This window comes from Desulfobacterium sp. N47 (assembly GCF_051233685.1).
Classification (GTDB): domain Bacteria; phylum Desulfobacterota; class Desulfobacteria; order Desulfobacterales; family RPRI01; genus RPRI01.
The window spans coordinates 1-57,671 of sequence record NZ_JBAMMY010000185.1; the positions used below are offsets into that span (position 1 = coordinate 1).

At 41.7% G+C, this 57,671-nt stretch carries 59 protein-coding genes, 1 pseudogene and 1 riboswitch; of the genes and pseudogenes, 28 read left to right on the forward strand and 32 right to left on the reverse strand.

Features of this window, described 5'->3' with window-relative positions; all coding sequences use genetic code 11:
* Positions 1-1,085: IS4 family transposase (locus tag VXK47_RS11840; protein ID WP_435548990.1), on the forward strand; the 1,085-nt coding region annotated here is incomplete at its 5' end.
* Between the two features lie 248 nt (positions 1,086-1,333).
* Here VXK47_RS11840 and VXK47_RS11845 read toward each other — a convergent pair.
* The 22 genes from VXK47_RS11845 to VXK47_RS11950 form a co-directional block, all read right to left on the reverse strand.
* Positions 1,334-1,798: a GNAT family N-acetyltransferase gene (locus tag VXK47_RS11845; protein ID WP_435548991.1), complete on the reverse strand. Its 465-nt coding sequence runs from the start codon at positions 1,796-1,798 to the stop codon at positions 1,334-1,336.
* A 123-nt stretch (positions 1,799-1,921) separates the two neighbouring features.
* Positions 1,922-2,293: a four helix bundle protein gene (locus VXK47_RS11850; RefSeq protein ID WP_435548992.1), complete on the reverse strand. Its 372-nt coding sequence runs from the start codon at positions 2,291-2,293 to the stop codon at positions 1,922-1,924.
* A 97-nt stretch (positions 2,294-2,390) separates the two neighbouring features.
* Positions 2,391-2,711 (reverse strand): NifB/NifX family molybdenum-iron cluster-binding protein, encoded by a 321-nt coding sequence (locus VXK47_RS11855; protein ID WP_435548993.1) that lies wholly within the window; start codon positions 2,709-2,711, stop codon positions 2,391-2,393.
* A gap of 179 nt (positions 2,712-2,890) precedes the next feature.
* Positions 2,891-4,144, reverse strand: a complete 1,254-nt coding sequence (locus tag VXK47_RS11860) for a radical SAM protein (protein WP_435548994.1) — start codon at positions 4,142-4,144, stop codon at positions 2,891-2,893.
* 25 nt (positions 4,145-4,169) lie between these two features.
* A complete protein-coding gene (locus VXK47_RS11865) occupies positions 4,170-5,528 on the reverse strand; it encodes a nitrogenase component 1 (protein ID WP_435548995.1) in 1,359 nt (452 codons plus the stop codon).
* Complete coding sequence (nifE, locus tag VXK47_RS11870) at positions 5,521-6,891, reverse strand: nitrogenase iron-molybdenum cofactor biosynthesis protein NifE (protein ID WP_435548996.1); 1,371 nt, start codon at positions 6,889-6,891, stop codon at positions 5,521-5,523. Before nifE ends, VXK47_RS11865 begins: the two co-directional genes overlap by 8 nt.
* Positions 6,892-6,919: 28 nt before the next feature.
* Complete coding sequence (locus tag VXK47_RS11875; RefSeq protein WP_435548997.1) at positions 6,920-7,222, reverse strand: (2Fe-2S) ferredoxin domain-containing protein; 303 nt, start codon at positions 7,220-7,222, stop codon at positions 6,920-6,922.
* 37 nt (positions 7,223-7,259) lie between these two features.
* On the reverse strand, positions 7,260-8,639 hold the full coding sequence (gene nifK / locus VXK47_RS11880; protein WP_435548998.1) for a nitrogenase molybdenum-iron protein subunit beta: 1,380 nt from the start codon (positions 8,637-8,639) through the stop codon (positions 7,260-7,262).
* 74 nt (positions 8,640-8,713) lie between these two features.
* Entirely contained in the window at positions 8,714-10,369 is a 1,656-nt protein-coding gene (gene nifD / locus VXK47_RS11885) for a nitrogenase molybdenum-iron protein alpha chain (RefSeq protein WP_435548999.1), read from the reverse strand.
* A 67-nt stretch (positions 10,370-10,436) separates the two neighbouring features.
* On the reverse strand, positions 10,437-10,817 hold the full coding sequence (locus VXK47_RS11890) for a P-II family nitrogen regulator (RefSeq protein WP_435549000.1): 381 nt from the start codon (positions 10,815-10,817) through the stop codon (positions 10,437-10,439).
* A complete protein-coding gene (locus VXK47_RS11895; RefSeq protein WP_435549001.1) occupies positions 10,814-11,170 on the reverse strand; it encodes a P-II family nitrogen regulator in 357 nt (118 codons plus the stop codon). Before VXK47_RS11895 ends, VXK47_RS11890 begins: the two co-directional genes overlap by 4 nt.
* An 18-nt stretch (positions 11,171-11,188) precedes the next feature.
* On the reverse strand, positions 11,189-12,013 hold the full coding sequence (nifH, locus tag VXK47_RS11900; protein WP_435549002.1) for a nitrogenase iron protein: 825 nt from the start codon (positions 12,011-12,013) through the stop codon (positions 11,189-11,191).
* Positions 12,014-12,500: 487 nt separating this feature from the next.
* Positions 12,501-13,841 (reverse strand): cobyrinate/hydrogenobyrinate a,c-diamide synthase, encoded by a 1,341-nt coding sequence (locus tag VXK47_RS11905; RefSeq protein ID WP_435549003.1) that lies wholly within the window; start codon positions 13,839-13,841, stop codon positions 12,501-12,503.
* 6 nt (positions 13,842-13,847) lie between these two features.
* Positions 13,848-14,024, reverse strand: a complete 177-nt coding sequence (locus VXK47_RS11910) for a hypothetical protein (RefSeq protein ID WP_435549004.1) — start codon at positions 14,022-14,024, stop codon at positions 13,848-13,850.
* 84 nt (positions 14,025-14,108) lie between these two features.
* Positions 14,109-14,891, reverse strand: coding sequence for a TonB family protein (locus VXK47_RS11915; RefSeq protein ID WP_435549005.1), 783 nt, complete (start codon positions 14,889-14,891; stop codon positions 14,109-14,111).
* A complete protein-coding gene (locus VXK47_RS11920) occupies positions 14,872-15,273 on the reverse strand; it encodes an ExbD/TolR family protein (RefSeq protein ID WP_435549006.1) in 402 nt (133 codons plus the stop codon). The genes VXK47_RS11915 and VXK47_RS11920 overlap by 20 nt, the downstream gene beginning before the upstream one ends.
* Positions 15,270-15,908, reverse strand: a complete 639-nt coding sequence (locus VXK47_RS11925; protein WP_435549007.1) for a MotA/TolQ/ExbB proton channel family protein — start codon at positions 15,906-15,908, stop codon at positions 15,270-15,272. Before VXK47_RS11925 ends, VXK47_RS11920 begins: the two co-directional genes overlap by 4 nt.
* Positions 15,909-15,964: 56 nt before the next feature.
* On the reverse strand, positions 15,965-16,771 hold the full coding sequence (locus VXK47_RS11930; RefSeq protein WP_435549008.1) for an ABC transporter ATP-binding protein: 807 nt from the start codon (positions 16,769-16,771) through the stop codon (positions 15,965-15,967).
* Positions 16,768-17,778 (reverse strand): FecCD family ABC transporter permease, encoded by a 1,011-nt coding sequence (locus VXK47_RS11935; protein ID WP_435549009.1) that lies wholly within the window; start codon positions 17,776-17,778, stop codon positions 16,768-16,770. Before VXK47_RS11935 ends, VXK47_RS11930 begins: the two co-directional genes overlap by 4 nt.
* A gap of 8 nt (positions 17,779-17,786) precedes the next feature.
* Positions 17,787-18,854, reverse strand: coding sequence for an ABC transporter substrate-binding protein (locus VXK47_RS11940; protein WP_435549010.1), 1,068 nt, complete (start codon positions 18,852-18,854; stop codon positions 17,787-17,789).
* A 36-nt stretch (positions 18,855-18,890) separates the two neighbouring features.
* A complete protein-coding gene (locus VXK47_RS11945) occupies positions 18,891-20,915 on the reverse strand; it encodes an adenosylcobinamide amidohydrolase (RefSeq protein WP_435549011.1) in 2,025 nt (674 codons plus the stop codon).
* A 46-nt stretch (positions 20,916-20,961) separates the two neighbouring features.
* Positions 20,962-23,034 carry a TonB-dependent receptor plug domain-containing protein gene (locus VXK47_RS11950; RefSeq protein ID WP_435549012.1) on the reverse strand — a complete coding sequence of 691 codons (2,073 nt, stop codon included), beginning with the start codon at positions 23,032-23,034 and terminating at the stop codon, positions 20,962-20,964.
* 163 nt (positions 23,035-23,197) lie between these two features.
* Positions 23,198-23,433, reverse strand: a riboswitch (cobalamin riboswitch).
* A 168-nt stretch (positions 23,434-23,601) separates the two neighbouring features.
* Here VXK47_RS11950 and VXK47_RS11955 point away from each other — a divergent pair.
* Positions 23,602-24,456, forward strand: a complete 855-nt coding sequence (locus VXK47_RS11955; RefSeq protein ID WP_435549013.1) for a HesA/MoeB/ThiF family protein — start codon at positions 23,602-23,604, stop codon at positions 24,454-24,456.
* Between the two features lie 131 nt (positions 24,457-24,587).
* Here the strand turns inward: VXK47_RS11955 and VXK47_RS11960 are convergent, their stop codons facing one another.
* The 3 genes from VXK47_RS11960 to VXK47_RS11970 all read right to left on the reverse strand — a co-directional run bounded on the left by VXK47_RS11960 (position 24,588) and on the right by VXK47_RS11970 (position 30,954).
* A complete protein-coding gene (locus VXK47_RS11960; RefSeq protein WP_435549014.1) occupies positions 24,588-28,982 on the reverse strand; it encodes an acyl-CoA dehydratase activase in 4,395 nt (1,464 codons plus the stop codon).
* A gap of 156 nt (positions 28,983-29,138) precedes the next feature.
* Complete coding sequence (locus tag VXK47_RS11965; protein WP_435549015.1) at positions 29,139-30,458, reverse strand: aminotransferase class I/II-fold pyridoxal phosphate-dependent enzyme; 1,320 nt, start codon at positions 30,456-30,458, stop codon at positions 29,139-29,141.
* A gap of 121 nt (positions 30,459-30,579) precedes the next feature.
* The gene (locus tag VXK47_RS11970; protein ID WP_435549016.1) at positions 30,580-30,954 is read right to left on the reverse strand and encodes a Fur family transcriptional regulator; all 375 of its coding nucleotides are present in this window, start codon (positions 30,952-30,954) and stop codon (positions 30,580-30,582) included.
* 183 nt (positions 30,955-31,137) lie between these two features.
* On the opposite strand from VXK47_RS11970, the gene VXK47_RS11975 reads away from it, so the two are divergent.
* From VXK47_RS11975 to VXK47_RS12050, 16 genes are all read left to right on the forward strand, one after another.
* Positions 31,138-31,416, forward strand: a complete 279-nt coding sequence (locus tag VXK47_RS11975) for a hypothetical protein (protein ID WP_435549017.1) — start codon at positions 31,138-31,140, stop codon at positions 31,414-31,416.
* 28 nt (positions 31,417-31,444) lie between these two features.
* Positions 31,445-32,404, forward strand: a complete 960-nt coding sequence (locus VXK47_RS11980) for a metal ABC transporter substrate-binding protein (protein WP_435549018.1) — start codon at positions 31,445-31,447, stop codon at positions 32,402-32,404.
* Positions 32,397-33,212 (forward strand): metal ABC transporter ATP-binding protein, encoded by an 816-nt coding sequence (locus VXK47_RS11985; RefSeq protein ID WP_435549019.1) that lies wholly within the window; start codon positions 32,397-32,399, stop codon positions 33,210-33,212. The genes VXK47_RS11980 and VXK47_RS11985 overlap by 8 nt, the downstream gene beginning before the upstream one ends.
* A complete protein-coding gene (locus VXK47_RS11990; RefSeq protein WP_435549020.1) occupies positions 33,205-34,071 on the forward strand; it encodes a metal ABC transporter permease in 867 nt (288 codons plus the stop codon). The genes VXK47_RS11985 and VXK47_RS11990 overlap by 8 nt, the downstream gene beginning before the upstream one ends.
* Before the next feature lie 262 nt (positions 34,072-34,333).
* Complete coding sequence (locus tag VXK47_RS11995) at positions 34,334-35,092, forward strand: metal-dependent transcriptional regulator (RefSeq protein WP_435549021.1); 759 nt, start codon at positions 34,334-34,336, stop codon at positions 35,090-35,092.
* Positions 35,093-35,125: 33 nt separating this feature from the next.
* Complete coding sequence (locus VXK47_RS12000) at positions 35,126-35,341, forward strand: FeoA family protein (protein ID WP_435549022.1); 216 nt, start codon at positions 35,126-35,128, stop codon at positions 35,339-35,341.
* A gap of 83 nt (positions 35,342-35,424) precedes the next feature.
* Positions 35,425-35,880: a DUF2325 domain-containing protein gene (locus VXK47_RS12005; protein ID WP_435549023.1), complete on the forward strand. Its 456-nt coding sequence runs from the start codon at positions 35,425-35,427 to the stop codon at positions 35,878-35,880.
* A gap of 22 nt (positions 35,881-35,902) precedes the next feature.
* Entirely contained in the window at positions 35,903-38,116 is a 2,214-nt protein-coding gene (feoB, locus tag VXK47_RS12010) for a ferrous iron transporter B (RefSeq protein ID WP_435549024.1), read from the forward strand.
* Positions 38,117-38,126: 10 nt separating this feature from the next.
* Positions 38,127-38,309, forward strand: a complete 183-nt coding sequence (locus tag VXK47_RS12015; protein WP_435549025.1) for a FeoB-associated Cys-rich membrane protein — start codon at positions 38,127-38,129, stop codon at positions 38,307-38,309.
* A gap of 250 nt (positions 38,310-38,559) precedes the next feature.
* On the forward strand, positions 38,560-39,783 hold the full coding sequence (locus VXK47_RS12020) for a carbohydrate porin (protein WP_435549026.1): 1,224 nt from the start codon (positions 38,560-38,562) through the stop codon (positions 39,781-39,783).
* 52 nt (positions 39,784-39,835) lie between these two features.
* On the forward strand, positions 39,836-40,648 hold the full coding sequence (locus VXK47_RS12025) for a DUF4198 domain-containing protein (protein ID WP_435549027.1): 813 nt from the start codon (positions 39,836-39,838) through the stop codon (positions 40,646-40,648).
* 31 nt (positions 40,649-40,679) lie between these two features.
* Positions 40,680-41,015 (forward strand): carboxypeptidase regulatory-like domain-containing protein, encoded by a 336-nt coding sequence (locus VXK47_RS12030; RefSeq protein ID WP_435549028.1) that lies wholly within the window; start codon positions 40,680-40,682, stop codon positions 41,013-41,015.
* Entirely contained in the window at positions 41,012-41,320 is a 309-nt protein-coding gene (locus VXK47_RS12035; protein WP_435549029.1) for a hypothetical protein, read from the forward strand. Before VXK47_RS12030 ends, VXK47_RS12035 begins: the two co-directional genes overlap by 4 nt.
* A gap of 4 nt (positions 41,321-41,324) precedes the next feature.
* On the forward strand, positions 41,325-41,954 hold the full coding sequence (cbiM, locus tag VXK47_RS12040) for a cobalt transporter CbiM (protein ID WP_435549030.1): 630 nt from the start codon (positions 41,325-41,327) through the stop codon (positions 41,952-41,954).
* Positions 41,947-42,873 carry a cobalt ECF transporter T component CbiQ gene (gene cbiQ / locus VXK47_RS12045; RefSeq protein ID WP_435549031.1) on the forward strand — a complete coding sequence of 309 codons (927 nt, stop codon included), beginning with the start codon at positions 41,947-41,949 and terminating at the stop codon, positions 42,871-42,873. Before cbiM ends, cbiQ begins: the two co-directional genes overlap by 8 nt.
* 7 nt (positions 42,874-42,880) lie before the next feature.
* Positions 42,881-44,689 carry an energy-coupling factor transporter ATPase gene (locus VXK47_RS12050; protein ID WP_435549032.1) on the forward strand — a complete coding sequence of 603 codons (1,809 nt, stop codon included), beginning with the start codon at positions 42,881-42,883 and terminating at the stop codon, positions 44,687-44,689.
* A 30-nt stretch (positions 44,690-44,719) separates the two neighbouring features.
* Here VXK47_RS12050 and VXK47_RS12055 read toward each other — a convergent pair whose 3' ends face one another.
* Together VXK47_RS12055 and VXK47_RS12060 are read right to left on the reverse strand one after the other, a co-directional pair.
* On the reverse strand, positions 44,720-44,881 hold the full coding sequence (locus VXK47_RS12055; protein ID WP_435549033.1) for a hypothetical protein: 162 nt from the start codon (positions 44,879-44,881) through the stop codon (positions 44,720-44,722).
* Between the two features lie 160 nt (positions 44,882-45,041).
* Entirely contained in the window at positions 45,042-45,242 is a 201-nt protein-coding gene (locus tag VXK47_RS12060) for a cold-shock protein (protein WP_435549034.1), read from the reverse strand.
* Positions 45,243-45,852: 610 nt separating this feature from the next.
* Between VXK47_RS12060 and VXK47_RS12065 the strand changes: the two genes are divergently transcribed.
* The 3 genes and pseudogenes from VXK47_RS12065 (at position 45,853) to VXK47_RS12075 (ending at position 47,395) form a co-directional block, all read left to right on the forward strand.
* Positions 45,853-46,353, forward strand: coding sequence for a ribonuclease HI (locus VXK47_RS12065; RefSeq protein ID WP_435549035.1), 501 nt, complete (start codon positions 45,853-45,855; stop codon positions 46,351-46,353).
* Between the two features lie 210 nt (positions 46,354-46,563).
* Positions 46,564-46,902 (forward strand): annotated as a pseudogene (locus VXK47_RS12070) (pyridoxamine 5'-phosphate oxidase family protein); the annotation flags it as partial.
* A gap of 67 nt (positions 46,903-46,969) precedes the next feature.
* Positions 46,970-47,395: an SDR family NAD(P)-dependent oxidoreductase gene (locus tag VXK47_RS12075; RefSeq protein WP_435549036.1), complete on the forward strand. Its 426-nt coding sequence runs from the start codon at positions 46,970-46,972 to the stop codon at positions 47,393-47,395.
* 127 nt (positions 47,396-47,522) lie between these two features.
* Here VXK47_RS12075 and yedF read toward each other — a convergent pair whose 3' ends face one another.
* From yedF to VXK47_RS12095, 4 genes are all read right to left on the reverse strand, one after another.
* Complete coding sequence (gene yedF / locus VXK47_RS12080) at positions 47,523-48,122, reverse strand: sulfurtransferase-like selenium metabolism protein YedF (RefSeq protein WP_435549037.1); 600 nt, start codon at positions 48,120-48,122, stop codon at positions 47,523-47,525.
* A gap of 23 nt (positions 48,123-48,145) precedes the next feature.
* A complete protein-coding gene (selD, locus tag VXK47_RS12085; protein WP_435549038.1) occupies positions 48,146-49,195 on the reverse strand; it encodes a selenide, water dikinase SelD in 1,050 nt (349 codons plus the stop codon).
* Positions 49,196-49,287: 92 nt separating this feature from the next.
* Positions 49,288-50,031 carry an acyl-CoA dehydratase activase gene (locus tag VXK47_RS12090; RefSeq protein ID WP_435549039.1) on the reverse strand — a complete coding sequence of 248 codons (744 nt, stop codon included), beginning with the start codon at positions 50,029-50,031 and terminating at the stop codon, positions 49,288-49,290.
* Positions 50,032-50,057: 26 nt separating this feature from the next.
* Entirely contained in the window at positions 50,058-51,209 is a 1,152-nt protein-coding gene (locus VXK47_RS12095; protein ID WP_435549040.1) for a 2-hydroxyacyl-CoA dehydratase family protein, read from the reverse strand.
* A gap of 607 nt (positions 51,210-51,816) precedes the next feature.
* Here VXK47_RS12095 and VXK47_RS12100 point away from each other — a divergent pair.
* From VXK47_RS12100 to VXK47_RS12110, 3 genes are all read left to right on the forward strand, one after another.
* Positions 51,817-52,107, forward strand: coding sequence for an Lpp/OprI family alanine-zipper lipoprotein (locus VXK47_RS12100; RefSeq protein WP_435549041.1), 291 nt, complete (start codon positions 51,817-51,819; stop codon positions 52,105-52,107).
* 364 nt (positions 52,108-52,471) lie between these two features.
* Positions 52,472-53,479: a L,D-transpeptidase family protein gene (locus VXK47_RS12105; RefSeq protein ID WP_435549042.1), complete on the forward strand. Its 1,008-nt coding sequence runs from the start codon at positions 52,472-52,474 to the stop codon at positions 53,477-53,479.
* A gap of 309 nt (positions 53,480-53,788) precedes the next feature.
* Positions 53,789-55,018, forward strand: a complete 1,230-nt coding sequence (locus VXK47_RS12110; protein ID WP_435549043.1) for a L,D-transpeptidase family protein — start codon at positions 53,789-53,791, stop codon at positions 55,016-55,018.
* A gap of 48 nt (positions 55,019-55,066) precedes the next feature.
* Here VXK47_RS12110 and VXK47_RS12115 read toward each other — a convergent pair whose 3' ends face one another.
* Positions 55,067-55,276, reverse strand: coding sequence for a phage integrase N-terminal SAM-like domain-containing protein (locus VXK47_RS12115; RefSeq protein WP_435549044.1), 210 nt, complete (start codon positions 55,274-55,276; stop codon positions 55,067-55,069).
* 294 nt (positions 55,277-55,570) lie between these two features.
* Between VXK47_RS12115 and VXK47_RS12120 the strand changes: the two genes are divergently transcribed.
* The 4 genes from VXK47_RS12120 to VXK47_RS12135 all read left to right on the forward strand — a co-directional run bounded on the left by VXK47_RS12120 (position 55,571) and on the right by VXK47_RS12135 (position 57,620).
* The gene (locus VXK47_RS12120) at positions 55,571-55,831 is read left to right on the forward strand and encodes a type II toxin-antitoxin system RelE family toxin (RefSeq protein WP_435549045.1); all 261 of its coding nucleotides are present in this window, start codon (positions 55,571-55,573) and stop codon (positions 55,829-55,831) included.
* The gene (locus VXK47_RS12125) at positions 55,815-56,159 is read left to right on the forward strand and encodes a helix-turn-helix domain-containing protein (RefSeq protein ID WP_435549046.1); all 345 of its coding nucleotides are present in this window, start codon (positions 55,815-55,817) and stop codon (positions 56,157-56,159) included. Before VXK47_RS12120 ends, VXK47_RS12125 begins: the two co-directional genes overlap by 17 nt.
* A 411-nt stretch (positions 56,160-56,570) precedes the next feature.
* Positions 56,571-56,969: a DUF2971 domain-containing protein gene (locus VXK47_RS12130; RefSeq protein WP_435549047.1), complete on the forward strand. Its 399-nt coding sequence runs from the start codon at positions 56,571-56,573 to the stop codon at positions 56,967-56,969.
* Between the two features lie 186 nt (positions 56,970-57,155).
* Positions 57,156-57,620: a hypothetical protein gene (locus VXK47_RS12135; RefSeq protein ID WP_435549048.1), complete on the forward strand. Its 465-nt coding sequence runs from the start codon at positions 57,156-57,158 to the stop codon at positions 57,618-57,620.
* The last annotated feature ends 51 nt before the right edge of the window (positions 57,621-57,671 follow it).

Sequence of the window (57,671 nt, forward strand, 5' to 3'; positions counted from 1 at the left end):
AAAAGATTTTCCATAGCATACCACTGCTTGAATCCAGGGGGTACAGGCCATTGAAAATGACTTTTGAAGATCAACTACAGGCACTAATTTTTTTCCATCTCCAGGAACATGAATCAGCTCGAGATCTTATTCAACACCTTAAAGAGGACGATTTTGCCAAAGAATGTATAGCTCCAAGTGGAGGTATTAGCCGCAGCAGCTTTTCCGAAATTATCAATTCCCGCGGGCTTAAACAGCTTGAATATGTTTTTCAATCTCTTTGTACACAGGCACAAAATGTTCTACCCTCAAAACACTCAGATCTCGGTGAACTCGTTTCAATTGACGGGTCTTTGATTGATGCTGTTTTGTCCATGTACTGGGCAGATTACAGAAAAGGCGCTAAAAAGGCAAAAGGACATTTCGGCTTTGACATCAATCGCAAGATTCCTGTAAAAATTTATCTGACAGAAGGCAACGGCGCTGAACGTCCCTTTGTCAGGTCTATTCTTTCAGAAGGTCAGACAGGGATCATGGACCGGGGATATCAATCACATAAAAACTTTGATCTTCTTCAGGATGAGAACAAACATTTTGTTTGCCGTATAAAAACAAAAACAACAAAAACCATTCTCGAAGAGCATACTGTTGATCCCAATAGCTATATTTTTTATGATGCCATGGTTCTTCTTGGCACCCCTGGAGTAAATCAGACCCAAAAGCCCGTTCGGGTTGTTGGCTATAATATTGCCGGCGTCAAATATTTTGTGGCCACTGATCGTTATGACCTTACAGCCGAGCAGATTGCAACTGTTTATAAGCTTAGATGGGATATTGAAACTTTTTTCAAATGGTGGAAAAAGCATTTAAAGGTGTACCACTTGATTGCTCGCAGTACATATGGCCTGATGGTTCAAATCTTTGCAGGGTTAATAACCTATCTGCTTATGGCCATATACTGCCATGAACAATTTAAGGAGCCTGTATCAATAAAAAGGATTCGTCAGCTTAGAAACAATATCCAGAATGAATTGCGTGCCTGTGGAAAAAATACACAGTCTGATAATCGAATTGTCAAAGAACAAACTTTATATGCAAAAACCTAACCGGACACTACTGCTTAACAATAGATTTCTTGTAATTTTTGGCAGAAAATTATCTTCTGCCGTTAAATAGCCGCAAGTTCCGGTATAATAAAAAACTCTTTTAATCAAAAATACGTATGTTGCGCATATTCAAAAAGGAAGTCATTCCCTGCGCATAACAACCCCCCCTGAAGTGTGCCTTGAATAACGTACCCATACCCAATTACAACCAAACGATCGGAATATTATTATGACAAATGCTATAAATATCAACAGGATTTTTTATGCAGGCAGATAAGGCTGGTTTTATTCCATCCGATATGATCGTAAAAACCAAGAGCTGCTGTGTTATCTTTATCGGCAAGAAGCGAAAGTCTTACGGCATTTCGGCTTTTTGCCCATTTTGTGATGTCTTCAAGCAATCTTTTTCCCACTCCCCTGCCCTGCCAATCCGGGCTCACAGCCATATCTTCCACCACAACGGATATACCACCTTCTGCTGTGGAAATCAGAGTCTGGGCAGTTGCCATCCCTACAACCCGGCCCTTTATGTCGGCTACTTTAACACAGCGATGTTTGCCGCATCCGTCCAGCATCATATTAAGACCACGGCTTTGCCGGATGATATCAAATTTAAAATCCTTTTCTATAGAAAACAAAAGTTTCAACAACTCCAAAAGCTTATTGATATCTTTATGGCTTGCGTCACGTATAATTAAAGATGATACATCCAATTATTAATCCTCCAACTTGATTCCGGCCCCCGGTAAAACAATTCCATAGCAGGCATTGCCGGAATAACAACAGGTTTGGATCTTTTCTAAATTGTTTGTGAAAAAGAAAGCCTGGATTCGAGTTTAAGTATCCAATGGTTTATTTTCTATTGATTTTATCTCGGCTCTTAACATCTTTTCAACCTCACCGATATCACCGTGAAGTATTGATAAGATTCGCTGATTGAGATAGCCCAGATCCCCGGATAATATTATCTGCATCTCTAATTCACTAGTTGCGCGATAGGCAATATATAATGATCTTAAATATTCAGAGGTTGTTTTTCTCCGGTAACCCTTTGCAATATTGCACGTAATAGATTGAGCCGCTTTTATCATTTGTGAGGTCAAACCAAATACATCCTTTTCGGGAAAAGTTTTTGTTACCTTATCGAGGTACATATATAGTTGATAAGACTTTTGCCAAACCTTTAATTCTTTATAATTTCTTGGCATTTCGCTTAAATCCTTGAACCTTTGAATAGTCGCATGGACCACAGGGATTTTGGTGATCCATGCGATTTAATCCAATAACACAAAGAGAAGGAAAATGTTATTGGCCGGATATTTCTTTAATCAGTCCGTTAAAGACAATGGGTTCAATTCCCATCTCTCTTAGCTTTGCAGCAGGCAGTTCACCGATCCTGCTCATATAGATTTTTTTACAGTCTGCTATAAGTGATGAAATGCGATTAAATTTATCGGGATCGAATTCATGGTTCGGATCATTTACTGAAAAATTTTCCGTGGGTCTCTCTTCAATAAAGTCAATCCCGCCCTTTAAATCATATATTAAAAACCGCTTAGCCTTTCCGAAATGCTCATCCACATAAATTGCATCGGTTGAAACAACTGCGATACGGGTTTTGTTCATTTTATTCCCCTCCAATTAGTTTTTTAGAGTCAGTTTTAAAACATTACAGTTTTTCAAGCTCAAGGCGGGCGAAAATTTTAACCACAGGAAATAATAGGGTATTTAGATGGTTAAAATTTTCGCCCAAGACAAAGATCGGCCAAAATGGAGCGTTTTAAAATTGGCTGACCTTATATAAATTATCCGCACCCCATCCCGGTTCCACCGCAACCGGAAGGATTGAATTTACGGCTTTTAAACTTGCTTAGATCTCCGCCTTCAAAAACAGCATCCAATCCTTCATCAATAAAGCCCTCCATTTCAATAGGCAGTATTCCGGCAAGTTCAAGAATCTGTTTTGGTCGGTCTCCAAGTGCGCTGGTAAGGATTGCACGACAATCCTTAACAGTATCTTTCAACTGATTCCACCTGTCGTCTCCTCCTCCCGGTTTCGGCGCATACCTGATATCCACAAGCTTATAACCATCGAAACTTTTTCCGTAAATCATGAAACGATCAGCTTCTCCCAGGTGCATGTTGACAAGAGTCCCTTCCATAGAAGCAACCGCTACATAAGGCTTATTTTCATTATCCTTTTCTTTTATTGCAGTACATTCCGACAGGCATCCCTGGAACTCAACGATACGGTCTTCACCCAAAAGTCCTACAGCATCAGCACGGCACCTGGTACAATGCTTCATCTGTGAAACATATTTCCCGGCTTCCTCTCTGATCCGCGATACAAGTCCGTTACCCGGTTCTTTTATTGTTTCAAATTCAGAGCCGGGACTTGGAAACATCGCAATAGCATTCATAATATCGACTTTTAAATGCCTCATCTCCTTTGCGATTTCGATGATGTGCTCATCATTTATGCCCGGAACTATTATTGAGTTAATCTTAACCGTTATATTTTTTTCCTTTAACTTTTTAATTGACTCAAGCTGGCGTTCAATAAGCTTTTCAGCCGCTTTTTCTTTTCTGTACAGTACTTTTCCATCCCTTGCCCAGGAATAAATTTTTCCGCCTATAACAGGATCAAGAGCATTTACCGTAATAGTGACATGTGTCAGGTTGAGTCCGCTCAGTTCATCGATATAGGGTAATAGACCCATTCCATTTGTGGCAAGACAAAGTATAATATCCGGAAACTGTTTATTAATAAGTCTTAAGGTTTCCATTGTTTCTTCCGGATTGGCGAAAGGATCTCCCGGTCCGGCAATACCGGCTACCGTTATACGTGGTTCCTTTATAAGAACTCTTTTCAGATAATCAACAGCCTGTAAAGGTGAAAGAACAGCACTGGTAACTCCGGGCCTGCTTTCGTTCAGACAATCGTATTTCCGGTTACAGTAATTGCACTTTATATTACATTTTGGGGCCACAGGAAGGTGGACCCGTCCGAATTTATGTTTTACTTCTTTATTAAAACAGGGGTGTGCGTCCAGGTTCATTAGCTGCTCCTTTATCGTCAATCACTTACATATAAGAGTATCCAACAGGTGAATCATTCTGCTTCTTTTCTATTACTAAATTAACAAGTTCATCAAGCAGGGCCTGTGCCCCGCGATATCCCAGGTGGAGAATACGCTGGCCGCCTATACGATCATGAACAGGAAATCCTACCCGCATCAGGGGAATACCATATTTTTTAGCCAGACTGTATCCTTTACTGTGCCCGATAAGAATATCCGGTTTTAATTCTGCAGCCTCTTCTCCGATATCATAAAAATCAACGCCATCACGGACTATCGGCAGATCGACAAGCCCTTTTGTAACCGACGTAATTTCTTTTTCCAGCTTTTTACTTTTTCCACCCGAGGCGCAAAGAACCGGCTGCACCCCCATCTCTGCGAGAAATGAGGTAAGACCAACTACCAGATCTTCTTCCCCATAGACAACAGCTTTGCAGCCAAAGATATATTTATGTGAATCCACATAGGAATCTATTAGTCTTCCGCGTTCAAGAACATGCTTTTCAGGTGATTTGCACCCTGAAATTTCTTCCAGAACCGAGAAAAATTCATCACTTTCCCTCAGCCCGATCGGCATCCCGAGAGAATAGTTTTTAACGCCGAAACGTGAATCCAGAAGTTTTCCGGCAGTTGGATTATCAAAAATCGTACGCCCGAATTCAATACTTGCCCGGGCCTTTCCCATGCTTCTTATTTTAGATAGCGGAGTCCCGCCTTCGGATATCTTCTGATAATCAAGCAGAGCCGGGCCATCCAAAGATTCCGAGATATCAGGCAGTACTACTACTTCAAGGTTAAAATCTGATAAAAGTTCCTTCAGATAACGTATGTCTGCCGGAGAAACAAAACCCGGCAGCAGGTTTATGGATTCATCTCTCCCATATTCTGTTGCGATCTGATCAACAAGCGCCCTTACAGCATCATGGAAACCTTCCATATGCGTACCGCCATAGCTGGGTGTGGAAACATTTACCAGAAGCGGAGAATTATCGGATTCAAAAAGAGCTTTTTCCTCTTCGCGAAACTGTTTGATAATAGATGGGACATCATCACCGATTGTTTCAGTTAAACATGTTGTGGCGATACCGATCATCTTTGCCCCATACTTTGTGGTTACATTTTTGATTCCCTGCTTTAAGTTCGGTCCTCCGCCGAATATAGCATTTTTTTCTCCCAGCGAAGAAGATGCTATATCCATCGGTTCCCTGAAATGGCTTATAATATAGCGTCGCATATATGTTGCGCATCCCTGTGATCCGTGCAGAAACGGCACAGCCCCTTCAACACCCTTAAAAGCAAGACATGCCCCGATAGGTTTGCATAATTTACATGCGTTTGTTGTTGACGTATAGTTATCAGACATTTTTCACATCTCCTGTAGTATTGCGGGGGACAAAACGCCATACCGGGCTCATTACGGTGTTAAAAACTTCTTTGGCAAAATTGAGCATGCCTTCAAAACCTTCCAGCCCGATTTTTCTTTCATGGTTGTGATCACAAAATCCCACACCAAGCTTATAGGCAATCGGGCGTTCCTTGACTCCTCCGATAAACAGATCCACTCCTTTTTCCTTTATAAACTGCGAAAGCTCTAACGGATTGGTGTCATCGACTATTATGGTGCCGGGATCCGTTATCTGCTCAAGCTCGGCATAGTCTTCCTTGGTACCGGTCTGAGACCCTACCATTACGACTTTCATTCCCAGATGCCTGAGTGCCTTTACCAGAGAAAAAGCCTTGAATGACCCGCCGACATATATGGCTGCTTTTTTTCCTTCCAGGGCTTTTTTAAATTTTTTCAATTCAGGATAAAGAACCTTCAATTCGTCTTTAACAAGTTCTTTGGTTTTTTCTATCATTTCCTTATCACCGAAAAAATTTGCAACATCATAAAGAGCCTGGGCCATATCTTCCACACCGAAATATGAGACTCTTAAATGGGGGATACCGTAGGTTTCCTCCATCATTTTAGCAAGATCCATAGTAGAGCCTGAACACTGGACAACATTGAGTTTTGCTCCATGGGCTCTTTTTATATCTGCTATCCGCCCGTCCCCGGTGATATTGGCGACAACCTCAACTCCCATACGTTTGAAATAATCTCTGATTAACCAGATTTCTCCGGCAAGATTAAAGTCGCCAAGAATATTAAGGCTGTATGGAGATATATTATCAGTTTCGCCTGTTCCCACCAGCCTGAAAAGGGCTTTGCACGCGGCGTTATATCCTTCACGCTTATTACCTTTAAGACCTTCAGACTGAACCGGAATAACCGGAATTTTCTTTTCTTCGCTGACTTTGCGGCATACGGCTTCCAGATCATCTCCGATAATTCCGACTATGCAAGTGGAATAAACAAATGCCGCATTAGGTCCATGAAGGTCGATAAGCTCATTTAATGCTTTGTAAAGTTTTTTTTCACCACCGAAAATGACATCTTTTTCCTGCAGGTCAGTACTAAAACTAAGCCGGTGGAGTTCGGGGCCTGATGACAGCGCACCTCTGATATCCCAGGTATAGACTGCGCAGCCTATGGGGCCATGTACCAGATGCAGTGCATCTGCAATCGGGTACAATACTACCCTGGAGCCGCAAAAAACACACGCTCTCTGGCTTATCGCTCCGGCCAGGCTATCGCGGTTACAATCGATATTAAATGGTGTTTCACCTTTACGGTGGATCTGATTTTCTCTCTCTTCAAAAATTACAGGTGCAGTTGTTTCCATTTTTTCACCTCATGACATCATAATACCATTACGTAATCAGGTATTTTTCCGCTGCTACTCCTTCTTCAAGGGCATCAAGTATTTCATCAACTTCAGCTTCCCCGTTAACATTCCCATACCATATCCCCTGGGGATATATGACCATAGCCGGGCCATCGTCACATCGGTTAAGACAACCCGAACTGGATACCATTGCATTTAAACCCCGGTCTACCAATTCCTCCTGTAGATATGGGATAAGATTGGGTGACTCTTTACGCAGGCATTTGCCTTTGGCTTCAATACCTCGAAAACTGCAACACACAAATATATGATAATCAGGTTTTTCCATTTTCATAACTCCTTGTATAGACTTTCAGATTCAGATTTTACATTACAAGTTCAAATTCTATATCGCTAGCATCTCTATCTTTTCTATCCAAAAGCGCGTTTAAGATTTTTTCCAGCAGCCTGATACCTCCCCTGTAACCCACCGTAGGAAAGTAGCTGTGTCCGATCCGATCCAGTATCGGAAAGCCATGCCTTATAAAAGGTATGTCTTCATCCCGTGCAATATACTTTACATAAGTGTTTCCGATAAGCAGATCTACCGGCTCATTTTTAATCCACTGATGAAAGAGAAACATATCTCCCGGCACTTTAATTTTTACTTCACCAGGAACTTCTGCTGTTATCTCCCTTAATTCCTCTTCAAACTTTTTTCCTGCCGGACTGCCTGTAACCATGTAAACAGGATGCATATCAATGGATACCAGAAATTTTGCAAGCGCCATAATCTGGTCCGGGTCTCCCACAAGACCAACCCTCTTGCCATAAAAATACTGGTGCATATCAGCGATAATATCCAGCATCTGACCTCTTTCAAAGTTAATGGAATCCGGCACATTGACATTAGCCATGCATCTGAGCTGATCTATGAATGCGTCAGTTGCGTGCAAGCCGATCGGCAAATCAAGTATTTCACATCTGACTTTGCATTTAACATCCAAAGCTTTTGCCGCAGCACTTGATGCCTGTGGCCCTAAAGCTATGGTTCCTATACTGCTTCCTGTCATCTTCAGTTCTTCAATTGATACCCCACCATCAGGAAACATCTTATACTTTCCTGTCATGGGGCCGTTTAACACCTTTGATGTGTCGGGAAACATTATTGTCCTGATTCCCATTTCAGCAGCAAGCCTTTTCATCTCTTCCATATCCGAGGGTTCCACAAATCCTGGAATAAGGTTTACGATTTTGTTTTTAGACCCATTATATTCGGAAAAATAATCTACCATTGCCCGTGTCATATTTGAAAAACCGGTAACATGTGATCCAACATAACTCGGTGTATTTGTATGAATAACGTATTTTCCCTCAGGCACTTTACCCTCGGCCCTTGCCTTGTTGATTATCTGGGGCAAGTCGTCTCCGATAGTTTCGGAAAGACATGTTGTATGAACGGCAATCACAGCTGGATTATAAACCGTAAAAATGTTGTCAATAGACTGAAGCAGGTTCGCCTGACCACCGAAAACAGAGGCTCCCTCTGTAAACGCGCTGGTTGCGGCTATAACCGGTTCCTTGAAATGACGCGTCAGCGTGCTGCGATGATATGCATAACAGCCCTGGGAACCGTGGCTGTGGGGTAAACATCCGTGAATCCCAAGAGCGGCATACATGGCTCCTATCGGCTGACAGGTCTTTGCCGGATTCACTGACAGCGCATTTCGTTCTTTTATTTCATCGGTTGTATGTCTTAGAAGCATTTCTCTGTCCTTTTATTATATTTAATTCTAAAAATGGTTTCAGGCCAATGGCAGAGCATAATCGAAATTTACATTTAATCGGATGCATAAGCGGCTGCCAGTTCCGGATGAGCCTGCCATGGAGCTTTCAGATATCTCCATATTTTGCTGTTAACCATACGGTCAATTTCTCTGTAAAAGTTTACAGCACCATTAAATCCGGCGTATGGTCCACCGTAGTCATAACTGTGGAGCTGTTTCATTGGAATTCCGTTTTTCTGCACCGTATACTTCTCCTTAATCCCGGCACAGTAAATGTCAGGTTTGAAAGACTCTATTAGCAGGTCTGATTCGCGCTGACTTATATCGTCTATAATCATGGAACCGCTGTCCATATCCGGCATCATGCCTTCGTATTCGGACATTTTCAGTCCTGCCTCTGCAAGCTTTGCAATCTCAGCCTCACTTTTTCTTGGATTATATTTAACCGGGTCTGGCTTGACATCAAGTTCTTCGATGTTTCTGCTGTCGGCATCCACTTTAATATCGGGAAGTACTCTCCTGCCTTCATAGTCATCTCTATGGGCAAATTCATATCCTGCCGACAGGGTTTTCATTCCAAGCTCGGCAAAGAGTTCCTGATAATGATGGGCACGTGAGCCTCCTACAAAAAGCATCGCCCTCTTGCCTTCAGTGCGGGGCCTGATTTCTTCTATTGCCTTTTTTACCGCAGGCATTTCTTCGGCAATAACTTCTTCAACCTTTGCAATCAGTTCTTCATCGCCAAAATACTGAGCAATTTTTCTTAATGATTTTGCAGTGGCATTTGCTCCGATAAAGTTAATCTTGATCCAGGGCAGTCCGTATTTTGTTTCCATCATCTCGGCAACATAATTAATTGATCTGTGGCACATTATAAGGTTAAGATCAGCAACATGAGCATTGGCAAATTTATCAATGCTGGAATTGCCGCTGAAAGTGGAAATCAGTGTAATGCCGCATTTGTCAAAGATCCGCTCTATTTCAAATGCGTCCCCGCCGATATTATATTCTCCCAGCAGGTTAATTTTATACTTACCGTCCCGTTCGGTATCATCAGTGCCTACCACATGGGTAAAGATACCGTTATTTGCAATGTGATGGCCTGCTGACTGGCTCACTCCCTTGTATCCTTCACAGCTGAATCCAAAAACATTTATTCCAAGTTTTTCCTTCATATCTCGGCAAACAGTATGAATATCGTCTCCTATCAAACCCACCGGGCAGGTAGCAAATACCGCTATTGCCTTCGGATGGAAATTGTCATATGCTTCCTGTATGGCCAGCCTGAGCTTTTTTTCTCCTCCGAATATGATCTGTTCATCCTGCATGTCGGTAGAAAAGCAATAAGTCATGAAATTGTGATTATCCGGCGTAGTACTTGGATCAGTCTGGTTTCTGCGGGTTAACCAGCTATAGAATCCGCATCCGATAGGCCCGTGAGTGATATTTATAATGTCTCTTGTCGGCCCTAAAACCACACCCTTGCAACCGGCATAACAACATCCCCGCTGACCGATCAATCCTGGAACCGTCCTAACGTTTGGACTGATATCACCTACTTCACCATCGCTTCCAAACTTATTGATTATAATCTGCTTTGCCCTCTTCCTGGCAACTTTTGGCGGATACTGTAGCAGCATCTCTTCTTTCATTTCTTCAGGATTGTATACATCAAGCTCAAATTTATTATTTTCTTCAGGTAACGCCATTTTAAGCATCTCCTTTTTCAAACAGTAATTGTTTGTTCTATAATTCGCACTTCATCTAAAATAAATTTTAAACATCATCTAAAACTTCATCACCACTTTCACCGGTTCTTACCCGCACAGCATCAAGGCATGGCATTACACAAATAATACCGTCTCCCTGTTTTCCTGTTTTGTTGACCTTTATTATTGTTTTAACTGTTTTTTTTACCAGTTTATTAGGAACGACTATAATTAAGATACGTTTTGGTATAAGCCTGTTGCTCTGACCCAATTGCGAAATGGCCTCTTCATAACCTTTTTCGGCACCTCTGAGCAGTTGAAGATCTACCAGACCTTTACCCCGTCCAAGAACGCTTCCCGCTGTTATGGAGGGAATACCCGCTTCGGAAAGAGCGGTTTTTGTCAGGTTCATCATGTTCATTCGGATAATAGCCAATATTTCCTTCATATCTTCACCTCTTCAATATTACCTCCGGCATCCTCTTTTATACCTGAACTGATGGTATAAACTTCCTCCACAGGCACGGCAAAAATTTTTCCATCGCCATAAGCGCCCTTTTCTCCGGTACGCGCCGCTTTTATAATTGTTTTAATGGCAAAGTCCTTGTCCTTATCCTTTATTAGTGTGAGCAGCATTTCTTTAGGGATTTCGTCATATGTGATTTCGCCTATTTTAATTCCCCGTTGCTTTCCGCGGCCAACAACGGACAGCTTTGTAACACCTGGGAATCCGGCTTCCATTAATGCTGCCAGTACTGCGTCAACTTTTTCCGGCCTTACAATTGATCTGAGCATAATCATGATAATTTCCTTTCTTCTTTAAGATGCTATTCCGTATTCAATAAGAAGCTTTTCAAGGTCATCCATGGGCAATATTTTAGGTATGACCATCATTTTATTCTCATCGATTTTTTTTGCTAATATTCGATACTCTTCAGCCTGTGGATGTTCTTTATCAAACTCGATTACTGTTTTACGATTTATCTCGGCCTTTTGAACCATGTTGTCCCTTGGCAGGAAGTGAACCATCTGGGTTCCGAGTGCATCTGCAAAGGCAAGAATCATTTCTTTTTCATTATCCACTTTCCTGCTGTTACAAATCAGTCCTCCAAGCCTTACACCGCCGGCCTCAGCAAATTTAACAATTCCTTTGCAGATATTGTTGGCGGCATACATAGCCATCATTTCACCTGAAACAACTATATAAATTTCCTGAGCCTTTCCTTCCCTCATCGGCATGGCAAAACCGCCACAGACAACGTCACCTAAAACATCATAGAAAACATAGTCCAGTTTTACGTCTTCAGCATAAGCTCCAAGCTGTTCCAGCAAATTGATTGATGTAATAATTCCCCGACCGGCACAACCCACGCCTGGCTCGGGTCCGCCAGATTCAGTACATAGAATTCCGCTAAAACCTGCTTTGCGTACATCATCAAGTTCAACATCCTCTCCCTCTTCCCGCAGTGTATCCAGAACTGTTCTCTGTGCAATTCCACCCAAAAGAAGTCTTGTGGAATCCCCTTTAGGATCGCATCCCACAACCATTACCTTTTTTCCACTTTCGGCCAAACCTGCTACAGTATTCTGAGTAGTAGTTGACTTGCCGATTCCACCTTTCCCGTAAATTGCTATTTTTCGCATTTTCTCTTCTCCTTCGTATGATAGGACTTTATGAAACGGATTTGCTATTACTTATTACAATAGTTATGCCATGATGCATTATAATTGGTTTAATATTTATAACTACTTAATATATTGATTAAATAATGATATATTTCCGGATACAATTATTTTGCAAAAGAAAATCATGATAACATTAATGTAATATATTATATATTACTGATACATTAATGTAATTATATATTTGTTATTAAAACAATGCGAAATGGTTTCCTGAAGAACTTAGCGTAATAAAGCAACAAAGGAGTCGGGATCGAACGTGCTTTGGTTGAAAATCCTGATTATCTGTTTATGGATTGGCCTTTTGCTGCGCTTGATGCTCTCGCACATGAGATTGAGGTATCCCTCAATTGAAAAATACAGGAAGAATAAAAAAAAAATGGTGGCAATTTTAGGCATGAACAAATGTTTGAACAAGGTCCTCTTTTGGCCCTCATTTATCATTTTGTTATGCTTTAACTTTAACTAAAGAAGAAAAATGCAGATGAACATATGATGCCAAAGTATTTCCAATGCGAAAGCCTTTGGCTTTTTCTGCCGGATTCCCTGAATAAATATTTTCCATACGGTTTTTGTCAGCATCTATCATTTGAGAATAGTGAAAACAGTGACCACGTACCGGATTATCTGATTTTAAAAAAAGAAATTCTTTTAAAGGCAATACTTCGGTATATCCGAGCGACTGAAGGCCTGCTTTCATGACAGTGCTATAGGGAAGGCATCCGCACATGGGATATGATTTGCCGTCAACTGTCGCTAAAAACTCACCCAAATACATAAGGCCGCCGCATTCGCCATATATGTAAGCCCCTTTTTTGCTTTGTTCAGCAATGGCTTTTCGCATATTCTCATTTTTTGATAAAGCCTCTGCATAAAGCTCCGGGTATCCGCCTCCAAAATAATAGACATCTGCATCCTTTGGCAAAATAGTATCATCTATGGGACTGAAAAAAACAATTTCATATCCAAGATGCTTAAGGATCTCAAAATTATCTTCATAATAGAAGCAAAAGGCTTTGTCTCTTGCAACGGCGATTCGCTTTTGTTTATGTTCTGAGAAATTATCAGATGAAGATAAAAGCAAATCCGTATGTTTAATATCTATTTCGGAAAGTAAAAGTATTCTTTCAATATCAACATTTTTTGAAACGGTATCTGAAAGGACTTTTATTTTATCATTATCAAGGATTCCGTCTTCTCCCATGTAAAGGCCAAGATGCCTTGAAGGAATATCAATATCATTCTTTTTTGGAATACAGCCAAGTGCCGGAATACTGCAATATGTATTTACAGCTTTTTCCAGAATTTCATAATGTTTTAAACTGCCCACATTGTTAAACACAACACCAATAATTTTAACTTCAGGATCAAAATCCACAAGACCGTTTACTATAGCAGCGGCAGTACGGGCCATAGAATTTGTACTTACAACCAGTACTACCGGAACTTTAAGCCATGCAGCCAGTTCGGCTGTAGAACCCTGGGATGAATCAGGCTGCCTGCCGTCATGGATACCCATAACCCCTTCAATTACAGAAATATCCGCTTTTGCTGCACGGGATTGAAACGAACGCTCTAAATAGTCTTTAGGCATCATCCATGTATCAAGATTGACAGAAGGTTTGCCGGTAACTATTTTATGAAGACTTGGATCAATATAATCAGGCCCGCTCTTAAAGCCACAGACATCAAGCCCCATATTTTTAAGAGCCGCCATCAGACCCAAGGTGAGAGTGGTTTTACCCGATCCGCTGGAAGCACCTGCTATAAGCACTGCTTTTCTTTTCATTATATCTTATTCGCTTAAACTTTGTTTCAGCAATTCCTCAACTTCAAAACCTTCAGCAAGGGCTATCCCTGCCAGATTTCTTCTAAGCCATTGCCTGTGGCATCTGATAAAACTCGGATCAGTGAATCGTATGGTTTCACCAAGACAGTTCAAATCCTGCTGTACGCGCCAATACAGATACATGGTTTTCTCCTTTTGTTGTTTTATTTCACTACCAACTTTTTCATTCTGAAATAATTTTAAAATACCCGATCAAAAATCATAATATTACTTCAGCTCAAATCTTATGGGCACCCTGATCCACATTGATGCTTTCTTGTTACTTTTCATGCCGGGTTCAAACAACCAGTTCTTAACCGCTTTCAGCGCCGAATCATCAAGAGTCCTGTAGCCACTTGAAGTAAACACTGATAAATTTTTGACCCGCCCGCTTTCATCAACAAAAATACTCAATATCACTATTCCCTCAAATCCCCTCTTACGGGCATCTTGCGGATATGCAGGAGGCGGATTGACCTTATACAAGGGAAACGCTTCCCGTGTTACTGCCGTGCTGGCAGTACTATCGTTCCAACCGCCGGGTGATAAGGCCTTCCCACTCCACGATCCGGTTCCGGCAGCTACATCACTGCCCATCGACTGATCCACCGCTGCTGCCGGAGCTCCGGAGATAAGCGATTTTCCCTGAGAAGCTGGAACCAGAATCGGTTCCGGCTCATTACCCCCAGCGCTTTCTGCTATATGTAAAGGATTGACTTTAGGTAAAGGAGCAGGTTTTTCGTCTTTCGGACATTCCGGCTTAGAAACAGGTGCAAGAAGAGGCGCCTTTTTTACCGGGGCATGAGAAAGTTTCTTTACTACCGGTTTTTCTATAGGTTTTTGAATTTCCTCTTTCCTGATTTCAGGATAGACAACCTCGATAGGAATGGAAGCAGCTTTATCGTAAAGATTAGACTTTCCCGTCGAAAGCAGGCAATAAAGGCTGCCATGGACAGCCATGGAAAGCAAAAGGGCAAAAGTTGGAGTTATTCTAAGTTCTCGGCTGAACATGTATGGCTAACCTCGTAACACCTGTGCCTTTCAGGATGTCAAGGGTATGCACGACCTTGCCGTGAAAGACTTTTTCGTCACCGGAGATTATGACCTGAAGCTCCGGATTTGCTTTAACCCATGTTTTTATCGACCGGATGAGGCTTTCCTCTTCAACAGGGTATCCATTCAGAGCCATCCTACCGCTTTGATCCAGATAAACAGTTACAGGCTTTGCAGACGTTGACTCACCATGAACTGCTTTTGGGAGCTTAATCTGAAAGACCTGCGGGCCAACCACCTGGGCTACAATCAGAAATATAATCAGGACAACAAGAATTATATCCACCAGTGGAGTAACATTTATTCCTGTAATTAATTCATCATCATAAGAAGAATTCATAGATTCCTCCTTTGACTGTTGATCTTTTGAAAATTACCTATCATGAAATGAGCAATGGAATCTGCATAGACCATCATGTCGCTAGATTTCTTTTTAAATATGTTATAAAAAACGGCAGACGGAATGGCCACCCAGAGCCCAACCCCTGTTGCTATCAGGGCTTCCGATATCCCTGATATTACAGAGGTGCCGCCTTGTCCCGATATTGCCAGATCTTTAAAAGTATGGATTATCCCCAAAACCGTTCCGAACAGACCTATAAAAGGGGCATTTGTCCCCAAAGTGCCAAGGAAGGCCAGCCGCCTCTCTATCTCCATGCGGGTAATAATCTTTTCTGCTTCTATTGCCTCCATCATGGACTCTTTTTCCGTAAGAGAGCCTAATCCGGCTCTTATTATACGCGTGATCGGAGTGTTGCTTTGTTGAAGAATATTTTCCATTTCAGAAGAACTATTGCTCTCAAAATATTTCTTCACCTCTTCCCATAATCTTTTTGTTTCTCTTAACCATCGGGTATAGAGAATGGATTTTTCTATGATAAGGGCGATTGATAAGATGCTTAGGACTATTAGAAGCATAAGAATCCATGTGCTTCCCCCTATAGCTATATCCATCAATATTTGTGTTAAATTCATCTGTTCTCCTTTAAAATCTATAACAATGCTTTACGAGTCTTAGCCGATTTTGCCGGTTAACTTGTAATTCCACCGATATACTTTTGTGGCACAGGCGTGATCCTTGGAACTTTTCCAAGAGGACTCTCATCCACTATAATCGTACAACCGTATGCCTCCTCAAGCACCTTAAATGTAAGGACATCTTCGGGCGTCCCGATGCTTATAACATTACCGTTCTTGAGTAAAAGCAGCGTATCGGCATACATGGCGGCAAGGTTTATATCATGAGACACCATAACAACTGTGAGCCCTTTCATCTCCACAAGTTTTTCCATAAGATCCATTATGTTCACCTGATGCGACAGATCAAGGGATGCAGTAGGCTCATCCAGAAGAATAATACCGGTCTGTTGGCACACTGCTCTTGCGATAAAAACCAGTTGCCTTTCTCCGCCGCTTAACTGATCCAGTTTACGTGAAGAAAGATGTTCTGCTCCTGTAAAAGCAAGAGACTGTTCTGCAATTTCAAAATCCTCTTTTTCAGGAAGACCTAAAATTCCCAGATAGGGAGAACGCCCCATAAGAACCAGTTCCTTAACAGTAAAAGGAAAATCCGTGGGTACATTTTGAGGAACAAGCGCAACGGATCTTGCAAGAGACTTTCTGGAAAATTCATTAATATGCCGGCCAAATATTTTAATCGTTCCCTCTTCGAATTTCAAATTTCCGGATATAGTTTTAAGCAAACTCGTCTTTCCCGAACCATTAGGGCCGATAATAATAAATAATTCGCCGGATTTTACTGAAAAACCGATATCTTTCAGAACAGTATTTTCCCCATAGGCACAATTTAGCCCGCTTATATCAATTGCATTACTCATCGCGTGGACCTTTTGAGCAGAAATATAAACAGCGGTGCGCCTATCATTGCAGTAATAACTCCTACCGGCATTTCTCCCTGTTGTGGAAGACTTCTTGCCAGCAAATCACAAAGTACCATGTATGATCCTCCGGCAAGGACACAAGCTGGCACCAGTATGCGGTGATCAGATCCGAAAGTTAAACGCAAAAGATGAGGCATAACAAGACCCACAAAGCCCAAAAGACCACAATTAGCAACAGTGGCACTTACCATAAGAGAAGTTGTTATCAGCAGAGTAATAGTTACCGCTTTGATGTTTACTCCCATAGACTGGGCCATTTCTTTTCCTAAAAGCATAAGATTCATGGAATTTGAAAAAATAAAAATGATAACGAAACACGGCAGAAGTATCAATGCAAGATATCCGACATGCCGCATCTCAATCATTGACAAGTCACCCATAAGCCAGAACATGATATTATGAATTTTTGAATCATGCGCCATTGAAATGAGAAACATAATCACGGCTGCGCAGAATGCATTAATTATAACCCCTGATAGAAGCAAAGAGTCTTTTTTTAAAATAGACTGGCCTGAAGACATGACAAGAATTAATAGAAGTATAATAATACTGCCTGAAAATGCCAATAAACTGACACCTGGAAAAAGTGACAGCCCGGCGAGAATACCGATAATGGCTCCTATTGCGGAACCCCCGGAAATGCCTAAAATATAAGGCTCCGCCAGAGGATTTCTCAAAAGCGCCTGAAATACCAGACCTCCCAAAGACAAAGTAGCGCCCACCAAAACAGCCATTATCACTCTTGGAAAACGAATCTTCCATATAATAGTGTTTAACATAGAATCAGCGGCGGTCTGACCCATAACTGAATTCCATACCCATTTAAATCCTCCTCCAGTGGAACCTAAGGAAATCCCGGCAAAAACACAGACAAGCAATAATACAAACAAAAACAGAGACAGCAGTAAAAGTCTTTTAGTAATATAATGAGGTGCGGTTTTCATGCTTTATATCACTCTCTAACCTTGAACCGTGAACCCCGGAACTGTGAACCTGATTTATTACTGAAGAGTTCGGGATGTATTATTTTAACCAGCATTTCCAGGCCATCCACCAGTCTGGGTGTGGGACGATCCAATATATTAGAGTCAACAAGATAAATGCGGTTATTTTTTATCGCCGGCAAATCTTTCCATCGGCTCCAGTCGGCCTTCACCTTCTCAAAAACCTCACCCCTTGCCATAGATGTGATAATAAAAACTTCCGGGGCCATTGCCAAAACCTGTTCTCTGGAATATCTTGGATAAGGGATAGGCCCCTCGGTAAGATTTTGGCCTCCTGCACGCGTAATAAGCTCATGGATAAATGTATGGGTACCTACAGATACAATAGGAGCAATTCCAATCTGGAAGAAGACCCGTGGCCTGGATTTGGTTTTTAAAACAAGGGCCTTAACCCTTTCTGCTCTGGCATACATATTGTCAACCAGCGATTTGGCTTTCTCATGAACTCCAAGGAGTTTTCCGATTTCAACAACAGTTTCCATTACAGATTCAAGGTTTTTAGGGTTTACAGCATAAACCGGTATATTAAAGGACTCAAGCTGCTGCACAGTATTTCTGGAATTTCCGTCTTTTATGGCAATACATAAATCAGGTTTTAAAGCTACGATTTTTTCAATGTCCAGATTCACATAAGAACCCACCACAGGAATCTTTTCTGCCTCAGCAGGATAATCGGAAAACTGGGTGACTCCTTTTAAACGATGTTCCTGCCCCAGAGCAAAAACAATCTCGGTTATGCTTGGTGCAAGGGCTACAATCCTTTGCGGATTTGAAGGAACAGTAACAGAACGCCCCACTTGATCGATAACGGTTCTGGAACCGGACCAGGCACTGGTTGCAAACAGGCAAACCAAAAAAGCAAATGTAAAGATCCGGTAAAAAGTCGGAAAACAACATTTTCCGTCATTCCGGCGAACGCCGGAAACCAGTAAATCCAATATGTTCCAGATACCGGCTTTCGCCGGTATGACAATTTCTGGATTCTTTAGTAATTCATCAATTATAATAAATTTCATCACTCAACAATAACCAATATCATCAAAATGGTCAAATCATTCTGGTGAACTGCTCTTTCTTGCATGAATACCGTTTAACAATGAATTTACAGCCATATCAACAACAACAGGCAAATCTATTCCGGCAAGATAATCCTTATCTTCAGTTATTTCATGCCCGGCTATTTCTTCTTCCACCTGCTTGCACCATAATTCATAAGAACTCAGATCATTAATAAGGCCTTTTTCATAATCATCGCTTAAAGCAAAAGATGCTTTTAAAAAAGAAGCATAACGGGGTTGAAGTAAAAGATCTTCGAATTCGCCTACCATACCGGATTCTTTGGAGCTGCATTCACATCCGTATGCAGAAAGTATCTCAAATACACTAAGATTTCTGTCTCTTAAACGCGAAAAGATATTACGCTCTGCAATTATTCCATTCTGATTATATATAGCTTCCGAAACCCCCTCATAAACTGCTTTTGCGATTAATTCACCCAGTTTGGAATGACCTCCTGCATTTTTCAATTCTTTTCCGGCGCCTTCTACCACCAGAATGTTGTCCGTACCTGTTCCTGTGGCCTGGTTAACAATAGGGGTATAAGTACTTCTCGCATCAATATCCTGCATAACGGCGCTCTTGGCTTCTGTTGCTGATATGATAGCTCTTGTCATGGCCCTTGGAGTCAGCTTCATATTAGTTAAAATAATGATATTTATTGTTCCCGGTTCATAAAACATCCCTTCATCCACCGACATCCGCATAGCATTGGATTTAACTCCGGCAGTTACCAGAGCATAGACAACCATATCTTTAAATTCTTTGCGTTTGATAGAAAGATTGTCCATATCCGCTCCGGTGAAGAGAAAACTTGAGTCTTTTAATGATTTCCCAATGACTTTATAAACATGATCCCGTTGCGCCTCGAAACCTTCATTATGCCCAATACCCCAGCATGGCGGAGGAGAATAATGATTGCCAACTGTTTTTATGCCATTACGCTGTCCTTCAAGTGTCGATATTATTGAAAGCGGCTTTTTAAATTCCACTACCAGAGTCTTGTTGCCAAAATCATAAATTTTGCTGTAATCAATGTGTATATCTTTTATATAATCAAGATCTACATCGATTTTTTTTGATTTAAAAACCTTTTCTTCCAATACAAATTTTGAAGCATCGGAAAACTCATCGCCGTAAATTCTTGCAGAAAGCCATGAAACAAAATATCCCGAATTAACAGAAGCCCTGCAAGTCAACTCACAGGGAAAATTATATATCCTGCCGTTTTTTACCGCATCCACATCTTTCCAGCCCGGCTCTTTAAACATTTTCTCAGCTTTTATTGTGTCACCGCCACAGCCGTAAATAACCTGGGGGTTGAATTTGATCCATTCCTCTTTGGTAACAGTAACTATTTTCCCTTTTTTATTGAGTACAGGAGCGATACCTCCTGCAAAACGTATAAACTCATTTTGGAATGAGTCATCCCCGGGAGTCATTATTGTATCTCTTCCCATAAGCCTTATTACTCGTTGTTTCTTTGATTCGGGAATCCGGCTTGTTTTTTCTGAAATAAGCAAAAATTCTTCCTTGATTTGTTCTGCAATCTTTTTTGCTTCATCTTCTTTATTAAAAATTTTACCCAATGTAAAAATCACATCAAAGGAGTCTGATACGGAATCATGTTCAAGATTGATCAATATACATTTTTTATTTTTCAATCTTTCAACTACATTTTTTTGCAGCTTTGAATAGAAGATAACATCAGGATTTATCTTTTCGATCTTATCAACAGAAGGTGAAAAGAATCCTCCGACAATTTCTTTTTTACTTACCTCCGGAGGAGAAGTATCATAAATAGTCACAGCTTTCAGACTTTCTCCCGCTCCAAGTTTAAAAATTATTTCGCTGACGGATGGGACAAGGGATACTACCGATGACGGTATTTTGTCGATATTGATTTTGTTACCGGAATGGTCGATAAACTCAAGAGGGTAGCACAATGCCAGCTTAAAATTGCATAAGGCAAATACCGCTATAACAAACAATGCTTTTTTAAAATTTATTTTATAGTTCATTTTTACCAACTTAACTATGGCGGCATTTTATATGCCGCCACAGATGTTAATACTCATATTTTATATTGAAAAAGACCGATCTTCCTGCCCCGGGATAATTTGTTGTCTTTGATTCGAACGTGCTCTGATCGGTAAATGAACTTAAATGTGTATCATAATCCTTATCGAACAGATTATTACCGGAAAGCGAAAGTATCCAATGCTCATATAACCTCTGTTCTACCTTCAAATCGGCAGTCCAGTAAGAACCCATCGTGTATTTTACTGTCTTGGTATCGGGATATACTGTGGTTTCAGTTTGGTACATAACCTTATCGCTTACATATCGGGCCGTAGCAGTTGCGGTTAGCCCAAAATTACTTTTATAAGTGAGATCACCCCTGAACTGGTGTTCGGGAGTATTGGTTGCGCGTCGATTTACTATGTCATAACGAAAATCCGGCGGCAAAAACGGCGGCCATCCATAATCCTGTCTTGTATAAGCACGACTTTTCTCTTCCGCATCCGTATAAGTATAGTTTAAACCCAGCTTAAAATTATAAAATGAACCAATTGTGATTCCGGCCTCAACACCATCTGCCTTATAACCTTCCAGATTTATGGGGCTCCAGACACCCTGGGAATCCGGCTGCCATTCGATTTTATTATCTACATTCCAATGAAAATAGAATAACGAAATAAATACTTTATCATTAATTAATGACTGTTCCAAACCAATATCCGTATGCCAGCCGATTTCGGGCTTTAAATCCGGATTTCCTCTGGAATAAGGACCGGCCGGCCAGAAAAGGTCATTGAAGGTGGGTGCCAGAAAGTGTTTTCCATGATTAAGCTTTAATGCCGTTGTTTCAAAGGGATTTATAACCAACCCAAACAGCGGCATATTTTCAGAACCGAAAACAGAGTGATTCTCATGTCTGACCCCGGCAATAGCTTTCAAATACTGTGACGGCCTGTATTGAGCCTCGGTAAAGGCGCCCTGAGTGAACATATGAGCTTCAGTAGTCGTCTTAACCGACTTTACACCAGCAGCATCCAGATCAAACGATTTATTCTTCCAGTCAAAGTCCTTATATTCACCCCCTATCAGAAGATTACCTCCCTCAAAAGGATGTATATTAATATTGCCGTCAGTTCCTGCAATCCTGTTTGTTATCCAGTTTTCAGATCCTGTACCATCAAATGCATAACGCTCATAGTTATAATTATCCATATTTGTATAATGCCCTTTGATATTATAACCCAACCATTTCAAAGGATTGCCTTTTGCTTCCAATACAATATGACAGTCTTTATCACTGCTGTGATTCAACACCGATGATGAGTCATCGCTGTAAAATTTAATCCCTCCTATATAATAAGCCTGTGTGCCGGAAGGCGGCTCAACTCCGGGCACACCATATTTTCTGTACATATAATCACCATATAGACTTATATCAATAAAATCACTCTTATCCAGTAACAATTTTAAAGATGTATCGGTCTGCCTTAGATAACTATTAGCCCGAAATCCATCGGTTTCCATTCTGCCGGCAGTAAGATAATATCCGAAATCATCAGTTATAAACATACCTTGTTCTGCGGATAAACGATAAGTATCCTGTGATCCGTAACCGGCACTGACTTTAAGATCCGTAATGTCTCTTGAAGGCCGCTTTGTTATAATATTTACCGTACCTCCCATTGCTCCTGAACCATAAAGTAGTGATCCCGAACCTTTTACAACTTCAATCCGCTCGATATTATTAAGCGGTATTCTGCCAACATCTGCACTTCCCAATGATGGAGAACCAACATTGATACCGTTTACAAACACCTGGGTGGCATTGCCTCTCATTCCTCGAATATGCAACTCCTGTGTTGCGCCTCCATAATTACCGTATGTTTGCCAGTCAATCCCAGGCTCATTCGCCAATAATTCTCCTACTGACTGTGCCGCAAACTCATTTATATCCGTTTCGTCTTTTACGATTACCGAATTTGCGATATCTTTTCTCTTCTCCTCAGTCTTTGTAGCGCTGACTACTATTTCATCTAAAACCGGTGGAGACTGAATACCTTTTTTTACTTCTTCACAAAATACGGCTGCAGGAAACCCCAATAAAAATATAACTGACATAAACCCCGATAAAATCCTTTTCACTTTTCCCCCCCTTCTGAATTAATTTTAATAAGTTCCAGTCAGGTCCGGGCAAAAAAAATCCCCGGACCGATTATATCGTCCCGGGGATTACCCTTTTTTATCCTCAAGATACTAAGTTGCACTCTCTTTGCCGCGGAGATTACACTTTTAAATTCAGGCAGGTTTTCTGACTCTCGGATTAACCTACTTGCCCTGTTGAATAAAGATCCTTTTTTAAAAATTCAACAGGTACTGACCGCGCCTTCCCATCTGTTTATGAACAGACAGTGGCAAAATATGCGGCTTTCGTCCCCGATTACAGCGGCGGGCCCGTCCCCGATTTACACGGGGTTCCCTTTTATGCTCCGAAGGAGCGCCTAAATTTGATGTTAATCACTATGGGCACTTAAACTGAAAGTCAACAAAAATAATGTGCAAACAAATTGCTATAATACAAATATATATAAATACAACAAGTTAACATGAGCCTACCAGAACATGGACTTTCTTTTTGACTTTTAATAACATTTTAGCTAATGATATTATAAAAAAGGTATATAAACTTTGGAAAGTGATATTATAAATAAAATACATGCGCTTTCAGTCAACAAAGCACTTCCTGATAATACGCCATACAAAAGCATTTCACTAAATAATATTAAAAACATATCTGATGAGTCGGGAATAAGCCGCCACAAGATTGAGATTGCCTCTTTGGAAGCACAAATCATACCTGAACGTTATGTGCGAAATATGAAATCGTTATCTTGTGCAGATCAGGTAAGCCTCTTAAAGTCCAAAGTAAGTATTGCAGGCCTCGGAGGACTTGGTGGAACGGTTTGCGAAATACTTGCAAGGATCGGAATCGGAACCTTGAACCTAATTGATGGAGATATATTTGAAGAAAGCAATTTAAACCGTCAGATTTTAAGTAAGGAAAGTAACATTCCCACACCAAAGGCCGATGCAGCAAAAAAAAGAGTAAATGAAATCAACTCTTGTGTTTCGGTATTTTCTCATAGGATATATTTAAATGATGAAAACGCTTCAGCCCTTATTGAAAACTCAGATGTAGTTATAGACTGCCTTGATTCTATCGCAGGGCGTTTTGTCCTTGAAAAAGCATCTAAAAAAGCAGGCTGCTGTTTTGTATCAGCAGCAATCGCAGGAAGCTACGGTCATATCACCACAATATTTCCTGAAGATCCCGGGCTTAAACTCATTTATGGTAAAGCTCAAAATACACCGGACAAAGGAGCAGAATCTTCTATCGGCACACTGCCGCACTGTGTTTCACTGATAGCATCGCTTGAGTGTTCGGAAGCAATCAAAGTACTTTTGAAAAAAGGTGCCCTCTTAAGAAATAAAATACTTCTTATTGATCTTACCGACAATTGCTTCGAAATTATAAAACTATAAACAATATTTTCCCTTATCAACTTACCAACTTATGAGCTTACGAACTATCTTTCCCTTCCTCCCCTGAACCTTGATCCTTTCTCCTTTCTCCTTCCTCCTTCCTCCTTGAACCTTTCTCCTGGTTTCCCGGCTTATTTTGAGTTCATCAAAACCGAATGGAATCTGTTTGCCTGCAGACAGAATGCATCCAGCTTAGCTGTTATAACTTGAGGAAAAGAAGATCCATCGCTTTCAATAGCAAGAAACGGAAGGCTGTCAATATCAGAAAGCACTGCTTTAAGGCGCATGTCACCCGGACTTGCAGCAAGTTTATTCTCTTTATTCATTACTTCAGTTAAAATTGCTTCGGAAATTCTGTTTGGCATACATCCAAAAGGCCCTACCGATATTACTCCGCATGTATGTGAAGCAATCTCTGACAGTGAACTTCCCACAGTCAATATTGCTTCTCCTGTAAGTTCAGGTGATATATAAGGCATAGCGGTTTTTATTATAGATTTTGCACTTATCGGTTCAGCATGCACAAGCCCTGAATGTGACAGAATTTGCTTTATTTTTATCTCATCTTTTTTCATAATTCTTTTTTTAATGACAAAAGACAATTTTCCCAAAGCATTCATTTGTGAATCGGAAAGATTGTTATCGACTAAATAATCACAATAGTGCAGCCATTCGGAAACAGGAGCACAAAGCGTTGCAAACCCCATAGCCGCCAGTTTTTCCGTAATATACTGTCTTGATATCGAATCTCTTCTTACGAATATCTCACCGACAAGCGATATCTTCGGGACTTCGTCCGGTGGTAGCTTCATTGGGATAGTACTCAATCTTTTTGATGTAATTTTAAGAATGTTTTCAAGGCTGTTAAAATCGCCTTTTTCCATCTGTTCAAGAATCAGCTTCCATTCTTCCTCAAAAATTTTTATGCCATATCCCGGATCAACAGCATTAGCTAAAATCATGGATCTTATGTCTTCCATAATATCGGAGATAACAACCGCCCACCATCCTCTTTTGTAAAAATTGTTCCCCATTCCGCAGTAGCCGTTCTCAGATGAAAGAGATAACATTGCCACATTAGGGATACACAACCTTTTTATAAGATCCTCCATAAAAATATGATACTGGCCAAACCTGCATGGGCCACAAGAAGTAGGCATGAAATAAACAAGAACTTCACCATTTTGTTTACCATTGTTTATATAATTAAGCAGAGATCCGGTTGTAAGTAATAAAGGCAGGCATTCCTTGCATGAAGTGTTTGCACGACCAAGTTTCAAGATTGCCATATCTGAAGGAGGATGGGGTTCTGCGTTGAAACCGTTTGCGCGAAATACTGCAGCAAGTGATTCTGTAGGCAATCTTCCCATTGAAGGAAGAAGCACTTTAACATCAGGATCGGTCAGCAAAAGCTCCCTGCCGTTTGAGGCGGTTACTCTCGTAATCCCGTTTTTAAGAATCACTTTAGCAGGAACAAAGCCGTTTTTTCTGGCAGCAATTTTATTGGCGGATACAAGTCTTCTGTATGAATTTATAATATCAAGAAATGCTTCGATTCTTGTTTCAAGCCCTGCATCTGCTGAATGGCTGTCAAGTTCAAGAGTTAACGAAGGTTTCGATCCCATAATCTCTCTGAAATAGCCGATAAGAAAAGAATCGGGGCCACAGGAAAAATTGGTTATAAAAGTTCCAAACAGCTGGGGATTACGTTTTACATAATTTCCCGCTTTGATCAGCATCTCTCCTATACCCCAATACATATTAGGTCTGCTTTCTTCATCTTTAAAATCAAGAAAATCAAAAGGCAGCACAAGGATACCTCTTGAGGCTAATTTGCGGGGTATTCCCATGTGAGCTTCTTCGCAAAACCCGTTGTAAGGTCTGGCAAAAATCACTACACCAAATTTAGATGGATCTTTTGCAAGATCTATTAATGCTTGTTTTCCAATAGCTTTCATTTCATCAAAACATTTTTTCTGAGCATAAAGTGCTTCGGTAAAAGCTTTTTGTGCCGCTCTTTTGCCAAATCCCATTTTTATAGCTGTTTCAAAAAGAGGTTTTTTTGCAGATTCAATTCCTTTGCTAAGATCGATAAGGGGGGTTATTATTTTTGTGCCTTTCTTCTTAATATTGTCAAGCTTGTTCTTAAAAGCAGTCTGAAGATAAAATGTTTCCCCCTGAACAACAGGACATACCTGTGAATTATTATTTCCGTTAAAAGCCGGAACAGCTTTAAAATGTGGTAAGAAAATAAACTCCGGAAAATCTTCTCCGGAAATCAGAGACGAGAAAAACCCATGAGCAAGCTCAACCGGATAGCAAAAAGCAGCGCCTTTCTGATCGATTCCTTCCTTTGAGACAATATCAGGCAATACGGTTTCGAATCCAAGCCGGGCAAAAAAATTTGAATATAAAGGATAGTATGTATTTACAAGAAAGCTTCTGTTTATGCCAACACGGCCTTTTAATCCGTTTGCAGTTACGACCTGCCCTGAAGCAGCGTATTTTTCAAAAACAAGTTTCTGACGGATACGTACTAAATCGAGTTTTTCATCATCACTTTTTATGTTGTTCCGAATATTATAATATCGGTTGCACGCTCCTCCAAAAGGGTATTTTTTATTTTCAAGTTCAATAACGGCGATGTTGCAGCGGCGGTCGCAATCATTTTTTACACCGTGGCATATAAAGGGTTTTCCATACTTAACCTCACGGCCTGCGAGTACTTCAAGGTCAAAACGTTTCTTTTCCGCTAAACCGGTTTCAATTCTTTTTTTAATCTCAAGAGCAGCCCCGAATGCTCCCATGAGCCCAGGTTCAGGAGGAACAACAATATGTTTGCCGGTTAAAGCCGCCATTGCAAGAGGAACGGCATGATTGTAGCAAACTCCTCCCTGCATAAATACTTTTTCTCCTACAGGCCGGTTTCCTTTAACTCTGTTCGAATAATTCATGCATATGGAATATACCAGACCTGCGACTATATCTTCCTGATTCAACCCTTCATGTATTGCATTTTTTATATCTGAAGAAATAAACGCTGCGCACTGATCATTAAAGTTCGGAGGCATTGTTCCCTTTAATGCAATTGCTGCTATATCTTCCATTTTTATACCAAGCGTTTCAAGCGCGGATTCTTCCAGAAATGAACCGGTGCCGGCTGAGCAGGCTTCGTTCATCGCATAATCGGAAGGAACCGAGTTTACAATATATGTATATTTTGCGTCCTGGCCCCCTATCTCAAAGATTGTATCTACTTTAGGATCAAAATAAACGGCTGCCGATGCATGAGCAATAATTTCGTTTATTACACCGTCTGTTAAAGCATGAAGACCGGCTATCTGACGTCCCGAGCCGCAAACACCAAGCCCTTCTATGATTATACCTGAAAGCGGCGTTTTTTTAATTACTTCTTTCAGGATATAATCATAACACTTTACAGATGCCCCAACCGGATCTCCGTTTGTTCTCAGATAAACCGATTCAAGGATTGAATTATCACTGTTTCTCAGAAGTATTGCTTTTGTGGTGGTAGATCCCACATCAAGACCTAAAGTACATATATCTCCTGCTTTAACATCACCTTTCGGCATGCTTTTAAATTCAACCAGGTCTTTAAAGTCTATTAATTTAGAAAGTATTTCAAAAGAAGTTGATTCACTCTTAAACAAGGTATCGGCACCGGCAAAAGAAAGAGTCTCATGTTCAAGTCCCCATAAAGCTGCGCCCAGAGCTTCAAAATAAGGAGCCTCTTTGGGAATTATCAGGCCGGATATTTCATTGTGCAAATAATCAATCATCATTTTATTTTGCGTGGTTCCGCCGGTTATCATTATATTTTCTTTATTTACTTTTTTCAAAAGCTCCAGAATCTTATTTGCCATCATTTTACACAATCCGGAAGTAACTTTTGATTTGGGAATTCCTTTATTAGTGGCATGAGTACAGTCTGATTTGCAGAAAACGGAACAGCGTCCGGAAACATGATAAGGCTCTTCCGCCGCTGCAAAAGTGGCTGCATCTTCAACCGAAACATTCATTCTTCTAAGCTGCTGGAGGAAAAACTCCCCGGTTCCGGAAGCACACTTATTTCCTGTCAGAACATTTGTAATCCTTCCTGCATGGTTTAAAATATATACCATAAAGCTTTCACCACCTGCAGAAACAATTGCAGGACATGCTGTTTCCGGCGGTTTTACGAAGCGGTAGGCATATTCTACTGCCTCCGGCTCAGAAATCGTTGACAGATTTAAAAGTTTATGAAATCTGCGTCCTGTCGAACATATTCTGTCAAAAGACCAGCCGAACCTTTCAAATACGGAAAGAAGAGTTTGCCTTGGATTTCCCTCATGAGAAAGAGTTATAAAGTCTTTGATTTGAGGCTTTGCTAATGTATCAGATGAAGTATTTTCATTATACTGTAAAGACTCTGCTGAAACCGCAGAAATAGTAGATGCACCAAGACAAAGCCCCAGAGATCTGATTTTTTTTGCCTGATGCTTCTCATTGCCAGACTGAATATTCATACCGATCACCTAAATATGATTAGTTTGGAATCATGAAGACGGTCTTTTCATATCACAAAATCAATTTAACCGTGTTTTAAAAGAGTAACATCCGATTTAAAATATTTATTTGTAATAATAACCCGGATAATTAAAGTGATAACGAAACTAATGAAATTATTTTATATTGCCCATGATATCATGGGCCCCCTGAAATATAATATCAAATAGTTCCTGTATATCCTTTTCTTCGAGACAGGAGAATGCAATTCGCAGGTCGCTCTTTCCAACTGAAATAAGGCCCACTCCATATTTATCAAGAAGATGCACCCTTAAAGTTTCAGCATCGAGACCATTTAATTTTATACACATAAAATATCCCGAATTAAAAGGATAAACTTCCCAGATATCTTTGTATTTTGGATTTGAAACAACTTCTTTTACTTTTATTGCTCTGCTTTGCAGGATTTCAAACTTTTGCTTTTTTTCATCAGCATAGTTTCCGCCTTGCATTGATTTTAAAACGATAGTCTGGCTTAAGTGCGAAACATTTGAAATGTTACCCCTTATACATCCGGCTGTTTTTTTCTCAAGCGCATCATAAACCTTTTCGGGCTCACCATCAATTTTGCATCCATAAGTAATAAAACCAATCCTTAAGCCCCAGACGTAGTTTTCCTTGGTTGCTCCATCCGCTTTTATAGCAAGCAGGTTGGGGGATCTATCGCAAATACGGGTAAAAACAGATTCTTTTAAAGTTTTATCTTCATAAAATAATCCGAAATATGCATCATCGCATATTGTAACTATATTTGTGCCTTTTGAAGCGACATCTAACAGGATATCAGCAATACCATCCCCCTCCTTTTCCGTAACAGTATACCCTGTGGGATTATGAGGGAAATTGAGAAGTACTACTATTTTCTTATGTTTCTTAGCTTCGGTTTTAATTAATTGCTCAAACGCACTAAGATTATATTCACCTTTTTGTGTAAAAATCGGGTACTGGCTTACTCTTGCCCCTTTTCTGACATTAAGTATCATATTGTAGTTACCCCACATCATGTCAGGCAGAATAACAACATCATCAGGATCAACCCATAAATCGGCAACTACACTGACAGCATGCGTGATACCGCAGGTAACAACAGGCATACTTATTGTTTTACCATCAAGGGAGGGATTTTTTTTATAAATGGAATCCTGCCATATTTTCCTTAATTCAGGAATTCCGAAAGACGGTGCATAAGTCAATGCTTCTTCGGCAGGAATACCGTCTAATAAAGACATAACAGAAGGAAAATGCATTGTTTTACCGTTTTCCTCTGCTATTCCTATAGTTGCGTTCAGCTTGTACGCTTTCTGCTTTGCTTCGGCGCTCTGGCTCAATATGCCTTTGGGGAAAAAAAGATTTTTTCCAATAGAAGATAACATATCAAGCAGATTCGGATTTTGGTTTTCAATAGTCTGGTTAAGCTGTTTTGCTATAGGATTCATTGATTTATCTACCTTGTTATATTATTATAAATTAAATGCTAAATATATAGCACGATTTATTCAAACCGCAAATAGTAAAACTTTCATGGAAGAAAGAAATTATTCAAAATCATCCCCCAAATTATTCCGTGCATGCGGGGCAAATTCCAGACAGAAAAATCTCGTGTTTTTCCGTCACAAATCCTTCAGGAACTGTTTTAATTTCACTTAGCAGACATCCCGGAAGCTCAAAAACACGGTCACAAATACGGCAATGAAAGTGATGGTGATGTCCCCTGCCGGTTTGCTCATATAAAATTCCGTGTACGGGATGGCTTATCGGTTTGAGCCATCCGTTTTCAACCAGCAATTTAAGATTGCGATAGACCGTGGCCTGATTTAAAGACTCCACGATCTCACGGCCCGCTTTAAGAATTTCCTCCACACCCAGGGGTCTGTTTTCACGCCGAAATATTTGTTTGATTGCAACTCGTTGTGATGTTTTCCGTTTCATCATCAATACCTCTTTATTGTTTATTGTATATCCGATCATCTTCTTTATTGCAAATACATTTGCAATACCTGTTGACTTGAAAGTGAATAAAACCTATGATGCAAATGCATTCGCAATAGCAGAAATAAAATTGGGGTTTACAGACCTTCAGGACTTAAGTGGCTTAACCATATGGGTTAGAAAGATATGAAAACCGAAAAAGTTACTTCAAATGAAACGACTGGCAAGTTGAATGGTAAAATTAAGATGTCCCCGTTTGGCTATCTTTTTAGATTCATAGGTTGGTGGTTTGGATTCACGGGTCTTTACGCGATGTTTGTTATTTGTCCATTTTGCGGCCGGCAAGGGTGTCCGGTTGGCATGGCATCTGCTGGAACCGTTGGTGCTTTTATATCGCTGTGCATTCAAGATTGGAAACGTTTTTTTACTTTTATCAGGCAGAAGTTAACAAAAGATAGCAAATAGATATTTTCCTTTTAAAGTAAGGTGGGTTATGAAAAATAGATGCATTTTGTTTAAGATGGCAATAGTTTATTTTTGCATTATTTTGTTAGCATGTTATTCAAAAGTCTCGGCGGCTGATAAAAATATTAACTTATTGGCTTCCACCTTTCCTATCAGCCAAATTACGCGAATTGTTACTAATGGCAGAAACAACGTAAATGTCAAACTGATGATCCCGGCTCAAGTTGGCTGTCCGCATGATTATGCTCTTACACCACAGGACATGCAAAAGCTTTCAAAGGCCGATGTTCTGATTATAAACGGGCTTGGCATGGAGGAATTTCTTGGCGCACCGCTAAAAAAAGCCAATTCGTCATTGAAAATCATTGACAGCTCCAACGGCATCAATAATATTCTTAACTATTCGGACGGTGATCATCATATAGAACACACAAACGAAGGCGATGAGCATAAACACGAACACCATGAGGGCAATAATCCGCATCTTTTTGCAAGTCCTCGCATGGCAGCTCTTTTGGCGATAAATATAGCGGGCAAGCTTTCCGGGATAGACCCATCAGGAGCAGCAATCTATACTGAAAATGCCAGAGCTTATGCAAAAAAAATGAATAAACTGGCCGACGATTTTTCAGCTCTGGGAAGGCAGGTTAAAAACAAGCGTATTGTAACCCAGCATGGCGTATTTGATTATCTTGCAAGGGATATGGGACTTAAGGTTGTTGCTGTGGTTCAGGAGCATGCAGGCCAGGAGCCTTCTGCGGCAGAAATGCTTAATATTGTAAAAACCATCCGGCATGAAAAGGCAAAAGCGATTTTCACCGAACCTCAATATCCCCAAAAAATCGGCCAGACTATAGCAAAAGAAGCCGGTATTGCTGCCGAAACTTTGGACCCGGTTGCAACCGGCCCTGAAAACGCATCGCTGGATTATTATGAGACGGTCATGCGCAAAAATTTAAATATTCTGAAAAAGATACTCAATGAATAAGCCGGATTTAACTGAAAAGTCTGCCGGCACGGCCGTCTCGTTCGAGAACGTAACCGTCGAACGCGGAGGCATATTGATTCTTGACAGTGTAACAGCCATTGTGCCGCTGGGAGGCTGCACCGCTATTATCGGTCCTAACGGCGCCGGAAAAACCACAATGCTTTTAGCCCTGCTCGGCGAAGTGCCTTATAAAGGTTTTATACATACAACATCCAATATAAACGGCGGATGTTCAAAAATAGGCTATGTCCCTCAACGGTTTGCTTTTGATCGCGGAATGCCCGTTACTGTTACAGAATTTCTTGCTATGGGCATCCAGAAAAAACCGCTCTGGTTTGGAATTCGCAATGATATGAAAAAACGATCTCTTGCACACCTTGCCTCAGTAAAGTCCGAACATCTTGCCGAACGTAAACTCGGCGCTCTTTCCGGAGGTGAAATGCAGCGTGTACTTCTTGCTTTGGCATTACAGCAGGAACCTAAGCTTCTGGTGCTGGATGAACCGGCTTCGGGTGTTGATTTTCAGGGTGAATACATCTTTTGTGAACTTCTTGACGGGCTTCGAAAGGCAAAGGGATTCACCCAGCTTATGGTCAGTCATGATCTTGCAACTGTTACACACCATGCCACCCATGTCATTTGTCTTAACCACAAAGTCGCAGCACAAGGACCTCCGCGTCAGGCATTGACCAATGAGAATCTAACGGCTATTTTCGGGATGCACATGGGCATGGTGGATTCACGTTCAATGCCGGACGGCAGCGCTGTCTGCTCCGGACCATGTTGTAATAAGGATCAAAATGCCTGATCTGTCGCCCGTCTATCATATAGTTGCTCAACTTCTTCCCTTTGAGTGCCTTCGAGCCGTATTTATGCAACAGGCGATGGTAGGGCTGATACTGCTTGCGCCAATGGCCGCTGCCATGGGTGTCCAGGTGGTAAACTTCCGTATGGCTTTTTTCTCGGATGCCATCAGCCATTCGGCTTTTGCCGGTGTTGCATTGGGGCTTATCTTTTCGATTAATCCTCACTGGACCATGCCGCTTTTCGGCTTGCTGGTCGGTCTTGGCATCATGGCTGTGCAACGGAAAAGCACGCTGTCTTCCGATACTATTATCGGAGTGTTTTTTTCGGCAGTAATCGCCTTCGGATTGGCCGTGGTAAGCCGTGATCGCTCAGTAGCACGCGATATGCAGCGCTTTTTATACGGAGATATTTTAACCATCAGCAATAACGATATCCTCTGGCTGATTGCTCTGTTTATCGCTTTCATGGTTTTCCAGGCGCTAAGCTATAACCGCCTGCTATATATCGGACTAAACTCTTCCCTGGCCAAAGCGCACAGCATAAATGTGGCCACCTATCAGTATATTTTCGCCGCGCTGCTTGCTTTGATTGTCATGTTTTCGGTATGGGCGGTAGGAGTATTTCTGGTTACAGCCATGCTGATCGTTCCTGCTGCTGCAGCACGCAATTTTGCCCGTTCGGCCGGCGCTATGTTCTGGTGGGCTCTTCTGGTAAGTGTAACATCAGCCATTGCAGGCCTTGTAATTTCGGCGCAGGATTGGGCAAACACAGCCACAGGTGCAACCATTATTCTTGTCGCCTGCCTTTGGTTTATGATAAGCGTTTTTACCTCATTTATTCGCAGAGATTCCGTCAGATAAGAAATAAGTTCCCCGGAATAAAAATTAGTCAACCGATTGCGTTGTTTAATCGTAGCCAATTTTCTAATATGGTTTTTCATCGTAAGGCAGAGCAATATACCAGGTGGTCGTTCCTGCTGTCTTGGTAAGGTGCGTTATCTTTGACGTACCGAAGGTGCTATAAAATTGCACCTGTTCAAAAAAAAGCTTGACAAGACTTTCGCTTCACCTTTATAAGTTTAGGCAACATGAAACTAAACGACCTGAGAGGTGAAAAATGGTAATGACCAAAGCATTTACACTAACGGCAAGTCTGGAGGACTATCTGGAGGCCATTTTTCATATCATCGCGGAGAAACAGGCGGTTAGACCCAAAGATATCGCAAAACGCCTGAAGGTAAGCAACCCTTCGGTGACAGGCGCGCTTCGTTCTCTGGCCGACAAGGAACTGATCAACTACGCTCCTTATGATGTGATTTCACTGACACCGACCGGGAAAATGGCCGCCAAGGATGTTATCCGTCGTCATGAGGTGCTCAGCGATTTTTTCGTCAAGGTACTCGCCGTTGAAGAAGCCGATGCCGACAAGGCGGCTTGCCTGATGGAGCATTCAATTCCCAGGGTTATCCTGGAGCGGTTCATCCAGTTTGCCGAATTCGTGGAGGTTTGTCCCCGCGGAGGGTCAAAGTGGATCGCCGGATTCAATTACCATTGCGATCAGGGCGATACACAGGAGAACTGTGAAAAATGCATCTCATTAACCCTTGAAGAAGTTAGACAACGTAGGAATCGAGGAGGTAAGAAAGCAATGACAATATTAAAGCTGAAGGATTTAAAACCGGGCCAAAAGGGGAAAGTGTTGAAAATCAATACCCGGGGAGAAACGAACAAGCGTATTGTCGAGATGGGCATCACCATCGGGGCTGTCGTTGAAGTGGAGCGCGTTGCTCCGATGGGCGATCCGATCGATATCAAAGTTAAAGGCTACCATCTTTCTTTGCGGAAAGAGGAAACCGGGGGGATCGAAATTGAAATGTTGTAGGGCGCAGTCAGGCCAAATTGGGAGGTATTGCCGATGCCATTGACAATTGTACAAGTTGGCAGGCGCGTAAGACTCGTAGCTGTAAACGCAGGCCAGGGACTCCAGGGCAGGTTGTCTGCCATGGGATTGGTCCCGGGCGTGGAGATTAAAGTACTCCAAAATTCCATGCATGGACCGTTTCTCATAGCGGTGATGGGCAGTCAGATAATGCTGGGGCGCGGAATTGCCCAAAAAATCGTAGTAGCGTAATTTTTTTTGCGAATTAGTTTAGGCAAGCCTAAATATTTTTAGCATACCTAAATACTGCCGGGGGCAAGCAATCAGATCTTTCAATGAAAGCGAACAGAGAAATATTCGGGGCAACCCATATGTCCATACATGTTAATTCCGAAATGAACGAGCGAGTAAAATTGAAAGCCATAGTCCAGCAAGGCCTGCGTTCGTTTATTGACCCAAAGCGCTGCGAACCCGGTTGCCCCGCTTTTGATCTGTGCCGGAAATGCGTATTTATCGTTGGCGGAATTGCCCGTATGGAAACACTCTACCGCCAGCTCATCGAAAACAGCGGAGGCGTTTTTGAATACCATAACGGGCATATGAAAGGCGGGACAAAGCAGCTTGAAAACAGCCTTAAGCGCGCTGACATAGTGCTCTGCCCTGTCAATTGCAACAGTCATGCGGCCTGTTTTCTGATAAAAAAACTTGGCAAAAAACACGATAAACCGACCCATATGATGGCTAATTTCAGTTTGAGCGCTATTTCCCAAAAATGTGGCCATCAAATATAGAACAGGAGGATAAATAAAACCCATGAAACACAAGATAGTAGTAGCACTTGCGGGCAACCCTAATTCCGGTAAGACCACCATATTCAATGAATTAACCGGCGCTCGCCAGCATGTCGGAAATTATCCCGGTGTGACGGTGGAGCGCAAAGAAGGTTTCCGCCGGCACGGCGACATCGAATTTCAGATCGTCGATCTGCCCGGGACATACAGTCTGACCGCCTATTCGGAGGAAGAATTGGTGGCCAGAAACTTCATCATAGACGAAAAGCCTGATGTCGTTGTCGATATCATTGACGCCTCAAATCTTGAGAGAAACCTGTATCTTGCGGTTCAACTCATGGAACTCGGCGTGCCCCTTGTGCTGGCTTTCAACATGAGCGACATGGCCAAAGCGAGTGGACACGAGTTCGATATTGAGATGTTCTCGCGGTTCTTCGGGGCCCGTATCGTGCGGACCGTGGGAAACAAGGGTGCGGGGATGAATGAACTACTCGACTCCATCACTTTAACCGCAGCAGAGGGCGCGCAGGAGGTAAAGCAAAACGTGGAAAAGCAATCGGCCGGAGAACTTTCCTCCAGGGCAAGCATCCGGGGACCAGACCACCCTGCTCCGGCAATAAACTACGGGCGGGACATCGAGGAAGAGCTTGCCAGGATAGAGTCCCTCATTAATACATGCGGTTCGGTCAACGAAAAAGCTAATGCCAGGTGGCTGTCAATAAAACTTCTTGAAAACGACAAGGAAATACAGGCTGCGGTCGCATCTCCCGAAATAAACGAGCAGGTTGAGAAAAGCGCATTGCACATAGAAAAAATACTCGGGGAGCACCCGGAGACCGCCATTGCCGGCCGCCGGTATGGATTCATCTCCGGTGCCTGCCTGGAAGCAGTGCGTTCCACCATAGAGATCCGCAATACAATCTCGGAAAGAATCGATGCCGTCATCACAAACCGCGTTCTCGGCATTCCGATTTTTCTTGGTCTGATGTATCTTGTCTTTCAACTTACCTTCACCCTGGGAGAGCCGCCCATGGGTTGGATAGAGGGGTTTTTCGGATGGCTGGGCCTGGTAGTCAGGGGGTGGTGGCCGGAAGGCTCGGAAAGCCTTCTGAAGTCTCTGCTGGTGGATGGCATCATCGGCGGTGTCGGCGGTGTAATCGTGTTTCTGCCGAACATTCTGCTGCTGTTTTTGGCCATTGCGATCCTCGAGGATTCCGGTTACATGGCTCGGGCGGCATTCATTATGGACCGCCTGATGCACAAGATCGGATTGCATGGGAAAAGCTTCATCCCGATGCTTATCGGGTTCGGATGCTCCGTTCCGGCGATCATGGCCACCCGCACACTGGAAAACCGGCGGGACAGGCTGACGACAATGCTCGTTATTCCGCTCATGAGCTGCGGCGCCCGGCTGCCGATTTATGCGCTTATTATCCCGGCTTTTTTTCCCCAGGCTTGGCATGCGCCCATGCTCTGGATTTTATATGTCATCGGCATTCTCCTTGCCATCGTAAGCGCCAAAATCCTTCGCAGTACGATCCTTAAGGGTGAATCCGTGCCGTTTGTTATGGAACTGCCTCCGTACCGGATGCCTACATTAAAAGGCGTGCTGATCCATATGTGGGAACGCGGCTGGCTGTATGTAAAGAAAGCAGGGACCATCATTCTCGGCATATCGATTCTTTTGTGGGCGATGACAACTTTCCCCGGCCTGGACGATGCCAATACATTCTTCTTTACAGCGGCACGGCAGCAAATCCGGATCGGGAACATGGGAGAAGAAGAAAAGGCTGAACAGCTCGCCTCCATTGACAATAAAGAGGCGGAAGCGGCGCTTCTCAACAGCATCGCCGGTCGCATCGGTCAAAGCTTAGAGCCCATTCTGAAGCCGATGGGATTTGATTGGAGAATCGGCACCGCGCTTATCGGCGCGTTTGCAGCAAAGGAGGTCTTTGTCGCTCAGATGGGTATCATTTACTCTGTGGGTGAGGCTGACGAGAAATCCGAAACGCTTAGGAATAAACTCAAGAGCACCTACACTCCTTTGGTCGGCTTTTGCATCATGCTTTTTTGCCTCATCAGCGCGCCTTGCATGGCAACCATAGCCGTGACTAAACGAGAGAGCAATTCGTGGAGTTGGGCGCTGTTGCAGCTCGGGGGGCTCACGACATTGGCCTATATGTTGACAACATTTACATTCCAGACAGGCAGGCTGCTTGGGATAGGTATAGGATAAGGAGGTCATTATGACTGAAACCATCATTGTAAGTACAATCGTAGGTGGTGTGTTAATTCTCGCCGGGAGATCATTCTACCGGACGCTTTCCGGCAAGAACACCGGGTGCGGATGCGGATCGAAAACATGTACTACTTCGAGTCACTGCAGTCTGTCGGAAGTTTTGAGGAAAGGAGATAAGAGACAACAATGACTGAGGTTATCATATGATTTTCAGGTTATCCGTTTAACTTCGTAGTTAAGATTTTTATTGACTTTCATAATTAGTTATAATACTGGATGGCTTAATCTGGAAACTGAAGTTTCCTAATAAACTAATAGAATACATTAATAATTGAGGCCACGAAGGCATATCGCACTAAAAAGATGCGGATAACCTTTGTGGCTTTTTTTTTGGAATCTTGAGTTATTATTTTACGTGATTGTAAAGGAGACGAATAAAGATGAAAAATATCATAAGAATTGTTTTGTTTACAGTTTTAACAATGTTTGCTGTGAACGCTCTTGCCGATGATAAGAATATAAAAGAAGATGCCTTGCAAAAGGAAATAAACCAGATAAAGCAGCGGCTGGCAGAACTTGAAAAAATTAAGGAAACTAATGATTCAAAAGAATCGGCAGAGCCGGGCAGAGTTACTGATAAGATAACATTAAACGGCATAATAGCAGGCGCTTACCAGTATGAAAGCGCAAAAGACCGGCCGGGTGCAAAGGACTTTGGCCGCGGGGCTGTTCCCATTCAATTGGGGCTATCCATAAAGCCGACAAACAATGATCAGGTTTTTATGAAGTTCGGATTCGGTGCAGGAAACGGACTTAATACGGATGACCATTCTTTTGCTTTGGCGCCATGGGCTGCGGATATGGAAGATGATGTAAGGGATATAAACGGCCGTAACCGTGATTATCTGCTTGCTGCATGGTACAAACACACATTTGAATTCAGTGAAGACCACAAGCTGGGTATCACCGGCGGTATAATAGACGCCACGGATTATCTGGATGACAATAAATATGCCAACTGTGAATACACTCAGTTTATGAACGAGGCGCTGACAAACGGTCCCAACGCCTTTCTGCCTTCATATGATATAGGCGGCGCCATGGAATGGGAAATGGGCAAACTTGCCGTAAAGGGCGTTATCATGCAGATAGGTAAAAACGATGAGGATAAATCCTATCATTTTTACGGAGCCCAGGTTGGCTATACCATTGAAACACCCATTGGCGAAGGAACCTACCGGGTTATGTTTGATACAACAAGCGATGATTGCAGCAATCCGGACGGAAGTGATACTGAATCCCTGAAAGGCGTTATCCTGTCATTTGATCAGGAAATCGGAGATATTCTGGGTGCATGGATCAGGTTCGGATGGAGCGATGATAAAGCAATCGTGTGTTTCCAGGATCTGTATTCCGGGGGAATTAATATAAGCGGCAAGTTATGGGGACGGGAACAGGATAACGCCGGCATTGGTTACGCCTATTTAAAGGGCGGCAATCAGGAAATTGAAAACTCTCAGGTAGCAGAAGCTTATGTGAGAATAGGCCTTAACGAAATATTTTCAACAACTTTTGATTTACAATACATAAATGACAATCATAAAGACAGCGCCGATGACGTTAATGGCTGGGTCAGCGGAATAAGGATGACGGCAGCATTTTAATGTTATTATTGACAACCATTTCAAAACATAAAATATTCAGGAGGTATTTACCATGCGGATAAAACACTTATTTTACTCATTAATGATTATGGTTTCAGCAGCTATTGTTTTTACCTGCGTTCCTGCGTCGGCTCATTTCGGCACGATCATTCCATCAAAAGACATAATTTCAAAGGATGACAACAAGACTATAAACCTTCAGGTCAAATTTATACATCCGATGGAAATGCACTATATGGAAATGCTCAAACCCAAACAGTTTGGCGTAGTTTATGACGGCAAAAAAACCGATCTGCTTGATACACTTAAAGAAGCAAAAGGCAAAAGTCCTGATCAGACCGAAAAATACGGTTTCTGGACCGCTGATTATAAAATCCGTAAACCCGGAGACTACATCTTTTATATTGAGCCCACCCCATACTGGGAACCGGCTGAAGATATTTTCATCGTTCATTACACCAAAGTGTGTGTTAATGCATTAGGAAAAGAAGAAGGATGGGATAAGCCGGTTGGTCTTGAAACCGAAATTATTCCCATGACAAGACCTTACGGGTTGTGGACTGGTAATCTTTTTACCGGTCAGGTTTTGCTTAAAGGAAAACCCGTGCCGTTTGCCGAAGTAGAAATTGAATACCTGAATGAATCTCCCGAAAACAAAAGCATTATTACCGCACCATCGGGCCCTTATGTAACCCAGGTTGTAAAAGCAGACAGCAACGGCATTTTCAGTTACGCCATGCCCAAAGCAGGCTGGTGGGGCTTTGCAGCTTTAAATGAAGCCGGCTGGAAGCTCAAGCATGATGGCAAGGAAAAAGGAGTTGAAATCGGAGCCGTTATTTGGGTACACACAAGAGATATGAAATAAATGCCGTTTTTTTTTGAATTAATAGGGTGATATGATGAAAAAATTAAATTATGTATTATTATTCTTTTTTATGACATTGTTTTTTTGTTCGGCAGCAATGGCTCATAAGGTTAACCTTTTTGCCTATGCCGAAGGCGGGAAAATTTTTACCGAAAGTTATTTTCCGGATGGTCGCCCGGTAGAAGGCGGGAAAGTATTGGTTTTTGACGGTCACAACACCAAGCTTCTTGAGGGAAAAACCGACGATAAGGGGCTGTTTAGCTTTAGCATACCTAAAGTGGATGATTTAAACATTGTTATTGAAGCTAGTATGGGACATAAGAATAATTATAAGTTGAAAAAAGCCGAGGTGGAGGCGGGAAAATGAAGCTTATCCAAAGAGTGTTTTTGATAGGGCTGATATGGGTTTGTGTAACGGGAATACCGGGTCGGCTTTTAGCGCAAGCTCCACACGAGAATGAACCTCAGAATTACTCTAATAATGATGTTGTCCAGCTCTTAAAAGAACAAAACAGCAAAATGTCTGCTGAACTAAGACGCATCCAACGGGAAATCGCAGCGTTTCGCGCCGATCTCGATAAACCGGGCTTAAAAGACGTTTTTTCCGGTATCGGCTATATATTCGGGCTGTTTGGAACAGCCGCTTTTGTTGCTTCGCGCAAAAAGGAATAGAAGAATGCATATATCAGACGGGGTTCTCCCCATTTCTGTGGCAGTCAGCGGCTATATCGCAGCAACTGCGCTGACGGCCTGGAGCGCCCGCCGCACCAAAAGCAGCGATTTGCCTAAACTGGCGGTAGTTACAGCAGCATTTTTTGTTGCTTCACTGATTCACATACCTTTCGGACCGACCAGCGTTCATTTGCTGATACCCGGAATTACCGGGGCGCTTCTTGGTCCCTCGGCCTTTCTATCAATCGGGCTTGGTCTTCTTCTTCAAAGTCTTTTGTTTCAATTCGGCGGATTGACCGCGCTTGGCGCAAATACCCTTATGATGGGAATACCGGCTTTGATTTGCGGCTGGTTCTTCCACAAATTTAAAGGTGATAACATTATGCGTCAGACAATTACAGGAGGGCTTGTCGGAGCAGGTGGTACGGCAATGGCTGCAATTATCCTTGCCGCACTGCTGTTTACAGGCGGCGAGGATTTTGTGGGAGTAGCCAAAATTGCACTGGCTGCACATGGGCCGGTTATTATTATAGAGGGTCTTATCAGCGCATTTACCATAAGATTCCTGGCCCGTGTAAAACCCGAACTGCTTCAACTGTCATTTAAAGATCGGGCTGAGGAAACACATGCCTGATATAACCCATATCAAGCTGCCTTTATGGCAATTGCCTGTTTTTGTTTTGATACCACTGGCAGTGTTTGCTTTGGCCGTGGTTTTTCTGAAACGCTTTGCATATAACCGCAGTATACCGACGGAAGAACGTGACTGGTCGGTACCGCCCATTGCAGATGCAATATTCGACTCAGTAATCAATCGCTGGGATGTACGCTGCAAAATTGTTACGATACTAGTATTTAGTTTTGCTATAGCCTCGCTTAAACACCTCACACCGGCGCTTGTTGCAATCGGTATTTCATCTCTTGTTATTCTGATCGCAAAGACTTCTTTTGCCAAAGCGCTATTAAGACTTCTGGCGATTGCCGGTTTTATAAGCATGTTTTTGATAGTAATGCCTTTTTCAGTTCCTGTTCACAGCAATGATACGGTTATTATCTTCGGGAAAATGGATTGGCTTGTTTTTAACCTAAGGGGTTTGCTGCTTGCCGCCACTATCGCCGCAAAGGCTGTAGCCATCACTTTATTAATGGAGCCTCTTTTATCCACCGCACCCCTGCCTGTTACCCTGCATGGACTCTCAAAGCTCGGCGTACCTGAAATGGCCGGGCAGATGGTTCTTTTAAGTTACAGGTATTTGCATGTCTTCCGCCATGAAGCCCGGCGAATGTCTTCGGGTATGCAGGTGCGCGGTTTCAGAAAGCATACAAACATACAGACTTTGCGCGCTGTGGCCAATTTTCTTGGAATGCTTCTTGTGCGAAGCTTTGAGCGTACTGAGCGGGTTTTCGATGCCATGCGGGCACGCGGATACAAGGGCCGTTTCCCGGAACCTGCCGAACTACACTTAAAAACAAGTGATTTGCTGATAACAGCACTCTGGCTTTCAGCCGGATCAGCACTGATAATTTTCGACCGGATCATATGTCAGGGATAAAATAAAAATGCACGAACCTCATCAACATATCACAAGACCTGTCTATGATACCCCGCTTTTTGGCGCCCGCAGGCTATACTATTGCTATCCCGATAAAACTCTGGCCCTATCCGATATCAACATAGATATAGCAGCAGGTGAAAGAATCGCTCTTGTAGGTCAGAACGGATCAGGCAAAACAACACTGGTTAAGCAGCTATGCGGACTGCTTTCACCAACTTCAGGGGAAGTTTTCTACAAAGAAAAACCGCTTGAAGGAGAGCATCTTGAAAAAAGCAGGCTTAAAATCGGCATGCTTTTCCAGGACCCCGATGACCAGTTATTCGGCCATACTCTTTTAGAAGACACGGCTTTCGGTCCCCGCAATCAGGGGCTTTTGCGCCAGGATGCTGATCATGCCGCTCTTGATGCTTTAAAACGGGTAAACCTTATAGACATGGCATATAAAGCACCGCATAACTTAAGCTTCGGGCAAAAAAAACGCGCTGCATTAGCCGGTTTGCTTGCCATGCAGCCTGATGTGCTGTTTCTGGACGAGCCTACAGCTAATCTTGACCCACGCCAGGAGCAGGTATTTCTTGATCTGTTAAAGGATTTTTCCGGCACACTGATTTGCATAAGCCATGATCTGATCTTTTTGTATGAACTGTGCAATCGTGCCGTGGTTTTAGATAAAGGCCGCGTACATCACGATTATACCATGAGCGAACTTGTATCCCAAAAGCAGTCACTGCGGATGCACGGACTTGATTTTTCTTTCCGGCTTGTAATAAGCGACTCAATTCCGGAAAAAACAAATACAACGCTTAAGTCTTCTTCTTTTGAGATAATCAACAATAACCAGCTTGTGGCCTTTCGTGATTATCAATACCGTTATCTGGATGGAACGCTTGCACTCAGTAACATTGATTTTACTATTTGCGAAAAAGAAAAGATTTCAATTGTAGGAGAAAACGGCGCAGGCAAGACAACACTTTTATCCTGCCTTCTGGGTTTGCTTGAAGGAGGCGGAGATTTTTATTTTGCAGGCAGTCTTGTTAAGCCCGGACAGCGAAAGACCCTGTGGCGGCAAATCGGAATGGTTTTTCAGGACTGCGCCGACCAGCTTTTCTGCCCGAGTGTAAAAGAAGAAATAGAATTCGGACTGATAGAACTTGGTTGTTCACGCACAGAATCTGAAAAAAGAATAAAAGATGTTCTGGCTCTTGTCCATATGGAAGGTTTTGAAGAGCGCGTTCCGCTGCATCTGTCCGGAGGAGAACGCAAACGTCTTGCGCTCGCCTGCGTACTTGCAATGAATCCAAAACTTCTCATTTTGGATGAACCTACGGCAGGTCTTGACCCGCAGGGAGAAGAGCTGCTGCTTTCAATACTTTCTGATCTTGACACAACCCTTTTGCTTGTAAGTCACGACATCTTTTTTATCAAAAAACTGACAAAACGCACTATTGTAATGCACAAAGGGCGAATCATAGAAGATATGCCGATAAAAGCTTTTCTGGAGGATGAGCGGCTTGGAAGCTTAAACGGATTGTCATACTCGTACCGTGACAAAAGCAGCAGTACTATTCTCAGATTGCAGCATGAACATGAGCATAGGCACATACATAAGCACCTTCACATTCAACCCCAGCTTCATGCATATGCGGCGGATTATGATTTGTACGAACATACGCACGACCACAGCCATCACTTCGTACACAGCCATCCCGGAGAAGAAAAAGAACATGATCATACAACGCACCACGACCATGACCACTATCATCCGGAACATGACAAAAAGAAAACAAACAGATTGCTGCAGAAAACGAGATAAAAGCCGAAAAATAATTGTACCGGTTTGTTGTTATGTTGTTTGCTGGTCTTCTATTGAAGGTGTTGGGTCTTTTTCGGTTTGATCTGTTTCAAGCGCCTTGGCTTCCAGCTTGCTCTGCTTTTTATCTTCTTTCTTTTTTTTCTTATCCAACTCTTTCTGACGTTTTTGGAACTGGTAATTTGATCTTGCCATTATGTTTCCTTTCCGGTCGGTTGCCAGACCAATAAGGTTGCCGATAACAGGGAAAATATTTTTCAGCCTGCATGATTAAGCTTTGATACATAAACGATCATTAAAAAAAAGGCACCCCCCGTTTCACAGGAGATGCCTTTAATTGCTTTAAAAAAACAGATTAGGCTAAAGTCACATTAGAAGCAGCCGGACCTTTTGGCCCTTGCTCAATTTCAAAAGTTACATGTGAACCTTCACTGAGAGATTTAAAACCGGTCGCATTAATTGCGCTATGATGCACAAATACATCCGGCCCGTTTTCCTGTTCGATGAAGCCAAAACCTTTTTGGTCGTTAAACCACTTTACAGTTCCATTTATCATAATATCATCCTCCTTTCCAAAAATTTCAACGTTACAAACTGAAGGATGATAGCGTTTTAATAACGGATAATTCCTGCAGCAAGAAACCCTCCCGCCAACTTACGGTGGAATTTAATTGATAATGCACAATAAGCGTGTTTATACATAATAGCAAGCTAAATATTTATTTTTTTTAAAATATCAATATATATATATTACCGTTCACAAATTTTGTCTGGCCATTTTCATATCTAATGGAAGCCAGTCAAAACATCCTTTTTCAAATTGGAAATATTCACTATATGAATTTTACACCTTTACTTATTATTCTTATTATTGCAATATAATGGGAATAAATAAGTCGGATTTAGACCTTGTCAGGACGGGTCAAGCAAAGGAGCCGGGGGCAGTTTAAAGAATGGAGTCATTGAAATTCAGGGTGATTACAGGAATGTGCTTGAAAATGAATTACTCAGCCTTGGCTATAAAGTCAAACGTGCCGGAGGATAACTGGTGAGCAATACTATCTTCACCGATTGGACTGGGAAGAGTCTATTTGAACAATCCTATTGGAAAAAAGGAAAACCGAAAAGACATAATAGAATTTTAAAATAATATTCAAAGATATGGCATGAATAAAATTGTGGATAAACTGTCGATAGTTACGGATGGAAGTGTGAATACTTTATCAAAAATCGGATACGGGGCCTACCTCGCTGTTTTTGAACATGAACTTTCGTTGGATTCCTTGAAAGCGCTCGTGAAGGTGAAGCGTTTTGAGGATACATCTTCTACAAAACTTGAATTGCAAACTGTATTGTGGGCGCTAAGCGATATACAAGTATTGAAAAACCAGGTGACTGTGTATACGGATTCCCGGAACATCATGAATTTACAGAAACGACGGGCAAGGCTTGAGAAAAACAATTTTTATTCAAAGAACAACAGGCGTCTTAACAATTACGAATTGTATCAGGATTTTTACAGAATTACCGATCACTTGAACTGTAAATTTGTAAAAGTACGCGGACATCAGGCATCAATTCAAAAAGATGATATTGACAGGCTATTTACACTTGTTGACAGAGCATCAAGAAATGCTTTGAGAACAGATAATAATCTAAAAGTTTGAAAATGTATTTTTATCGTCACCGGATTCAAGCTTAATATAAATTTTAAAAGATATTATTACCCAACCGGATATGAGATGAACAAAAATATTTTAGCTGCCGGTGATCCATTAAAGATATTTCTTGAATGGTATTCAGATGCTCAGACAGGCAAGAAAAACCGGTTCCGAAAAAACCGGGTAGTTTCATCCGGCGTCAATCTGTTTAAAAAAATGCTCTCGGCATTCTTTCCATGGTATAACCTTTTCAGGCCTGATATTGCCACCCTTGCTACAGTTACTTCTGAAAACAGGCCATCTGCCAGGTCAGTTTTATTCAGGGGTCTTGTTGAAGGCGGTTTTTCCTTTTATACTGATTATGAAAGCGATAAAGGCAAGGAGCTTGAAGTAAACCCGGCAGCTGTAATGGTTTTTTACTGGCACTTTCCTCCACGCCAGGTCAGAATCGATGGAAAGGTCTGCAAACTTTCACGAAAAGCGGCAGAACTAGACTGGAAATCACGAACAAGAGAAAACCAGGCAGCATCCTCAGCAGTCAGACAGAGCAGTATAATACGGGGAAGAGAAGAGCTTATTGAAAAGAGGAACTATGCTGGCATGCAAGTACGCAATTCCGGAAATGCTGAAGGCCGGTGGCGGATCAATCATCAACATGAGTTCAGGAACTTCAATGGCCGGAGATATGCAATACACTGCATATGCCAGCTCAAAAGGAGCTGTAAACACATTGACTCGCTACATTGCCACACAGTATGGACGACAGGGCATACGCTGCAACGCACTTATTATTGGCCTTGTGAGGACGACAGGCGGAAAGGCTCAGGATCATTTACCTGCACCAATCCTTAAAATACTGGAAGATAACCATGCAACAGGCAAACTTGGCAAGCCTGAAGATGTGGCAGAATTTATTCGTTTTCTTTCAGGTGACGACGCAGTTTGGATAACCGGCCAGCATTTAAATATCGATGGCGGATTCTTTGCTCATTTACCGACAACCGGACCCATTGCTGACTTCATGGCCGGCATAGCAAGCAACAAATAAAGGAGATAATCAAAATATTACAGCAAACCGGAACAAAGAAATAATCGGAGAAGGTCGGTATAATTATTTTACTTTCACCGGGAAACTCTTACAGTTCCTGCAAACAGATAAAGTTTTTATTAAGCTGTCAAATATTGATTACCTTATCAGCCAATTGCATTGAAGTTACGATGTCTAACATATTGGTGGTCTCGCCCACCCGCTTTTTTTCAAGCAGCTTGAAATGATCCAGGCATGTCCCGCAAACAAGAATGGTGATTCCCGATTTTTCAAGTTCTTCCAAAGAGGAAAGATCATTAGAGTCTTCTACTGTCAGTTTTACTCCGTTGTTTAAGAAAACCAGACGCCAGAGTTCACTTCCGACCTCCTTTAAAGTCTTCAGAAAAGATGTCATAAGTTTTGCCCCAAGCTCATCATCACCATGACCGATACGATCGGTAGTTACCATAATCATAATTTTTTTATCTTCGCTTTTTCTTATTTCAGGTGCTCTCTTTTGCGTCGCAGCCTCCCCTTCACGCTTTCCTGAAATACAATAATCTAACCCATCCTGCCTTTCAGATACCTTATAATCCTGCGATTCCAAAAACCGGCGTATATTTTGTCCGGCTGCTTCATTATCTACAATAACTTCAATTGAATCGGGAGATTCACTATCTATCACAGCCTTTGTTTGTAAAACAGGCGCCGGACATGAAAGGCCACGGGCATCCACTTCTTTTTTCATTATGCTTCCTCTTTATATTTAATTCATATGATCCTGATTTTTTCGTAAGGCTCTGCCCTTACTTCACCAATAATCTCAGCCCATAAGATTTCTCTTTCTTTCAACCTGTTAAGAAGATCTTTGGAGCTATTTTCCGCTACACATATCAACAGTCCGCCGGATGTCTGGGGATCAAAAAGCACATCCTGAATCAGGATATCAACGGATGGTGAAACATCAACCATATACTCACGAAATTTCCGGTTTTTATGCATTCCGGCCGGGATCAATCCCATAGCAGCATATTCCAATGCTTCTTTTAATATAGGCACACGGTTTGCCTGAATATGGACACCCAGGCCAGAACCTGCAACCATCTCAGCCAAATGACCAAGAAGCCCGAAACCTGTAACATCCGTGCAGGCATGCACAGGAAAATCTTTCATTACTTCCGCAGCATCACGGTTTAAGGCTGCCATAAGCCTTGTTACGGTTTCAATAAGTCTATCGGATGCAAGCCCTCCTTTTATAGCAGTATTTATAATACCTGTGCCAAGCGGTTTTGTGAGAATCAGCCGGTCTCCGACACGCAGGTTCTTTTTTGTCAGCACCCGTGCCGGATGTATAAATCCTGTAACCGACAAGCCGTACTTTAATTCCTTATCTTCGATACTGTGGCCTCCGATAAGGACAGTATTTGCTTCTGCCAGCTTATCAACCCCACCCTGGATTATTTGACGCAAAATACCTATATCCATAGACTTGATCGGAAAACCGACCAGATTCATAGCTGTTTTTGGTGTACCTCCCATGGCATAAACATCACTGAGGGCGTTGGCAGCAGCAATCTGACCGAACCAGTACGGATCATCCACGATAGGTGTAAAAAAGTCCACCGTCTGGATCAACGCCAGATCATCTGAAACCTTATAAACACCGGCATCATCTGCCCGGTCCAAACCTACTATGACGTTTTCATCGCTGGGAAACACCATGCCGCATAATGCCCTGTCCAGGTCCCCTGGCGCAAGCTTGGACGCTCAGCCGGCACCTGTCACTGTCTCGGTAAGCCGTAATTTTTTGGTATCTCCCATTGAATTTGTCCTTATAGTAGTACTTTTATTTCAAAATTTATGCTGCTGAATACTTCCTTTTTATAGGAGCAGATAAATATAAAACCCATAGATCATTCTCCGGCAAGAAGCGCTGCTCCGAATGCTCCCATCATCTGCGGATCATCGGGAAGTAAAATCCTGCGCCCCAGTTTTTCAGCAAGCACACTAGCCATACACGAATTTTTTGCAACGCCGCCGGTAAAAACGATTTCTCCCTCCAGAGACACACGATTAATCATGCCGGTTGCCCGGCGTATAACGCTGTTGTGCAAACCCTTTGCAATTTCACGCCGGTTGCAGCCTTTGGCTATAAGAGAAACAACTTCGGATTCGGCAAATACCGTACACATGCTTGTAATATTAACATCGTTTGCTGCCAAAAGCGCTTCCGCACCGAACTCATCAATATCAAAGCCTAATGTTTTAGCCATAATTTCAAGAAATTTTCCGGTACCGGCAGCGCATTTGTCATTCATCTCAAACTTTTTCACCTTGCCTGTGCCATGCAGCGAAATTGCTTTGCTATCCTGACCTCCGATATCAAGCACCGTTCTGGCATCAGGAAAAACTGCAATAGCGCCTCTGGCATGAGCTTTAATTTCCGTAATCGTGGGCATGTCAAAGCATGAGCCGATCAGAGCCCGTCCATAGCCGGTTGCCAGAATTCTATCATATGATATTGTTTTTAACAGGCCCCTTGCCTGTGAAACAGGATCATAACCTGTATCGGTCTTCAGGCTGTATGTGATTTTATCAGCTTCAACAACAACAAGTTCTATTGTACGGGAGCCGATATCAATTCCTGCGTACTTCATATTCTCTATTGTAACACATCATTATTTTATATACTTTCAAAAAGCGCTTCTATTCTTGTTTTAAGCTGACCTATATCCCCATCGGAGTAATCGGTTTCTATTTTAAGAAACGGCAATAAATGATTATTGGTAACATGATTACCGACTTTGTATGATTCCACATTATAGGAGTGACATGCCTGAAGCACAAAATCAATTACCACATCCGGTTTAAATTTATCTATTAAAAGAGATAAATCTTCGAGTCGTTTTGTATTCGGTGTCATACAGGAACAAGGAATTTTTAAATACCGATCGGCCATAGCAGCTATCGGATCTCCTGTATTTTCATCAAATCTGCCCATAAATGCCTTCATTCCGGTGCATGAATCCGGCGCCACAACTATGCCGCCGGACTCTTCGATCACTTTAAATATTTTTGTTGCATCACCGCCTATAGGGCAACCCGTAACCAATACACGGACAGAATCAGGCTTTCCAAAATAAATTCCGTCTTTAACCCGCTTATCCAGTTTATCAATCAATTGCTCAAGAACAGGATTTATTTCCTGGCCGGTTGATGGTTGAGCCAGAAAAGCAATATCATACATCTCCTGCCAGCTTATAACCGAAGGTTTAATTGATGCATAAGCAAATATTTTTTGCATCAGTTCATTCTTCCTGTTTGACGACTTAAGCGCCGATTCAATCTTTTCATCCGATGTGCTGCAGTTAAAAGTTTCTTCAAGAAATTTTTGAACTTTAAGAATCATCTTTTTCCAGTTTTGTACAGCTTCAATCTGATCAGGCACCTGAGGCAAATCCATAACAAAAGTTGTTTTGACTTCCGAAATAAGTTCAAACATTTTTTTCTTACCATCACAGGTTGTTTCGGCAATAATCGCCTGAGCCATAGCAAAAAACGGGCAGGTTCCTTCGAGTATGAATCCATAGCTCGATTTAATGAGAGGACAAAGATTTGCCGGCAAAATCGTTTCAGCAGTTTCTATAGGAATTTTTGAAAAAGCGCAGAGGCTGGCAGGCACAATACCCATGGACTGAATCAGCTCCATCGGCGCATATGCGCAGTAAACACCTACAATGGGGTCACCCTTTTCTTTGTGAACCTGCAAATAATTAAGTACTCTTTTGGCAGGCACGCCATCATAACCGTCATCCATTAATGGAACAATTGTCATATCCGTTTTTCCTTATTGCATTAATTCATACCCTGAACTCTATCTGATGAGTTCCGCAAAAGATTCCAATATTTCATCTTTTTTCACTATAAACTATCAATATTTCTAGTATTATTTTATAACAGGCAAATTCATGGAGATATGCTATCCATGCGATATTCCTCTCACTGATAACATCTGCATGTCAAATAGATAGTATTAATATCCACAGCCATAGCTCATAGATAAGTTCAATGACGACTTACAAAACAATTCTCAGAATTTCGCACATTAAAGTAACTTAACATTTTGAACTTAAGAAACCGGATATAACAGATGTATGCTTTTCCCTATGCTTACTCCTTCCATTTGGATACTTTATACTCAGATTCTTTACAGCGTTTGAATGGTATAATTGAATATTATATTGGATTAATTCAACATAATATTTATAACATTATAGTGGCATGAAAACTGCTAATAGTACACATATCAAAGGCACATAAAAAAAGTGCCCCGGTTTCAGTTTGAATTATGGCAAGGGATATAGATAGTATTTGTGTTGAGTAATAACGGTTTCTATTAATAAAATATAAAGCAAATCAAATAGAAAGGAGGTGATTAAACAATGAAGAAAAGTTTTTTCTTAATTTTAATAATGTTTGTTTTCCTTATTTCTTTGGTGGGTTGTGCAACAACTGCTGATCTTGAGAAAGTAAAGGCGCAGGAAATGGAGATTAATGCTAAAGCCGACCAGGCATTGCAGGAAGCACAAACTGCAAAGGCAGAAGCAGCAAAGGCATCCGATGCAGCAGCCAAGGCCGAAAATGCTTTAAAGCAGTCAGAGGAAAGAGCGCAGAAGGCTGAAGAAAGGGCGCATAAAGCTGAAACTGTTTTTGAGAAGTCAATGAAGAAGTAAGTCAATCTATAAAGTGTAATTACCATGATTTTAGAATCTTTAAAAAAATAGTGCCAGGTTTTTGAATCGCAATTGTAAGTGAATTCCCCGCTGCTTGCGGCGGGGAATGCGAATTAAAGTTGAATGGTTTTCCCTACAGTCGAAGATTTCCCGTTATCTGAAGCGTAAAAATTTCAATTCCTGGCACCTTTTATTTTTATGTTGGTTTTCAAACCGTACCGGTTTATCTAACATTTTACATCGATAACATTTAAATTAATAACGAATTCGAACTTGGAATATGATAGATGTTTTGGGGTGTTATGATAAGAAGCCGACTGATTCTGCTATCATCAGTCATATTAAAAAAAATACGAAGATTTTTATGAGAAAAAAGCAAAGCAGGATATTTGAATACCTTTGCTTTTTTTTTGTATGCATCATAATGACTTCAGTTCTGTTTTACGGATGCAGTCACTTTGACGGTGGTTTTCCGGCCAGGTCAACCTTCAAAGAAGCAAATGATTTTTTCAACCAGGGATTTTATACTGCATCTTTAAAAAAATATGAGCAGATTATTGAAAAATATCCCACGGCTGGAGACAAGGCTCTTTTTGAAATGGGCATTATTTATATGTATCCCGGAAATGCCTTAAAAGATTATCAGAAATCTCTTAAATGTTTTGATCAACTCATTAAAAATTACCCGGAAAGTGCGTACAGGACGGATAGTGAGGTGATGATATCTTTTATCAATAATGCCATAATCAATGATAAGAGGATTTTTACACAGCAAACACAAATCGAGTCTCTCGGCCGAGAGGTTAAATACAAGGCAGACGAGATTGTTACACTGAAAAAAATGACTGAGCCTCTCGAACGGGAGGTTAAAAGCAATGAATGTGAGATTGTTGAGCTGCAAAATAAAATTGAAGCACTCAAACAATACATTTTTGCAATCGAAAACGGACCAGCTGATAAAATTCTGATAGAAAAAAAAGAAAGACGATTGACGTTGATGTCAAAGAATAAAGTACTCAAGACGTACAAAATAGCCCTGGGGGAAAACCCGGATGGTCCGAAAGAAAGACAGGGCGATTACAAAACCCCTGAGGGAATTTACTTCATCGATTCAAGAAACAATAGCAGGCGTTATCATTTATCTCTTCATATTTCCTACCCGAACGAGAACGACAAAAAGCGTGCAAAAGCGCTTGGCATATCTCCCGGCGGTGACATCGTAATCCACGGCATCAAGAATGGTTTTTCTTGGGTTGGTGATCTTCACACAAAGTTTAACTGGACGAAAGGGTGTATTGCCGTTACAGATGATGAAATAGAAGAAATTGACAAGTTAGTGCCAAACGGTACGATTGTTGAGATAAGGCCATAGAAAATGATTATTAATTCGAGCCATTTTCAAAACATCCCATTTAGGCCGATCTTTTGCGTTGGGCTCAAATTTTGCGCGCAGTGAAGCATAGCGCTATCCTCGAAATACTAAATGCATTCCTGTGGTTAAAATTTTCGCCCGCCTTGACCTTGACCAAACTGAAACGTTTTGAAAACGGCTCATTCTTCTTTATTAAACAGGATATTTATTTGACCCATGTGCCGAATCATTAACTTTCCGCCCTTATCCAAAAAACCAAGTCTTATAGCTCTGTTTATCTTCATCCTATCCTTAAATGGATGCGCACTAATGGGAAAAATCAAGGTGAGCCCCTGGTATTCCCCAAGCTATCCTGAAGAAGAAATCGAACGGAATCAATTTTTGCTTGCAAAAGAAGATGACGTTATTGGCCGGCTGTCATTTGTCAGGCTTGAAAAGGATGATACGCTACCGGATATTGCAAGACATTTCAGCCTGGGAATCAATGAAATAAATACAGCTAATCCGGGAGTAGACATATGGGTTCCTGAAAACGGAGAGCGTATCATGTTGCCTCTGTGCTTTATCCTGCCGGATGCTCCCAGAAAAGGCATCGTGATCAACCTGGCAGCTATGAGGCTTTTTCAATTTAAAGGTAATAGTAATTTTTTGACGGTGTTGACCTATCCGGTTGGTATCGGTACTTCAGAACGGCCAACGCCCATGGGTCAAATGTATGTGTATCGCAAGATGGCCCGGCCAACCTGGCATGTGCCTGCCTCAATTGCTGAAGATCATCGAAAAAAAGGAGACCCCCTACCCTCTTTTATTCTGCCGGGACCTGAAAATCCCCTGGGAGAATACGCGCTATATTTAAGCAAGTCGGGTTACTTGATACATGGAACAAATAAACCATCCAGCATCGGTCTTAAGGCAACCAATGGCTGCATAAGACTCTATCCGGAAGACATAAAGATGCTCTTCAAAAGCACTCCGGTTAAGACACCTGTAAGCATCGTTAACCAGCCATATCTTATTGGCCAGCGTAATGGATTAGTTTACCTTGAGGCTCATGTTCCCCTGGAAGACTCGGGCGCTTCTGAGTTAGAAAAGATGTATGCAAAATTGAAAAATATTGAAAAAAAATCGGTTAATACTCTTGACCGGAAGAAAGTTCAGGTAGTTTTAAATGAAGCACGGGGAATTCCTGTCCCCATATTAGAGATCCGCAAAGAAAGTGGAGAAGGAGCTGATGACGAAGCCATAGAAGTCGAACACCCGGTAAAACTGTATGGCAAACCGGAAATACCGGAACTGAAAATGGAGTCCTGGTATGTTTTGGCTGCTCAAATGCAAGACAAGATTGATGCTTTAAGGATTGCCGCCATTATCAACCACCAGGGTCCGCAAATCCCGGCAAGGGTAATATCAAAAAACGACAGTTACCGCGTTATTACCGGCCCTTTCAATGATATCGGCAAAGCCAGAGATGCCATCAAACGTTTGAAAATTGATTTGGAAATAGACGGTAAATTGATTGAACCTGTCAGGAAAAAATAGTCGATCACACTTTTTTTATCTCAAACACTCAAGCATTTATAGCATTTGTCATAATAATAATATCAGCCCATTAAAAGTCTGATTCTGAGTAGCTGGAGATACATTTCTATTTACTGCCAGATCTGTTAAAAACAACTCAATCTTTTGCTCTTCATCCGCCAGATCTTCGCTGGATTTCATTTTATGAAACAATATATATCGTTTTATCCAGTCGCAATAAGTTATTTCTGTATGAATCGAGTAGTGATGCAAACGCATAACATCCAGAACTTATAATCCATTAGTTTGCTTCATTTATGTGTTGATATACTTATAATAAGATGGTTTTATCTCAAATATAATTTGGTATATTTTTTAACTGGTTGTTGTCTATATCGCATTTTTAAAATAATTTGATATCATCTTTATTTTTAATCAAGGCTGATATTGACACAGGGCAAATTTGCCGGTCAACTCGCACAATATGCCCCCAAAAAATACGCATTAGGCACATATGTTATAAAATGGTATTTTTAACATTGACTTTATGTTATAAACTGCTATATATTAACCATGAATGAAATCCTTTGGCATAACCGTGCACGCAAGCAAATGAAAATGATTCCAGTGCATTATAGAGATGCTATCCATGAAAGCATAGACCAGTTGGCTACCTTCCCGGAATGCAAACGGCTTGATATTACTGAACTGAAAAATCACCGTTATGATTACCGCTTAAGGGTCGGTCGCTATCGAGTGTTGTTCAACTATGCCAATGTCATTAAAATTATAGAAATACAAGAGGTGAAAAAAAGAGATGAGCGTACATATTGATCCTCAAATTATAAAACAAAACGGTAAACCTGCATTTGCCGTTATCCCTTGGAACGATTACCAAGAGCTTCTCCATAATCATATTGAAGCAGATGACTCTGATGTCTGGTTTCCGAATGAAGTTGTAAAAGCCAATGTCCGAGGAGATAGCCTTATCAAGGCATGGCGGGAATATTTAAAATTAACTCAATCAGAATTAGCTGCCAAAGCAGGAATGAAGCAATCAGCCCTTGCGAGGCTGGAAAACAATACCGTCAATCCAAGAAAATCTACACTGCTGAACTTAGCAAAAGCAATGGGAATCAGTGTTGAACAATTATTAGATTAAAAAACGGCATATCAAATCACTTGTGCCGACCCAAAAAGCTGGGCGGCACAGTTCAATCGTTCGACCGGCAAATTTGCCCGAATAACCGTCCACTTCGTGCCCGTTATTCGGCTAAAATTTGCCGGTCAACTCCACCATTGGACGTAGAACAAAGGAGCAAAGAAACGATTCACCGCTTAGATAGCATGGAAGAACAATGATTCTGTATAAGTATTGTGACGAAAGAATCGATCTTCTCAGAAACACGCGAATAAAGGTGTCCAACCTTTTCGACATTAACGACCCATTCGAGTTCTTGCCCCAGTTCCTTGAGAATTTTTCTGAGTTGGATCGTATGTTGGATTCGCTTTACGAGTACCAAAAAGAGAACTTAGAATTCTGTCCCTTTCGCAATCAGAGTGCAATGTGGTGATGTGGGGACACTATTGCAACAAGCACAAAGGCATTCTCTACAAAATCGATACGACCAAGATCGTCCCTGATGGCGGGATCGAGGACCCCTTTGTCGAAGTCACGTACGCAAAGGACCGCCCCAGCATAGATCTACAGGCTTTAGCCAAAGCTTTAGAGAAGAAAGAAACCGACGAACTCGAAGCTAGCGTCAAGCTCATAACGTACACGAAGTTTGAGGACTGGAAATACGAGAGAGAATATCGAGCTATTGTTCAGTATGACCAAGAAGAAGGATACGACTACTACAACAATATCCCCGAATTCCATTATAGAAGTGGTCCTTGGCATGAATTCGACTTGGGAAACGGAAACTCTTGTAAGGGTATTGCTTCGAGACCCGAAGTTCAGTCACGTTAAGCTCAAAAAGGCAGAAATACAGTCTAATTTACGACGACCTTGTCATAGAGCGAAGCCTCTGGAACACAGATCAAGGATAGCCGTTACCAAGGGGCAAGCTCGAATAAGAGCAGTTCCCAACTCAATACAGCGGACTCGCTACGCTCCCCGCCGATTTCGTCGTTAAAATAAAATGGATAAATATCTATGGATATAAGCCGATCAAAAAACGAAATTACTTATAAACCGAGTTTATTGCAAAAAATTGTTCGTTTCACAATATTTGGTTTCTCTTTTTATATAGGCAATCAAATCGTGCGTAGCGGAGACGGTAAAATACCTTATTTTATAATGTTTGTCTTGCCGGCTATAACCCTGCTTCCTCTTACAGAAACATTTATTTATAAAATAACATTATCAACTACCGGAATAAGGGTAAGAGCCCTCTTCCGGAATTGGGCGATTGACTGGAATCAAATCACATCATGGAAAATAATTAGTAATACCGGTCAGACTATTGGCAGTGCCGGAGTTGGAATTCATTTTATTTTTCATGTGGGTAATAAAAGCTATTCATTGATGGAGCTTCATAAATACAGCGCTCTAAAGCACTTTGATGAAATTAAAAATTGGATCAAAAAACACGTAAAAAGCAATGCGCAAATTGGATAGGAACAATAAACAACGGGGTCAGAGCTACACATTTGACAAAATGTGCCCATT

Bases quoted from the DNA above. Each gene is read 5' to 3' on its own strand.
- VXK47_RS11985 (WP_435549019.1), top strand. From the start codon at position 32,397: ATGAATAAGCCGGATTTAACTGAAAAGTCTGCCGGCACGGCCGTCTCG.
- VXK47_RS11910 (WP_435549004.1), bottom strand. From the start codon at position 14,024: ATGTATCTGTATTGGCGCGTACAGCAGGATTTGAACTGTCTTGGTGAA.
- VXK47_RS11945 (WP_435549011.1), bottom strand. From the start codon at position 20,915: ATGAACTATAAAATAAATTTTAAAAAAGCATTGTTTGTTATAGCGGTA.
- VXK47_RS12030 (WP_435549028.1), top strand. From the start codon at position 40,680: ATGATGAAAAAATTAAATTATGTATTATTATTCTTTTTTATGACATTG.
- VXK47_RS12110 (WP_435549043.1), top strand. From the start codon at position 53,789: ATGGGAAAAATCAAGGTGAGCCCCTGGTATTCCCCAAGCTATCCTGAA.
- VXK47_RS11850 (WP_435548992.1), bottom strand. From the start codon at position 2,293: ATGCCAAGAAATTATAAAGAATTAAAGGTTTGGCAAAAGTCTTATCAA.
- VXK47_RS12020 (WP_435549026.1), top strand. From the start codon at position 38,560: ATGAAAAATATCATAAGAATTGTTTTGTTTACAGTTTTAACAATGTTT.
- VXK47_RS11990 (WP_435549020.1), top strand. From the start codon at position 33,205: ATGCCTGATCTGTCGCCCGTCTATCATATAGTTGCTCAACTTCTTCCC.
- VXK47_RS11930 (WP_435549008.1), bottom strand. From the start codon at position 16,771: ATGAGTAATGCAATTGATATAAGCGGGCTAAATTGTGCCTATGGGGAA.
- feoB (WP_435549024.1), top strand. From the start codon at position 35,903: ATGAAACACAAGATAGTAGTAGCACTTGCGGGCAACCCTAATTCCGGT.
- VXK47_RS11995 (WP_435549021.1), top strand. From the start codon at position 34,334: ATGACCAAAGCATTTACACTAACGGCAAGTCTGGAGGACTATCTGGAG.
- VXK47_RS12130 (WP_435549047.1), top strand. From the start codon at position 56,571: ATGTGGGGACACTATTGCAACAAGCACAAAGGCATTCTCTACAAAATC.
- VXK47_RS11960 (WP_435549014.1), bottom strand. From the start codon at position 28,982: ATGAATATTCAGTCTGGCAATGAGAAGCATCAGGCAAAAAAAATCAGA.
- yedF (WP_435549037.1), bottom strand. From the start codon at position 48,122: ATGAAAAAAGAAGTGGATGCCCGTGGCCTTTCATGTCCGGCGCCTGTT.
- VXK47_RS11915 (WP_435549005.1), bottom strand. From the start codon at position 14,891: ATGTTCAGCCGAGAACTTAGAATAACTCCAACTTTTGCCCTTTTGCTT.
- VXK47_RS11980 (WP_435549018.1), top strand. From the start codon at position 31,445: ATGAAAAATAGATGCATTTTGTTTAAGATGGCAATAGTTTATTTTTGC.
- VXK47_RS12000 (WP_435549022.1), top strand. From the start codon at position 35,126: ATGCCATTGACAATTGTACAAGTTGGCAGGCGCGTAAGACTCGTAGCT.
- VXK47_RS11920 (WP_435549006.1), bottom strand. From the start codon at position 15,273: ATGAATTCTTCTTATGATGATGAATTAATTACAGGAATAAATGTTACT.
- VXK47_RS12095 (WP_435549040.1), bottom strand. From the start codon at position 51,209: ATGACAATTGTTCCATTAATGGATGACGGTTATGATGGCGTGCCTGCC.
- VXK47_RS11855 (WP_435548993.1), bottom strand. From the start codon at position 2,711: ATGAACAAAACCCGTATCGCAGTTGTTTCAACCGATGCAATTTATGTG.
- nifH (WP_435549002.1), bottom strand. From the start codon at position 12,013: ATGCGAAAAATAGCAATTTACGGGAAAGGTGGAATCGGCAAGTCAACT.
- VXK47_RS11925 (WP_435549007.1), bottom strand. From the start codon at position 15,908: ATGAATTTAACACAAATATTGATGGATATAGCTATAGGGGGAAGCACA.
- VXK47_RS12115 (WP_435549044.1), bottom strand. From the start codon at position 55,276: ATGCGTTTGCATCACTACTCGATTCATACAGAAATAACTTATTGCGAC.
- VXK47_RS12120 (WP_435549045.1), top strand. From the start codon at position 55,571: ATGAATGAAATCCTTTGGCATAACCGTGCACGCAAGCAAATGAAAATG.
- VXK47_RS11890 (WP_435549000.1), bottom strand. From the start codon at position 10,817: ATGAAGGAAATATTGGCTATTATCCGAATGAACATGATGAACCTGACA.
- VXK47_RS12135 (WP_435549048.1), top strand. From the start codon at position 57,156: ATGGATATAAGCCGATCAAAAAACGAAATTACTTATAAACCGAGTTTA.
- VXK47_RS11895 (WP_435549001.1), bottom strand. From the start codon at position 11,170: ATGATTATGCTCAGATCAATTGTAAGGCCGGAAAAAGTTGACGCAGTA.
- VXK47_RS12100 (WP_435549041.1), top strand. From the start codon at position 51,817: ATGAAGAAAAGTTTTTTCTTAATTTTAATAATGTTTGTTTTCCTTATT.
- VXK47_RS12050 (WP_435549032.1), top strand. From the start codon at position 42,881: ATGCACGAACCTCATCAACATATCACAAGACCTGTCTATGATACCCCG.
- VXK47_RS12025 (WP_435549027.1), top strand. From the start codon at position 39,836: ATGCGGATAAAACACTTATTTTACTCATTAATGATTATGGTTTCAGCA.
- VXK47_RS12065 (WP_435549035.1), top strand. From the start codon at position 45,853: ATGAATAAAATTGTGGATAAACTGTCGATAGTTACGGATGGAAGTGTG.
- VXK47_RS11865 (WP_435548995.1), bottom strand. From the start codon at position 5,528: ATGTCTGATAACTATACGTCAACAACAAACGCATGTAAATTATGCAAA.
- VXK47_RS12005 (WP_435549023.1), top strand. From the start codon at position 35,425: ATGAAAGCGAACAGAGAAATATTCGGGGCAACCCATATGTCCATACAT.
- VXK47_RS12035 (WP_435549029.1), top strand. From the start codon at position 41,012: ATGAAGCTTATCCAAAGAGTGTTTTTGATAGGGCTGATATGGGTTTGT.
- VXK47_RS12055 (WP_435549033.1), bottom strand. From the start codon at position 44,881: ATGGCAAGATCAAATTACCAGTTCCAAAAACGTCAGAAAGAGTTGGAT.
- VXK47_RS11935 (WP_435549009.1), bottom strand. From the start codon at position 17,778: ATGAAAACCGCACCTCATTATATTACTAAAAGACTTTTACTGCTGTCT.
- VXK47_RS11875 (WP_435548997.1), bottom strand. From the start codon at position 7,222: ATGGAAAAACCTGATTATCATATATTTGTGTGTTGCAGTTTTCGAGGT.
- cbiQ (WP_435549031.1), top strand. From the start codon at position 41,947: ATGCCTGATATAACCCATATCAAGCTGCCTTTATGGCAATTGCCTGTT.
- VXK47_RS11905 (WP_435549003.1), bottom strand. From the start codon at position 13,841: ATGAAAAGAAAAGCAGTGCTTATAGCAGGTGCTTCCAGCGGATCGGGT.
- nifD (WP_435548999.1), bottom strand. From the start codon at position 10,369: ATGGCGTTACCTGAAGAAAATAATAAATTTGAGCTTGATGTATACAAT.
- VXK47_RS12090 (WP_435549039.1), bottom strand. From the start codon at position 50,031: ATGAAGTACGCAGGAATTGATATCGGCTCCCGTACAATAGAACTTGTT.
- nifE (WP_435548996.1), bottom strand. From the start codon at position 6,891: ATGGAAACAACTGCACCTGTAATTTTTGAAGAGAGAGAAAATCAGATC.
- VXK47_RS11975 (WP_435549017.1), top strand. From the start codon at position 31,138: ATGAAAACCGAAAAAGTTACTTCAAATGAAACGACTGGCAAGTTGAAT.
- VXK47_RS12075 (WP_435549036.1), top strand. From the start codon at position 46,970: ATGCTGAAGGCCGGTGGCGGATCAATCATCAACATGAGTTCAGGAACT.
- VXK47_RS12105 (WP_435549042.1), top strand. From the start codon at position 52,472: ATGAGAAAAAAGCAAAGCAGGATATTTGAATACCTTTGCTTTTTTTTT.
- VXK47_RS11940 (WP_435549010.1), bottom strand. From the start codon at position 18,854: ATGAAATTTATTATAATTGATGAATTACTAAAGAATCCAGAAATTGTC.
- VXK47_RS12015 (WP_435549025.1), top strand. From the start codon at position 38,127: ATGACTGAAACCATCATTGTAAGTACAATCGTAGGTGGTGTGTTAATT.
- VXK47_RS12060 (WP_435549034.1), bottom strand. From the start codon at position 45,242: ATGATAAATGGAACTGTAAAGTGGTTTAACGACCAAAAAGGTTTTGGC.
- VXK47_RS12125 (WP_435549046.1), top strand. From the start codon at position 55,815: ATGAGCGTACATATTGATCCTCAAATTATAAAACAAAACGGTAAACCT.
- VXK47_RS11950 (WP_435549012.1), bottom strand. From the start codon at position 23,034: ATGTCAGTTATATTTTTATTGGGGTTTCCTGCAGCCGTATTTTGTGAA.
- VXK47_RS11860 (WP_435548994.1), bottom strand. From the start codon at position 4,144: ATGAACCTGGACGCACACCCCTGTTTTAATAAAGAAGTAAAACATAAA.
- VXK47_RS11965 (WP_435549015.1), bottom strand. From the start codon at position 30,458: ATGAATCCTATAGCAAAACAGCTTAACCAGACTATTGAAAACCAAAAT.
- VXK47_RS11970 (WP_435549016.1), bottom strand. From the start codon at position 30,954: ATGATGAAACGGAAAACATCACAACGAGTTGCAATCAAACAAATATTT.
- cbiM (WP_435549030.1), top strand. From the start codon at position 41,325: ATGCATATATCAGACGGGGTTCTCCCCATTTCTGTGGCAGTCAGCGGC.
- nifK (WP_435548998.1), bottom strand. From the start codon at position 8,639: ATGCTTCTAAGACATACAACCGATGAAATAAAAGAACGAAATGCGCTG.